At 44.2% G+C, this 57,671-nt stretch carries 47 protein-coding genes and 2 CRISPR repeat arrays (1 of these 49 running past the window's edge); of the genes, 31 read left to right on the forward strand and 16 right to left on the reverse strand.

Going from position 1 to position 57,671, the window contains the following annotated elements:
* Positions 1 to 1,226 precede the first annotated feature (1,226 nt).
* Positions 1,227 to 2,195 carry a hypothetical protein gene (locus ABMY45_RS03525; protein WP_349288401.1) on the reverse strand — a complete coding sequence of 323 codons (969 nt, stop codon included), beginning with the start codon at positions 2,193 to 2,195 and terminating at the stop codon, positions 1,227 to 1,229.
* 232 nt (positions 2,196 to 2,427) lie between these two features.
* Here ABMY45_RS03525 and ABMY45_RS03530 point away from each other — a divergent pair, with 232 nt between their 5' ends.
* Complete coding sequence (locus ABMY45_RS03530) at positions 2,428 to 3,201, forward strand: MBL fold metallo-hydrolase (protein WP_349288402.1); 774 nt, start codon at positions 2,428 to 2,430, stop codon at positions 3,199 to 3,201.
* On the opposite strand, the gene ABMY45_RS03535 is transcribed toward ABMY45_RS03530, so the two are convergent.
* Positions 3,198 to 3,554: an Hpt domain-containing protein gene (locus ABMY45_RS03535; protein WP_010603970.1), complete on the reverse strand. Its 357-nt coding sequence runs from the start codon at positions 3,552 to 3,554 to the stop codon at positions 3,198 to 3,200. The genes ABMY45_RS03530 and ABMY45_RS03535 overlap by 4 nt on opposite strands.
* Positions 3,551 to 6,289 carry an ATP-binding protein gene (locus ABMY45_RS03540; RefSeq protein WP_349288403.1) on the reverse strand — a complete coding sequence of 913 codons (2,739 nt, stop codon included), beginning with the start codon at positions 6,287 to 6,289 and terminating at the stop codon, positions 3,551 to 3,553. Before ABMY45_RS03540 ends, ABMY45_RS03535 begins: the two co-directional genes overlap by 4 nt.
* Positions 6,290 to 6,618: 329 nt before the next feature.
* Between ABMY45_RS03540 and ABMY45_RS03545 the strand changes: the two genes are divergently transcribed.
* Entirely contained in the window at positions 6,619 to 7,068 is a 450-nt protein-coding gene (locus tag ABMY45_RS03545; protein WP_206471703.1) for a nuclear transport factor 2 family protein, read from the forward strand.
* Between the two features lie 63 nt (positions 7,069 to 7,131).
* Here the strand turns inward: ABMY45_RS03545 and ABMY45_RS03550 are convergent, their stop codons facing one another.
* Entirely contained in the window at positions 7,132 to 8,022 is an 891-nt protein-coding gene (locus ABMY45_RS03550) for a TetR/AcrR family transcriptional regulator (protein WP_349288404.1), read from the reverse strand.
* A 125-nt stretch (positions 8,023 to 8,147) separates the two neighbouring features.
* Here ABMY45_RS03550 and ABMY45_RS03555 point away from each other — a divergent pair, with 125 nt between their 5' ends.
* Entirely contained in the window at positions 8,148 to 9,878 is a 1,731-nt protein-coding gene (locus ABMY45_RS03555) for an ABC transporter ATP-binding protein (RefSeq protein ID WP_206471705.1), read from the forward strand.
* A gap of 686 nt (positions 9,879 to 10,564) precedes the next feature.
* Positions 10,565 to 11,026, forward strand: coding sequence for a GNAT family N-acetyltransferase (locus tag ABMY45_RS03560; RefSeq protein WP_010603965.1), 462 nt, complete (start codon positions 10,565 to 10,567; stop codon positions 11,024 to 11,026).
* Here ABMY45_RS03560 and ABMY45_RS03565 read toward each other — a convergent pair.
* From ABMY45_RS03565 to ABMY45_RS03580, 4 genes are all read right to left on the reverse strand, one after another.
* A complete protein-coding gene (locus ABMY45_RS03565) occupies positions 11,015 to 11,254 on the reverse strand; it encodes a Rho-binding antiterminator (RefSeq protein ID WP_174169687.1) in 240 nt (79 codons plus the stop codon). The two genes, ABMY45_RS03560 and ABMY45_RS03565, sit on opposite strands and share 12 nt — an antisense overlap.
* A 65-nt stretch (positions 11,255 to 11,319) precedes the next feature.
* Positions 11,320 to 13,461, reverse strand: a complete 2,142-nt coding sequence (locus ABMY45_RS03570) for a prolyl oligopeptidase family serine peptidase (RefSeq protein ID WP_349288405.1) — start codon at positions 13,459 to 13,461, stop codon at positions 11,320 to 11,322.
* A 231-nt stretch (positions 13,462 to 13,692) separates the two neighbouring features.
* Entirely contained in the window at positions 13,693 to 14,223 is a 531-nt protein-coding gene (locus tag ABMY45_RS03575) for a DUF3833 domain-containing protein (RefSeq protein ID WP_010603962.1), read from the reverse strand.
* Positions 14,224 to 14,330: 107 nt separating this feature from the next.
* The gene (locus ABMY45_RS03580) at positions 14,331 to 14,852 is read right to left on the reverse strand and encodes a chalcone isomerase family protein (RefSeq protein WP_206471708.1); all 522 of its coding nucleotides are present in this window, start codon (positions 14,850 to 14,852) and stop codon (positions 14,331 to 14,333) included.
* A gap of 144 nt (positions 14,853 to 14,996) precedes the next feature.
* On the opposite strand from ABMY45_RS03580, the gene ABMY45_RS03585 reads away from it, so the two are divergent.
* The 10 genes from ABMY45_RS03585 to cas2e all read left to right on the forward strand — a co-directional run bounded on the left by ABMY45_RS03585 (position 14,997) and on the right by cas2e (position 27,813).
* Complete coding sequence (locus ABMY45_RS03585) at positions 14,997 to 15,479, forward strand: GNAT family N-acetyltransferase (RefSeq protein WP_010603960.1); 483 nt, start codon at positions 14,997 to 14,999, stop codon at positions 15,477 to 15,479.
* Between the two features lie 157 nt (positions 15,480 to 15,636).
* Positions 15,637 to 17,495: a CRISPR direct-repeat array (repeat unit 29 nt; unit sequence GTGTTCCCCGTATGCACGGGGCTAAACCG).
* A 384-nt stretch (positions 17,496 to 17,879) separates the two neighbouring features.
* Complete coding sequence (locus ABMY45_RS03590) at positions 17,880 to 18,713, forward strand: WYL domain-containing protein (protein WP_206471713.1); 834 nt, start codon at positions 17,880 to 17,882, stop codon at positions 18,711 to 18,713.
* A 107-nt stretch (positions 18,714 to 18,820) separates the two neighbouring features.
* Positions 18,821 to 21,673: a CRISPR-associated helicase Cas3' gene (gene cas3, locus ABMY45_RS03595; RefSeq protein WP_206471714.1), complete on the forward strand. Its 2,853-nt coding sequence runs from the start codon at positions 18,821 to 18,823 to the stop codon at positions 21,671 to 21,673.
* A 43-nt stretch (positions 21,674 to 21,716) separates the two neighbouring features.
* Complete coding sequence (gene casA / locus ABMY45_RS03600; RefSeq protein ID WP_349288406.1) at positions 21,717 to 23,300, forward strand: type I-E CRISPR-associated protein Cse1/CasA; 1,584 nt, start codon at positions 21,717 to 21,719, stop codon at positions 23,298 to 23,300.
* A complete protein-coding gene (gene casB, locus ABMY45_RS03605; RefSeq protein ID WP_211865358.1) occupies positions 23,290 to 23,898 on the forward strand; it encodes a type I-E CRISPR-associated protein Cse2/CasB in 609 nt (202 codons plus the stop codon). Before casA ends, casB begins: the two co-directional genes overlap by 11 nt.
* A 14-nt stretch (positions 23,899 to 23,912) precedes the next feature.
* Entirely contained in the window at positions 23,913 to 24,959 is a 1,047-nt protein-coding gene (gene cas7e / locus ABMY45_RS03610; RefSeq protein ID WP_206471717.1) for a type I-E CRISPR-associated protein Cas7/Cse4/CasC, read from the forward strand.
* Positions 24,960 to 24,969: 10 nt separating this feature from the next.
* On the forward strand, positions 24,970 to 25,719 hold the full coding sequence (gene cas5e, locus ABMY45_RS03615; protein WP_206471718.1) for a type I-E CRISPR-associated protein Cas5/CasD: 750 nt from the start codon (positions 24,970 to 24,972) through the stop codon (positions 25,717 to 25,719).
* A gap of 10 nt (positions 25,720 to 25,729) precedes the next feature.
* Positions 25,730 to 26,512 carry a type I-E CRISPR-associated protein Cas6/Cse3/CasE gene (gene cas6e / locus ABMY45_RS03620; protein ID WP_206471719.1) on the forward strand — a complete coding sequence of 261 codons (783 nt, stop codon included), beginning with the start codon at positions 25,730 to 25,732 and terminating at the stop codon, positions 26,510 to 26,512.
* 66 nt (positions 26,513 to 26,578) lie between these two features.
* Positions 26,579 to 27,508, forward strand: a complete 930-nt coding sequence (cas1e, locus tag ABMY45_RS03625) for a type I-E CRISPR-associated endonuclease Cas1e (protein WP_102058229.1) — start codon at positions 26,579 to 26,581, stop codon at positions 27,506 to 27,508.
* Entirely contained in the window at positions 27,505 to 27,813 is a 309-nt protein-coding gene (gene cas2e / locus ABMY45_RS03630; RefSeq protein WP_010603952.1) for a type I-E CRISPR-associated endoribonuclease Cas2e, read from the forward strand. Before cas1e ends, cas2e begins: the two co-directional genes overlap by 4 nt.
* Positions 27,814 to 27,969: 156 nt before the next feature.
* A CRISPR array of direct repeats spans positions 27,970 to 29,525; the repeat unit is 29 nt; unit sequence GTGTTCCCCGTACGCACGGGGCTAAACCG.
* A 141-nt stretch (positions 29,526 to 29,666) separates the two neighbouring features.
* On the opposite strand, the gene ABMY45_RS03635 is transcribed toward cas2e, so the two are convergent.
* The 4 genes from ABMY45_RS03635 to ABMY45_RS03650 all read right to left on the reverse strand — a co-directional run bounded on the left by ABMY45_RS03635 (position 29,667) and on the right by ABMY45_RS03650 (position 36,190).
* Entirely contained in the window at positions 29,667 to 29,942 is a 276-nt protein-coding gene (locus ABMY45_RS03635; protein WP_349288407.1) for a SelT/SelW/SelH family protein, read from the reverse strand.
* 203 nt (positions 29,943 to 30,145) lie between these two features.
* Positions 30,146 to 31,306: an aspartyl/asparaginyl beta-hydroxylase domain-containing protein gene (locus tag ABMY45_RS03640; RefSeq protein WP_010603950.1), complete on the reverse strand. Its 1,161-nt coding sequence runs from the start codon at positions 31,304 to 31,306 to the stop codon at positions 30,146 to 30,148.
* A 17-nt stretch (positions 31,307 to 31,323) separates the two neighbouring features.
* Complete coding sequence (locus tag ABMY45_RS03645) at positions 31,324 to 33,123, reverse strand: tetratricopeptide repeat protein (protein ID WP_349288408.1); 1,800 nt, start codon at positions 33,121 to 33,123, stop codon at positions 31,324 to 31,326.
* A 223-nt stretch (positions 33,124 to 33,346) separates the two neighbouring features.
* Positions 33,347 to 36,190 carry a TonB-dependent receptor gene (locus ABMY45_RS03650; RefSeq protein ID WP_227388009.1) on the reverse strand — a complete coding sequence of 948 codons (2,844 nt, stop codon included), beginning with the start codon at positions 36,188 to 36,190 and terminating at the stop codon, positions 33,347 to 33,349.
* Positions 36,191 to 36,470: 280 nt separating this feature from the next.
* On the opposite strand from ABMY45_RS03650, the gene ABMY45_RS03655 reads away from it, so the two are divergent.
* Complete coding sequence (locus ABMY45_RS03655; RefSeq protein WP_010603947.1) at positions 36,471 to 37,187, forward strand: LytTR family DNA-binding domain-containing protein; 717 nt, start codon at positions 36,471 to 36,473, stop codon at positions 37,185 to 37,187.
* A gap of 9 nt (positions 37,188 to 37,196) precedes the next feature.
* On the opposite strand, the gene nhaR is transcribed toward ABMY45_RS03655, so the two are convergent.
* Positions 37,197 to 38,087: a transcriptional activator NhaR gene (nhaR, locus tag ABMY45_RS03660; protein WP_010603946.1), complete on the reverse strand. Its 891-nt coding sequence runs from the start codon at positions 38,085 to 38,087 to the stop codon at positions 37,197 to 37,199.
* A 178-nt stretch (positions 38,088 to 38,265) separates the two neighbouring features.
* On the opposite strand from nhaR, the gene ABMY45_RS03665 reads away from it, so the two are divergent.
* Entirely contained in the window at positions 38,266 to 38,571 is a 306-nt protein-coding gene (locus ABMY45_RS03665; RefSeq protein WP_227388010.1) for a hypothetical protein, read from the forward strand.
* A 273-nt stretch (positions 38,572 to 38,844) separates the two neighbouring features.
* Here ABMY45_RS03665 and ABMY45_RS03670 read toward each other — a convergent pair whose 3' ends face one another.
* Positions 38,845 to 38,994, reverse strand: a complete 150-nt coding sequence (locus ABMY45_RS03670) for a hypothetical protein (protein WP_172439912.1) — start codon at positions 38,992 to 38,994, stop codon at positions 38,845 to 38,847.
* A gap of 187 nt (positions 38,995 to 39,181) precedes the next feature.
* Here ABMY45_RS03670 and ABMY45_RS03675 point away from each other — a divergent pair, with 187 nt between their 5' ends.
* Entirely contained in the window at positions 39,182 to 39,607 is a 426-nt protein-coding gene (locus tag ABMY45_RS03675) for a hypothetical protein (RefSeq protein WP_349288409.1), read from the forward strand.
* Here the strand turns inward: ABMY45_RS03675 and ABMY45_RS03680 are convergent.
* Positions 39,599 to 40,498 (reverse strand): response regulator, encoded by a 900-nt coding sequence (locus ABMY45_RS03680; RefSeq protein ID WP_010603943.1) that lies wholly within the window; start codon positions 40,496 to 40,498, stop codon positions 39,599 to 39,601. The genes ABMY45_RS03675 and ABMY45_RS03680 overlap by 9 nt on opposite strands.
* Positions 40,499 to 40,590: 92 nt before the next feature.
* On the opposite strand from ABMY45_RS03680, the gene ABMY45_RS03685 reads away from it, so the two are divergent.
* From ABMY45_RS03685 to arfB, 6 genes are all read left to right on the forward strand, one after another.
* Positions 40,591 to 41,394 (forward strand): chromosome partitioning protein ParA, encoded by an 804-nt coding sequence (locus ABMY45_RS03685; RefSeq protein ID WP_174169679.1) that lies wholly within the window; start codon positions 40,591 to 40,593, stop codon positions 41,392 to 41,394.
* A gap of 242 nt (positions 41,395 to 41,636) precedes the next feature.
* Positions 41,637 to 42,908, forward strand: coding sequence for an efflux RND transporter periplasmic adaptor subunit (locus tag ABMY45_RS03690; protein ID WP_010603941.1), 1,272 nt, complete (start codon positions 41,637 to 41,639; stop codon positions 42,906 to 42,908).
* An 11-nt stretch (positions 42,909 to 42,919) separates the two neighbouring features.
* Positions 42,920 to 43,609, forward strand: coding sequence for an ABC transporter ATP-binding protein (locus ABMY45_RS03695; RefSeq protein WP_010603940.1), 690 nt, complete (start codon positions 42,920 to 42,922; stop codon positions 43,607 to 43,609).
* 9 nt (positions 43,610 to 43,618) lie between these two features.
* Complete coding sequence (locus ABMY45_RS03700; protein ID WP_010603939.1) at positions 43,619 to 44,950, forward strand: ABC transporter permease; 1,332 nt, start codon at positions 43,619 to 43,621, stop codon at positions 44,948 to 44,950.
* Positions 44,951 to 44,960: 10 nt separating this feature from the next.
* Positions 44,961 to 46,169, forward strand: coding sequence for an FtsX-like permease family protein (locus ABMY45_RS03705; protein WP_349288410.1), 1,209 nt, complete (start codon positions 44,961 to 44,963; stop codon positions 46,167 to 46,169).
* Positions 46,170 to 46,247: 78 nt separating this feature from the next.
* Positions 46,248 to 46,661, forward strand: a complete 414-nt coding sequence (arfB, locus tag ABMY45_RS03710) for an alternative ribosome rescue aminoacyl-tRNA hydrolase ArfB (RefSeq protein WP_102058239.1) — start codon at positions 46,248 to 46,250, stop codon at positions 46,659 to 46,661.
* Between the two features lie 19 nt (positions 46,662 to 46,680).
* Here the strand turns inward: arfB and ABMY45_RS03715 are convergent, their stop codons facing one another.
* A complete protein-coding gene (locus tag ABMY45_RS03715; RefSeq protein WP_010603927.1) occupies positions 46,681 to 47,040 on the reverse strand; it encodes a hypothetical protein in 360 nt (119 codons plus the stop codon).
* A gap of 711 nt (positions 47,041 to 47,751) precedes the next feature.
* Here ABMY45_RS03715 and ABMY45_RS03720 point away from each other — a divergent pair.
* The 8 genes from ABMY45_RS03720 to ABMY45_RS03755 all read left to right on the forward strand — a co-directional run.
* Entirely contained in the window at positions 47,752 to 50,970 is a 3,219-nt protein-coding gene (locus ABMY45_RS03720) for a TonB-dependent receptor (protein WP_349288411.1), read from the forward strand.
* A gap of 106 nt (positions 50,971 to 51,076) precedes the next feature.
* Complete coding sequence (locus ABMY45_RS03725) at positions 51,077 to 52,303, forward strand: amino acid deaminase (protein ID WP_349288412.1); 1,227 nt, start codon at positions 51,077 to 51,079, stop codon at positions 52,301 to 52,303.
* 13 nt (positions 52,304 to 52,316) lie between these two features.
* Complete coding sequence (locus tag ABMY45_RS03730) at positions 52,317 to 53,189, forward strand: MurR/RpiR family transcriptional regulator (RefSeq protein WP_211865336.1); 873 nt, start codon at positions 52,317 to 52,319, stop codon at positions 53,187 to 53,189.
* Entirely contained in the window at positions 53,189 to 54,655 is a 1,467-nt protein-coding gene (locus ABMY45_RS03735; RefSeq protein WP_349288413.1) for a D-aminoacylase, read from the forward strand. Before ABMY45_RS03730 ends, ABMY45_RS03735 begins: the two co-directional genes overlap by 1 nt.
* A gap of 29 nt (positions 54,656 to 54,684) precedes the next feature.
* Entirely contained in the window at positions 54,685 to 55,071 is a 387-nt protein-coding gene (locus ABMY45_RS03740; RefSeq protein WP_010603922.1) for a RidA family protein, read from the forward strand.
* 37 nt (positions 55,072 to 55,108) lie between these two features.
* Complete coding sequence (locus tag ABMY45_RS03745) at positions 55,109 to 56,539, forward strand: sodium:solute symporter family protein (RefSeq protein WP_349288414.1); 1,431 nt, start codon at positions 55,109 to 55,111, stop codon at positions 56,537 to 56,539.
* Positions 56,536 to 57,489, forward strand: a complete 954-nt coding sequence (locus ABMY45_RS03750) for a sugar kinase (RefSeq protein ID WP_349288415.1) — start codon at positions 56,536 to 56,538, stop codon at positions 57,487 to 57,489. The genes ABMY45_RS03745 and ABMY45_RS03750 overlap by 4 nt, the downstream gene beginning before the upstream one ends.
* Before the next feature lie 7 nt (positions 57,490 to 57,496).
* Positions 57,497 to 57,671, forward strand: partial view of a family 20 glycosylhydrolase gene (locus ABMY45_RS03755; protein ID WP_349288416.1) — the start only. 2,192 nt of this gene lie beyond the right edge of the window; the window shows 175 of its 2,367 coding nt (coding positions 1–175); its start codon is at positions 57,497 to 57,499; its stop codon lies off the right edge, out of view.

The following is a 57,671-nucleotide window of genomic DNA, read 5'->3' on the forward strand; positions in this document are numbered from 1 at the left end:
ATGCGCTCCTCGTTCATTCTTTTTAAACGACGAAAAAGAACGAACCAAGAAAACGTCGCCCCAGCATCACACTCAATCCTCAAACCCTAAGCCGATATAGTGCAACCGTCTTGTAAGGCACGTCCCTATGCCAGACAAGGCTTGGCCGACACCCTGTCGGCACATTGCATATCGACTTATGCTTTTCGGGTGTGATGGAGGGGGGAATCGCGCTGTCTGTTAGTTCTGGTTTTATCCAGTAAAGTAGCTAATTAGCTTACAAGCACCACAAAAACGATCGGTGTGAACTCCTAATTAACAGTCTAAATAGTTTTGTGGGAGGTGATTCACTCGCCGAACAGTTATATTTTCTGGTGTGGTATTGGCCGTGTGCACTAGTTTTTCTCTCAAAAGCAGCTAATTTTCCTGCAAGCACCAAACAAAACTATCAGCGCCTTGTATCTCCCTCATCACACCTGAAAGTAAATTGCCAATGAGTCATTTCAACGCATGGATGCGTGAAAAGCGGTGACAGGGCCAAGGATGGCCCTTACACCGCGGTGACGTTCATATTGGCAATTTACTTGAGGAGTCAGTGTGATGTTGGGAGTGCCTTTTCTTTTGCTACCTTTTCTTTGGGCAAGCAAAGAAAAGATAGTCGTAGCCCATGGATGGGCGTCGAAATCCGTCAGGAGGACATATTAGCCTTACCCTCCATGGCTCGTATCAAAGCGCATCCATGCGCTCCTCGTTCATTCTTTTTAAACGACGAAAAAGAACGAACCAAGAAAACGTCGCCCCAGCATCACACTCAATCCTCAAACCCTAAGCCGATATAGTGCAACCGTCTTGTAAGGTACGTCCTTGTGCCAGACAAGGCTTGGCCGACATCCTGTCGGCACATTGCATATCGACTTATGCTTTTCGGGTGTGATGGAGGGAGAATACGTTGCTTGTGAGATCGTCTACGATTTTAGCGATTAAGCTGCTTTAAAGCATTGCAAAAGCTATCATCGCAGAATGCTTCCTAATTCACAGTGCAAATAGTGTTGTAGGAGACGGTTCACCCGCCGAGAAGTTAAGTTTGTTGGGGGATGAGAGAGTGCCTTGTCATTAGGCATCAAAGAAGCCCATGGATGGGCGTAGAAACCTGTCAAGAGGACGATCTGACTTTACACATAGTCTCGAGTTAATGTTGAACTTTAGTGTGGAACAATCGTATATTGCTCCACACTAAAGTGATTCAGCTAGTCATCTAGCTTTACGGCTCCAACTATCCTATCTATTTTCACCGAGCCTGAACCTGATTCGGTAATGGTCAAGGAACCGGCATTTACCACACGAATATTTCCAGCGCCGTCTTCTATTTGAACGTGGCCCTTCACTGCTTCGATATCCGCATTGCCCGAACCATCAACGATAGTGACATCGCCTTGGGCGTGACGAACTCGAATATTACCGGATTCATCATCGATTTTAATATTGCGTCCGCCTTCAACAACCAGTGCGCCAGAGCCATCGATGATATCTGCGTTACCGCTAAAACCGCGAAGGGTTAGATCGCCAGACTCATCTTCTATTTTGATATCTGTGCCGCCAGTCACATCAATATTACCCGAGCCATCCTCCAACTCTAGTGTATCGACTAATCCCTTTATAGTTATGTCGCCAGAACCATCGTCGATAACAAGTTGCTGGACGTTAGTGATATGGATATTGCCACTGCCGTCATCAATTTCAGCACCTTGAATACCTTCCAACGTGATATTGCCAGAGCCATCATCTAGTTTGATAAAACTTTTGATATTTTTGATGGCTATATCCCCCGAACTGTCATCAAGTGTTAGCGCAAGTTGGCTTGGCATGGTGATGGTTAAGTCAATTCTAGGGCTATTATTGCGATACCATTGTACACCAGAACTTGTATCTGAGTCGGCCACCAATATGGCGGTATCACCTGATTTTTCCAATGTAAGTTGGTAGTTCTCTGCTTCTGTGGTTAACACGGAGGCTTCCACTTGGATCTCTTGTTGATTGTCGTATCCAATGATCTGGATATTACCCGAGGTGGTATTTGCATCAAGTTTGCTGATGTCTGCAGCGTTGAGTTGCAAAGATTTATGGAGTGTTTTGGTTGCTGCTGCGCTTGGAGAGATATGCACAACACAGCCAGATAAAAGGCTAAGTGCAGCTAAACTGGTGAAGAGCTTTTTCATTGTTGTTATTTTCCATAGTGGTGATGACATGATGTTATCATCCAGCAATAGTTATACCAGAATGAAGTTATAAAAAAATCAATAGATTAAGAAGGTAGCGAACTTTTGAGTGGTCAAAATAGCGAAATCAAATAGTGAGCTGAACCAAAAGTTTGCAGATATGACTGTCATGTGGTTGTAAATTCGACAATGTAGTCTGGCACTATTGTTTGTTTATTTTCCTAACAGTGCAATGAAAGACACAACCGAACTACACGCTGTCAATCCGAAATCATTCGTTGATAGTCACTGTAAACCAGACGCAGCAGTCTTTTTAGGAGTTGGAAGTGCCGCCAGCGCTACAACTCTCGGGTGCTCTGCCTGTGTATTGACCCACAGAGGCCTACCTTGGTTATTGATAGATTGTGGCTTTGATACGGTGTCGCGTTATAAAAAGCATTTTTCGTCATTACCCGATGCTGTGTTTATCACCCACCTTCATTATGACCATGTTAGTGGATTGGAGCAGCTTTACTTTCAGGCAGCATTGAGTCAGCACCAAATCACGTTATATGCCCCAGCAGAGTTAATCGTTGGGTTGTGTAATATGCTCGCCTACACTGGGCTAAGCGAAGGTAACTGTGGTGTTTGGCAGGTCTTTCGTTTATTTCCAATTTCAGAAAGCTTTCTTCATCGTGGGCAACGTATACATAGTTATGCCGTTCGTCATCATGAGCCCAATAGCGCTTTTTCGTTACATCTCCCTGGTAGCTTGTTTTACAGTGGTGATACTAAGGCGATTCCTGAGCTGCTCCATCATCACGTCAGTAACGGCGAAGTTATTTTTCATGACTGTGGTCTTGCAACTAATCCCAGCCATTGCTCCCTTGATGAGTTGTTGATGAGCTATCGTGAAGACATCATTAAAAATATTTGGGTCTATCACTACCAGCATCAAGAAGATGTTGTGAAGTTCGAGCGCGCAGGGCTCAAAGCGGCTATCGCTGAGCAGCCGATTGCGCTTTAATTTTGCGACTGAGAGGTTAAATAGGCTTTTAATTCTCGAACAAACTCGCTGCCGATCTCATGGTGTATCGCTTTTATTTTTTCGGCGCACTCAGTGGTGTTGTTATCAAGTGCCGAATACTCTAACGCCTGTAGATGTTCAGCTAGTACCTCTGCACCTACTGCTTTGGCGGAGGTTTTGAGGTAATGGGCTTCGTCTTTTAAAGCTTGAAAAGCACGGGTTTGGTATGCAGTTTTAATTTTTGCGCAACTAGATTTCGATTGTACTAGAAAGTCGGTGTAAAACTTTTTTGCCGTAGCAAAATCATCACCGATTAAATCGATAAGCACCTGAGGGTTGAGGGTTTTGCTCATTGTGTAAAGTCCATATCTAACCATTTACCTAAGGTGTTTTTAAGCTCTTGTAATCGCACCGGTTTGCTAACATAGTCATTCATGCCACTATCTAAACAAAGCTCTTTATCCCCTTTCATAGCAGCGCCTGTGACGGCAACAATAGGAATGGCGCTGCGCTCTTCTTTGGACTCAAATGCGCGAATTAACTTAGTTAATTCATAGCCATCTATCTCCGGCATATGGCAATCCGTCAACAAAAGCTGATATTGCTGGCTTTTATACATCGCCAAGGCCTCTTTGCCGTTATTGGCGATATCACAGGAAACTCCAAGTCTAGAAAGCTGTTTGACGATGAGTTTTTGGTTAAAGGGGTTGTCCTCGGCAAGGAGTATATGCTGCTTACCACTAGTATCCGATTCATCATCGGTAGGGCTAGATACTTTATCGTCTAGTGAAAGGAGCGCATCTAGTTCACTGAGATCGTTTAATTCACCTAAATCAGTCTCGTCACTTTGCTGACTTACTTTCAGCTTGCTCAATAATTGGCCGATAGCGTATTGAGTCTGCGGTGCAATTGGTTTTGGTGTGGTTAACGCTGTACTGTTCAAGTTAGCAAACGCCTTTTCATCAACAAATACTAACTCTGGAATAGGTGAGCGTATTTGCTCTGCAGAGGGGGCGGCTTGCGTTGTGACAGCACGAACAAGTGCAGTATCGTCAGTCTCTTTGATTTCACTGGGTGACTCGATGACTTTGATCTCATCGCAAAAATGCGTGCAGGCATTGTACAACTGAGTCAGCGCCAACGAACTCTGCCAAGGCGCATCACTTAACCAATAAAGCGTATTAAATATAATATTGGGTTGCTGCTGTGTTCTTGGACGCCAAATAGGAATGGTAATGGTGAAAGTTGAGCCTTCAGCGGATTTGCTTTTTAAGGCGACCTTGCCGCCCATTAAGTCAATAAGCTTGCCACATATTGCAAGCCCTAATCCGGTGCCGCCGTACTTTCTCGTGATAGAGCGTTCGGCTTGTGTAAAGGGGGTAAACAGTTTCTTTTGGACTTCCGGTGCAATGCCAATACCATTGTCTTCTATCTTAAATATCAAGTGAGATAAGGCTACGCCCTCGCACGCCCAGTGCACATTGATGGTGACTTTCGCGCCGCCTTCTCTATCTGCAACGCTAAATTTGATGGCATTGCTGACAACGTTAAAGATAATTTGCCGCACTCTATTTTCATCGCCAATCACTTCTAGCGGTAGCTTTATGTCCTCATGCACCGTTAATTTTACTGATTTGTCGCGCGCGTGGGCTTCGAAGGTTTTGATAATGTTATTGAGCATTTTGGAAGGGGAGAATGGGTAGCTTTCAAGCTCCATTTTCCCTTGTTCAACTTTGGCTAAGTCTAAAATGTCGTTCAATATTGAGACTAAATTATTGGCTGAAATAGACGCAGTTTCTAAGAGTTCTTGGTTATCTTCATCTAGATCTGAGAGCGCCATGAGATCTAAGGAGCCAATAATACCATTCATTGGGGTTCTGAGTTCATGGCTCATCATGGACAAAAAGTCTGATTTAGTGCGATTGGCCTGCTCGGCTTTAATAATCGCGGCTTCAAGATCGGCGGTGCGCTCTGCGACGCGTTGTTCTAACTCTTGATTAATGTGTTGGAGCTTTTTCTGGGCAATATATACATCGGTTTGATCGATAACAACACCATCAATACGTGCTGGCTGACCCTGTTCATCAAGTCCTACAACACCTTTGGCATACACTACAACAATGTCCTGGTCGTTAAGCAGGCCGCGATAGCGCTGTTCAAAGATTTTGCCTGAATTCAATGAGGCTTCTAGCGCTTGCGTAACACGTATTTTATCGTCGGGGTGAAGGCTTGCTTCCCAAAGATGTAAATTGCCAATATCGTCTTCCGAAAGTTTAAAAATATCATTGGCCTGATGATCCCAATTCCAGATCCATTGATTCGCTACTCGTATTGCTCGCCAAGTACCTATTTTCCCCGCTTGCATCGCAAGTTCTTTACTTTCTTCTGCATCATGTAATGCGACTAACATATCTTTTTCGTGAGTACAGTCAGCTAAAATCCCATAAACACTGTGTGTGCGAATACAATACTTAACTTGCTCTCCCTTAAATTCAAACCAATGAATTGTTCCTCTAACCTCAAGTCGGAACTCAAAATGCAGCATAAGTCCTTGCTCAATATGGTGAGCGAGTAGCTCGGCAAATAGCGGCTGATCTTCTTGGTAAATCATGCTTTTTAAGGTGTCCCAGTCAAGCTCTGCTGAGGCCGGGAGACCTATCAGCGATTTGAACTTAGGAGAAAAATACGCAGTCTTGTTTAGGAGGTCGTAGCACCAAACACCTAGGTTTGCGCTGTTAACGGCGTGGCGCAAAATTCGAGTTTGTTCGTCTTCTAATGGATTTTGACAATAATAAGTAGAGAGCTCGGCAATATGTACAAATATTTCGTTACTGCGAACATCATAAAACGACAGCAAAAATTGTACGTTTGGTGATGTGCGCAACGACACTTGTATCAAAGAACCATCAGCAATCGTCTTTTGCTGTTCTTCTACGCATAAAGGAAAGATGAATAAGTCTTCAAGGTGTTTATTGATGACGTGATCGACGGGAGCGAACAGTTTTTCCGCAACGGCGGTTGTGTGACTGACATACCACTCAGATGTAACAATCAAAATTGGCATACTGTCTTTTAGTGCTGTTAGCATCGTATCCCCCCATAATATCCTCATAAAACAATATAGCAGTTCATGATTAACTTGCTGGATTTGTGGTCAATCTAGAGAGGTTTAGGAGAATGTGTAAAGCTTGTAGATCGTAGAAGTTTGAGTCTAAGTACCGTATTCATGAGACCCACAGGCATACCGATGCGCACGGTAATACTGAACTGAGCGAATGGCTTAGAAAGAATCGGCTATAAACGATGACGGATTTCACGTTGAGACTAAGCGATTTGCTATATCAAGTCTATAAACTGTAATATGTCTTTGTACCCCAAAAAGGGTGATATGGTTAAAAATAATAAAAGGATTCCAAGTTGAAACGTTATTTATCAGTGGTCATCGCAGGCTCACTCAACGCACTTACGTATAGTGGCCAAGCTTATGCACAGCAAGACCTGACTAATGAGGAGAATATCACCGCGATTGTTGAGCAACAGGTAGCGGCCTATAACAAGCGAGATATAGATGCATTCGTCGCAACGTATCACGATGATGTAGAAATTCACTACTTTCCTGGTGGAATAGCGTATTCCGGGAAAGAAAAACTGAAGAAAACCTATACACAGCTTTTTAATAGGGTCACTTGCCTGAGCGCCAAAATAAGTAACAGAGAGATCCAAGGGCGCTTTGTTGTAGATACTGAGGTTATAGAGTTTTGTCTAATGCGTGATGGTGAGGAATATAAATCAAATTATAAAGCCATCGCGACCTATGAAGTCGTCGATGGATTGATTAAGAGAGTCTTATTCTTAAAAGAAAAATAGTCAGCAGTGTAAAGCAAGATTTTGCTTTCCTCTAACCGTATGAGTACCACATTACTCAGTGGTTTACACCGCCTCTACATTGAGTCTTTCTGCGAGCAGCTGGCGCTGAGTATTTAACCCTCTGTAGTCTCTAAGTCCTGCGATAAGTGCCCTGATTAATACGGTATCGGGGTTTTTACTTTGTAGTTGAGCTTCCAATAGAGCGATTGTGTGGTCTACGATCTCACGCTTTTGTGGTGTGAGTTTTAGCTTCTGAGACTTTTCTTGGAGCTGTATAAAAGCTTGTTGGATTTTTTGTTCGTGGAGTTGTCGTTTTTTGGCTTCGATCTCTTTTTGGGACGGGAAGTCCTGCTCGGTTAATACCGGCAACAGTGCTTGATTTGGTAGCGCTGTACAAATTGAGTCCATACATGAGACTACCCAATTAACCAGCTTTTCAGTGTCGAAATTAATACCTTCAATCACGGGAAGCGAAAGATAATTAGCAATAATGCCATCAAGGGTCATCGCAAGATCGGTTTTCCATGGACGAACTTGCTCGCCATAGTTTTCAAGTAAAAAACCTTCCTGTAGCGTAAGCCACGTTAAGCGAAACTCTTGATAGAACATGATCAAGTTATTTGAAAAGCTCAGTGACTCCTCCTGCAATAAGAGCTGAAACATCGCTTGGTACTGCTGTAAATCTTCGTGCTGGAAGCGGATTTGTTGTTTTAACTTGGCAATTGGAGTCAATTTATCACTTTCTAATATCGCTCTTATTTTATCCAGCAGATCCGCTGTTTGACTCTCAAAAACGGCTAATAGTAGTTCGTCTTTTGACTTAAAGTGTAAGTAGATAGCACCTTTCGAAATGCCCACCTTATTGGCGATGGTTTGCATGCTAAAGGCACTATCGCCCTCAGCTAAAAGTAACTGCTCCGCGCATGCTAGTATTAATTTCCGCTTATCAGACATAGCTCCTCCTGTTCACATTGCAGTATACAGTCAATTTAAAAATGACCAATAGGTCAATTTTAAATTGACTAAATTTAAAGTTTGGTCAATTATTATGTTGTCTATTCAACGGGGACATAATAATTATGAACAATACATCATCTCTAATTCAACTAGTCAGGCGTACGCGGCCAAGTCGCCTATTACTATCAACTCTGGTTTTGTTTACACTGATCTCTAGTATTTTAGGTTTATTGGTGCCTTTGCAAACGAAAAATCTGCTGGAAGAACTTGGAGAAAATGGTCATTTTTCAAATGAACAGGTAGTCATATTAATTATGGTATTAGTATTTTCCGCTGTGCTAACAGGGTTGATGACTTATATCATGGGTAAAATTGGCAATGAGCAAAAGCTTAAATTACGCGGAGACCTTTTTCAGCACCTCATTCGTTTGCCTGTTTCTTTCTTTGATAACACAAGGGCTGGGGAGCCGGCGAATCGCATCGTAAAAGACACTGAAATTATTGAAAACCTAGTGAGTGAGCAGTCTGTATCTTTTATATCTGGTGTAGTTTCATTATTTGGTTCTTTTATTATTCTATGGTTTTTAGACTGGCAAATGACACTCGTGATGCTCAGTGCTGTTACGGTTAGTTTTCTGATTATCTTACCGTTTTCCGTAAGACTGACGGATCTGTCTAAGTCATTACAAGATACTGAAGCCTCTATGCTAGGAAGGTTAACCGAGCTGTTTGCTAATATCCGCTTAATAAGAGCACAAGGTGCAGAGAAAACAGAAGCTAAAAATAATAACAATGAATTGAAGTCACTCTATAAAACCGCAATGTCAGAACATACGCTCTTAGCTACCATGGGCGCATTGGTGAATTTAGTGATCATGGCTTCGATAGTGTTAGTACTAGGGTTTGGCGCATCAAGGGTTGCCAACGGTGCGATGACCCTAGGCGCTTTTGTTGCGTTTATTATGTTTTTACTGAACATTGTGTTGCCGATGGGGCAGTTAAGCATGGTGGTAGCCGCTTTTAATAAAGCAAAAGGAGCGGCCGTTCGTATTAATGAGATCTTAGCAACGACACCACCAAATGAAAGTGGTCATACGATTAGCCTGACTGATAAGTCAATTTATTTTCGCAATTTATCTTTTAGTTATGCTAATGATAAACCGGTATTTAAAAGCTTGAGCTGTGAATTCTTAAGTGGAAAGACGACCGCTATAGTTGGGCCATCAGGAGTTGGTAAGTCTACACTCTTTGCTTTGTTGCAGGGCTTTTATCAGGCGCAACGTGGTTACATTGAAATTGCTGGGCTTAATGTTGAAGAGTTAGACCGAGCCAATTTAAGAGCGCAAATTGGCTACGTTGCGCAAGAGAGCCCGCTGTTGTGCGGCACCTTATATGAAAACTTGGTCTACGGTGCTTTTGAGGCAATAGATGATGAACAATTACAGCATGCCATTACCACGGCCGATTTAGCAGAGTTTATAGCGACACTACCTGATGGGTTGAATACTCAAATTGGTGAGCGTGGCATTACTTTGTCTGGCGGACAAAGGCAACGAGTTGCATTAGCGCGAGCACTATTAAAAGACCCTGCATTGCTGCTGTTGGATGAAGCAACGGCAAGCCTTGATTCACAAAGTGAAGCAGCTATTCAAATTGCCCTGAAAAATGCAAAAAAAGGTCGTACTACAATTATCGCCGCGCATCGACTCAGTACGGTTATGGATGCTGATAATATTATCGTCATTAACAAAGGTGAGATTGAGTCACAGGGAGATCATCAGTATTTGATGCAACACTCTTCGCTTTACCAAAGCTTAGTGAATAAACAGTTCAACCTTCAAGCTGCAAGCTAATAACTTTGGTTGAGGCCCGTTAGTTGGATAGGTGGAAAGTGAATGAACAGCAACGTCATTAGTAAACGATTAAATTAATACTTTTTGATGTTTTTTTGAAGTGATATAGCACTAAAAGTTTAGGTGTGATAAAAAGTAATCATATTTAACTAAGTGCTATTTTTGTTTTTGGTTAAAAGGGATTGGTTTTTAGGGAAGACAAATTAATTTTTGTAGGTTTGTTTATGCCCCATAGAGCATCACACACAAGTTCGCATACCTCTATTCCGCTGATTGTAGCGCTAACAAGCGTGTTGTTATTACTGACTTTACTGAGCTTTCCAAGCAAGAGCAAACAGTCTGTAGAAACCAAAGTAACAATGCTTAAGAGCGGCGCGATAAAGCATGATGCTCGCCAGACAGAATAAGAATGAAAAATTCTTATTTACCTAAAAGTATCTAATTCATACCATCACCTTACACTTTGTAACAGTTCAGAGTTCTTATATTTTATTTATTTAAAACAGATTGTTACTTTATTTTTATAGCGATATTATCAAATTTCCGCAGGCATTCAGCTTATCATCTCACCTCGATAATTTGCTTATTATTTCTAACTCGGTATAGTTTGACGTCGGTCAGAATAGTAATAATATTGCTCAGTTTATGGGCGCAGGACAAATTGGCCTTACTTCTCAGAGGCAGGTATGCAATTAATTCAGTTAAAGTCAGATGACCCACAAGTAGTCGCGGTGTTTTCTGAAATCGATAAGCTTATGAACAGCTTATATCCAATCGCAAGTGCACAGTCTTTATCAATAGAAGAAATTAACCAACCTAACGTGTATGCCGTTGGCTTACAAAATGAAGAGGGCATTGTAGCGTGCGGTGCGATTGTAAAGCAGTTTGATAAAACCTTATACGGTGAAATTAAACGCTTATACGTAAAACCTAGCTATCGAGGTAAAGGGCTTTCTAAACGTATTATGCAAATTTTGCTTCACTATGCAGGTGAAGCGCAGATCCCACTTATTCGGCTGGAAACCGGCTCTAAGCAAGCCAGTGCGATAAGTCTTTATGAGAGCTTGGGATTTGAGCGATGTGAACGCTTTGGTATGTACCGCGACAACCCGTTAAGTGTTTTTATGGCGTTATCACTAAAATCTTAATGTAGTAAAATAGGGGTTGTCAGTATCGGCCGAGATACTGGCAATTTCTGTCAGCACCACGGTGACTGGTTGGCTTTCTTGTTCTAAAACTAAACACTCCTGAGCCTCGACTATAGTCGTGTTTTTGCAGCTGCCACGCACAACTTCACCACCTTTCATCTCAATAGTAACCACTAGGCGTTTTAGGCACGCCAGCTCGATATAATCATACTGTTGGCAACTGATCATAGATAAGTTCTTATTTGAATAAAGCCACCTGTTTTTACAGATGGCTTTTCAAGCTTGGCTTATGCTTAAAGAGACTTAATTCCCATATTGTAAAGCGTAAAGCCATAAATATCGGCATACTGTTCAATCGTCTTGCTTATTGGTGTGCCTGCGCCGTGTCCGGCATTGGTTTCTATACGAATAAGCGTTGGATTCGGACCTGTGTGTTTGCTTTGTAGCTCAGCTGCAAACTTGTAAGAGTGTGCAGGTACTACGCGGTCGTCATGGTCACCTGTTGTGATCATGGTTGCTGGATAATCTACGCCAGCCTTTACGTTATGTACAGGTGAATAACCTTTCAGGTATTCAAACATCTCTTTGTTGTCTTCCGCTGTACCATAATCGTAAGCCCAGCCAGCTCCAGCTGTAAACGTGTGGTAACGCAGCATATCAAGTACCCCAACCGCAGGTACAGCCACTTTGAATAAATCTGGACGTTGCAACATCGTTGCACCTACTAACAAACCACCGTTCGAACCACCGTTAATTGCAAGCTTTTCACTTGAAGTATAATTTTCAGATACTAAGTATTCGCCTGCAGCAATAAAGTCATCAAAGACGTTTTGTTTCTGCATTTGAGTACCTGCTTTGTGCCATTTTTTGCCATATTCGCCACCGCCACGTAAGTTTGCTACAGCATAAACACCACCTAGCTCCAACCAAGCTGCACGTGTAGGGCTAAAGTAAGGCTTAAGACTGACATTAAACCCACCATAACCGTACAACAGAGTTGGGTTGTTACCATCCAGTTTCAGCCCTTTTTTATGGGTGATGATCATCGGTACGCGGGTGCCATCTTTCGAGGTGTAAAAAACCTGTTTAGACACGTAAGCATCTGAATCAAAATCTACTTTATCTGAGCTATATAATTCGCTGACGCCAGATTTTGCATTAAAAGTAAAGATAGATCTCGGTGTTTTGTAATTAGTAAATGAGTAATAGAGCACTTTATCGTCTTCTTCGCCACTAAATCCACTCGCCGTGCCTACACCTGGAAGCGCAATATCGCGGATCAGCTTACCTGTGAAGTCATATTGTTTTACCAATGAAATTGCATCTTTGATGTAAGTCGCAAATAGGTAACCTGAACCTGTTGAAACCGATAGTACATTGTTGGTTTCTGGGACCACATCTTGCCAGTTTTTTGGTTGTGGCTGTTTCGCATTAACTTTAACGATACGACGGTTCGGCGCATCTAAGTTCGTGCTTAGGAACAATGTGTCGCCTTCACTGTGGATCACACTGGTATCAGAGTTGGTATGATCTAAAATTGTTACCCAGTCACTATCTGGTTTGCTTAAGTCACGAATAAATAGCTTGTTACCTGAGGTAGATACCGCAGCAGAGATCACCAAATATTTTTTATCGTCTGTTACACCACCATAAACATAGCGGTGTTTTTGCGCATCAGTGGCACCAAAAATGACCTTGTCTTGAACTTGAGGTGTTCCAATCTTGTGGTAATACACCTTATGTTGGTCAGTTTTTGCAGAAAGTTCACTGCCTTTAGGTTTGTCATAGCTTGAGTAGTAAAAGCCTTCATTACCAAACCACGAAATACCACTAAACTTAACGTCTACCAGCGTTTCACCAACCTGCTCTTTTGTTTCGGCGTTAAGCACAATCACTTTACGCCAGTCACTTCCACCTTCGGAAATTTGATAAGCCACCAATGAAGCGTCTTTACTAAAACTTAATCCTGCAAGCGATGTTGTGCCATCTTCACTCATGGTATTTGGGTCTAAAAATACCTCAGCCTCTCCACCTTCTTTTTGGCGGTACAAAACACTTTGGTTTTGCAATCCATCATTTTTGTAGAAATAGGTATAGTTGCCGTGTTTAAAAGGTTGAGAAACACGCTCGTAATCAAGTAGTTCGGTGAGGCGCTTTTCGATGTCTTTACGATATGGAATTTGCGATAAATATGCCTGTGTTGCCTCGTTTTGTGCTTTTACCCACGCTGCGGTTTCTGCACTTTTATCGTCTTCTAACCAGCGATATGGATCCGCTACTTGCGTGCCAAAGTAGTTGTCTACAACGGTGCCTGTTTTAGTGATTGGATATTTCACAGATTGTGTCAATGCCGCATTATTGGATTGTTCATTTTCGGTATTAACACATCCGACAAGCGCAAGCGCTACGGCTCCAGCTAGTATCTTCTTTATCATGGTGGGGGTTCCTATTGGTTCTTATTAGCTACGATCTTGCCGCAGTTTCTTGCGCTTTACTCAGCAATAAAACTTTTTGGTGCGGCATTTTTTATTGAGCACTTCTCAGTGTTGGGCACTAGTCGTGCTACGAGAATAGTGTGGATTTTAGTGGAGTCGGTGTATTTGTCTACAAATTGTAGACAAATACACGAGTAAGAAGGTTAAATTGAAGTTGATTTGGCGTAATTATTATTGCCTTTGCATAAATATTGTTACTTCGGCCATCACAATACCAAACTTTTCGATATAAGAGCGGTTCATAAGGGTGGTTTGGTCAAAAGACCACATCCAATCATCAAAGTGTACTTCATAACTGGTATCATCAACGGGTAGGTCCATTCTATACTGCCAATTCATTGCATTGCCGAAGGTTTCGCCTGATGCTGAGTTGAGGATATCGTCGGCGCGGCCGGTATATTTATTGCCTGCAGCTTTTGTAATAGTCCAAACTCGCGTTTGAACCCCGTCGCCGAGCAAATAGTTGAAGGACTCATCTAAAATAAGTTCAGACTTGGTGTTAATAGAGCCCTTGATATCGACAGTAAACTGTTGAACTAAGTTGCCATCTCTGTCTTGGACTATTCCCCACGCTTTTACATCACCAACAAAAAACTCGTAGGGGTCAAATTGCGGTTTAAGTGTAGCGTACTTTTTACCGTCAATCCCGGAGCTGCAAGCCGACAATAAAAGTAAGGTGAGTACTGCAAGAGTGATGCGCATTGTTTTCTCCTTAGGCTTGAGGCCTCTTTGAGTGCTATTGCTTCTATTATGTCCTGTTGAACAAAGTATTGATGTTGAAATTGAGGGAAAAGGAGCATTAATTATTCTCATTTCAGGCCCAAAAGTTCAGTTCGCATGGCAGGTTCGGAGGTTTTTTCACCGAGCCAAATATTGAAAAAGCGGGTCGTAAATTCCGAATCTTTCACTTCGCCAATAAGCTTTTTATCTTGGTAAAACTGCGTAGTTCCCCCGGGTGTTCTTACGCCAAATAGCATTGTGCCTTTAGAGACATTGGGAAAAATTTTTTCCATTTCTGCCAGCCATTGCTCACCTTGACTTGAGTTAGTAAACCCTTGTTTCTCTATCTCTTTCAGTGATCGTTTTGCTATTTCTTTGCCGTCTAGCTCGCGTAAATATCTTAATGCCAACACAAAAGGCTGATCTTGAGAGTAGACTCCTTGGGGGGCATAAAGGCTGGCATCATAAACATCCCAAAACAAATAGGTCATTCGACTTGTTTTGCCGACTTGTTGAGGGTTTTCTATAAATTGATTGACAAGAGTACTGGTGCTTGCGAAACCCAGAGTGCTGAATAGCAACATCAAAAAGGCAAAGATGACCCTTTGCATACTAACCTCGTCCTATAATAAAAATCAGTTGGCTTGTTATACGAACGAGCTGGAGAATTTGTTCACTTTGCTGCTGCCTGAAAGGTGCTGTCATCCCCCTTTACAATTTGTTAAGCTGACTAAAACCTACATACAGGAGCCATTATGAGCCTTTCAATTCGCCCAGCAGAAGTAGCTGATGCCGCGACGATACTGCACTTTATCAACGAACTTGCAATTTATGAGAAAGAGCCAGATGCCGTGCTCAATACCGTGGAAGAAATAGAACAGAAACTGTTTGGTAAAGAAGCCAGAGCACACAGCGTTATTTGTGAACTAGATGGCGAAGCAATCGGGTTTGCAGTGTATTTCTTTAATTATTCTACTTGGCTTGGCAAGCACGGTCTTTATCTTGAAGACTTATATGTATCACAAGATAAGCGCGGTGTTGGTGCAGGTAAAGGGATCATGAAATATCTCGCAAGACTTGCACTACAAAAGGATTGCGGTCGCTTTGAGTGGGTGGTACTTGACTGGAACAAACCATCAATCGACTTTTATGAAAGCATCGGTGCTAAAGCACAAAACGAGTGGATTATTTATCGCCTAACAGGACAGGAACTCATCGATTTTGCTGAGCAAGTATAGTGAAGTTTATTAGTCTGTTGGCTATACATTATTTCAAGAGAAACCCCCGATCTTTAACAATTGAGCCGAGTAAACATACGTAGAATTTGTACCCAATATTTTTGGTGAAAATTGCAATGGTGATTTTTGTTAATAGAAACAGTGATATATCTTTAGAGTGTTCCCCGTATGCACGGGGCTAAACCGCTGGGCAACTTTGTCAATCAGCCCACCCATTAGTGTTCCCCGTATGCACGGGGCTAAACCGGCCGTGTGCATACTGATCTGATGCACAACAATGTGTTCCCCGTATGCACGGGGCTAAACCGATGTAAACTACACAATGATTACTGATATTCAAGTGTTCCCCGTATGCACGGGGCTAAACCGCGAAACTGATTTCATTGATATCAGAAACAGATGTGTTCCCCGTATGCACGGGGCTAAACCGTCGATTTTGGCAGCCAACGGCTATGAAAGCGTGTGTTCCCCGTATGCACGGGGCTAAACCGTTATCCTCACTACGTTAAGCGTGGTCGTGAAGGTGTTCCCCGTATGCACGGGGCTAAACCGCCATACATGGTTTGTTCTAGCTGAGTATTAGAGTGTTCCCCGTATGCACGGGGCTAAACCGCTGGCAAGGTTACGCAGTTCTTGTTGTTGCTGGTGTTCCCCGTATGCACGGGGCTAAACCGGAATTAAAGAACCAGCGCTTTAGTCGCACCACGTGTTCCCCGTATGCACGGGGCTAAACCGAAATCATTTGCTAGCAAGGATGATGTGACGGCGTGTTCCCCGTATGCACGGGGCTAAACCGCCCGCAGACCTAACCAGTGGTGATGTGGATGAGTGTTCCCCGTATGCACGGGGCTAAACCGCGAAGTAAGGAATTAACATGCAATGCGTCACTGTGTTCCCCGTATGCACGGGGCTAAACCGCGCTTGTCATCGAGCAATTAGCCCGTGATATGGTGTTCCCCGTATGCACGGGGCTAAACCGCAACGAAGCGCTTGCAACGGCTGTGTCAGCGTGTGTTCCCCGTATGCACGGGGCTAAACCGCGTTAACAACGACCCGACATCGAAACTCGAAGGTGTTCCCCGTATGCACGGGGCTAAACCGCCTAACGCGGGTGTTAATAACCAAGCGCCATAGTGTTCCCCGTATGCACGGGGCTAAACCGGATTATAATGCTAATTATGGAAAGTGCAAAAAGTGTTCCCCGTATGCACGGGGCTAAACCGTGTGATTGTCACTAGCGAGCCCCCAGCTACGCGTGTTCCCCGTATGCACGGGGCTAAACCGCTCACCGTAGCTATTTATCTCAATATCCCGCCGTGTTCCCCGTATGCACGGGGCTAAACCGATGTGTAGTGATAAATAATTGCAGGTTTTGTAGTGTTCCCCGTATGCACGGGGCTAAACCGCTCTATATGTAACGGTATGTTTTTACATTTATGTGTTCCCCGTATGCACGGGGCTAAACCGTTTACGCTTATTGGCCGTTACCAACTCCCTACGTGTTCCCCGTATGCACGGGGCTAAACCGTAATGAATTGATTAGCGCTAAATGTGCCTAGTGTGTTCCCCGTATGCACGGGGCTAAACCGAACCATGTGAGGGTGACGACTGCCCGAAAGAAGTGTTCCCCGTATGCACGGGGCTAAACCGTACATCACGCCAAACCACCAATAACACCAGTAGTGTTCCCCGTATGCACGGGGCTAAACCGTTCATTGGCACGCGATGCAATCGCTGAAAATGGTGTTCCCCGTATGCACGGGGCTAAACCGTTTCAATTTGAACTCAACGGCTCGCACGACATGTGTTCCCCGTATGCACGGGGCTAAACCGAAGTTGTAGAGTTCATCATTGATTGGCTTTATGTGTTCCCCGTACGCACGGGGCTAAACCGGCCGATGGCGCAGAAGGTAAAGACAAGCAAATGTGTTCCCCGTACGCACGGGGCTAAACCGCGGGTTTCCGTAGAATTGGATGCTGACCTGCAGTGTTCCCCGTACACTCGGGGCTAAACCTGAGTTATTCAGGTCTGAATCATGTGCTGTATTCGTCCGTGAAGCAGCATCCCTCACGCATCCATGCGCTCACCTTAGCAGGCTGTGAAACGGTGTTTCGGTCCTACTTCGCCCCTGTACGCACGGGGCTAACCAGTAGAACATTTTAGTAGGAAAGAGGCGGTGGACAGCTTGGCTGGAAGTGGTGACAGGGTGAGACTCGAACTCACATCATATATAAACTGCATATAACCGTTACCCATTGGAAACACTGCCGCCATAGTTGATTATTAATCTACCATCAAAAAAATGCTAGCGTGATTTCACTGTCAGTTTGTCTCAGGTCAAAGACTTACTTTGTTTGTTCTGATACATTTATTTTACGAAAATTTTACCAGAGTGTTTTATGCAGGCTAAGGAAGAGCTGTATTTTAGATATATTGAAGCGGTATTGTTTTGGCAGGGAGAAATCCAGACCGGTACTTTCCAGAGCAAATTTAAGCTTTCAAGGCCCAGCGCACGGCGTTATGTCACCGACTTTATTGAGCGTTATCAGATTGCCGCAAGCTATAATGAGTCTGAAAAAGCTTATGTGCTGGCAAGCCCCTTTACACCTAATTATATCTCTCAGGATTTTACTGAGTATACTAGTCTCACTGGGGAACAGTACATACACAATCTGAGTTCCTCAACGATTACTTCGCTGGCATTACCACACAGAAAGCTTAATCCCACCATTTTGCGGCCCATATTGAATGCCTGTCGGCGACAAAGCGTGCTGGATATTCGCTATCAGTCTATAAAAGAAGGCGGTGAAACCGAGCGCGTGATCCGCCCTCACACGCTGATTAACTCTGGACTGCGCTATCATCTGAGAGCCTACTGTGAAAAAGCCAAAGGCTTTAGAGACTTTTCATTATCGCGTATCGTCTCTGCCTCCCCAGAATTTATCAGCAAAGCACAAAAGTACAAAAAAGACGACGAAGCTTGGCAGCAGGAAGTCACCTTAACCATAATCCCCGACCCAAGACTCAGCGAGTACGCCCAGCAAGTTATCGCTCACGACTTTGATATGCACAACCACCAAAAGCAAATTAAAACCAACGCTGCATTGATCAACTACCTGATCAGCATTTTGAGGTTAGATGTTCAGCACCCACACCCGGAAGCACAGCAAATTGTGATGGAACCAGCCTGCTATAGAGAGCTGAGGGCCAGAAGGTTGTTATGGAACAGCTAAACAAGCGCACCAGACCGGGTAATTTTTTTACTGGTTGCAATCGCAGGATTGTCGGTATTTTATTCGCGTCGTAAGCTGAGTGTATTGAAAGCAAGGACCAGAGCAATATGACAGATCTAAACAGTTTAATGTTCAAATATTGGGGCAAAGCTAAAAAGCCACTCGAGGTAGATTACTGCATGAGTGAGATTAATGGCGAGTCATTACAAGATATTGTTGAGCGCCATCCAGGCGTTAATTCTGTCGATCACCTCAAAGCACTTGCGAGCAAAAAAGGGTGGCAAATCGCCAGACAGGGCGAAACTTTTCACCGTTATCACCTACTTGTATTTCATAGCCTAGATGTGGCGGCGGTTGCACTGACTTATCTGGATTTGAATAAGCAATTTACACAAGATTCGGCCGAGTTTCTGGGGTTAACTATTCCACAGTTTAAGTCTTTGGTCGGATTCTTTGTTGCCATTCACGACTTGGGTAAATTTTCTTCAGCATTTCAAAACCTAGCAGAATTTAGTGACAGTAATTTAAGCCAGAAAAAGTCGAGAGAACCTTATTCTGCAACAGATGCCCGACATGATGGGTTAGGCCATCATTTTTGGAAAAGCTGCGCCAAGCAAATTGAAGGTGCACCGGACGAAGTAACGCAGGCATTTAAAAAGATAGATTCGGTGCGAGTCATGCTGAATTGTGTTTTTGGTCATCACGGTGAGCCAGTTGTAGCGCACAAATTTGGTAGCAGAATAGAAGACTATTGTGTCGATGAAAATTACCAGGCTTGTAGAGAGTTCATAGCGTATTGCCTTGAGTTATTTGCTGATGATCTGCCAACGGAAAAGTTTTCGGATAGAGTGTGGCGCGAGCACCTAAGGTATGCTAGTTGGCACCTTGCTGGTTTGTGCACTCTTGCTGACTGGTTGGGCTCAGATACTCAGTATTTCACATATCACTCCGAGCCGATGGATATACAAGCTTACTGGCTCGAAGCTGTAAAACAGGCACATAAAGCGCTTACAAATAGGCAGTTGACCAGTCAGGTAGAGGTCTTCCCTTATGAGTCAACCGCTAAGCATTTTGGCTTTAGTACACCTACGCCATTGCAGTCGTTTGCTGAGCAAGTGCCTGTCGGCCCTTCACCACAATTGTTTATTCTGGAAGATGTAACGGGTGCAGGCAAAACCGAGGCGGCGCTAATCTTATTGCATCGTTTAATGCAGGCGAAGGCTGCGGATGGCTTTTACTTTGGTTTACCGACTATGGCTACCTCCAGTGCCATGTACCATCGTATCGCACAGCATTACGGACAAATGATGTCCGTTGATGGAAAAAAAGCCAGTCTGGTATTAGCACACGGCGCGAGTATGATGGAGGACGCTTATCAGGAGTCACTAGTTACAGAGCAACTCCCCGATCTTGAATATGGTAAAGCTGATGAAACAGCAAGTCAGGCATGCCATATCTGGTACGCAGACTCTAAAAAGAAGGCGCTGCTTGCTCATGCTGGCGTTGGCACGGTTGACCAGCCTTTGCTATCGGTTTTAGCCTCCAAACACAGCACGCTACGTTTTCATGGTTTGTTTCGTAAAATTCTAGTGCTTGATGAGGTACATGCCGCAGATCAATATATGTTCACTTTGCTAGAAGATCTTTTACGTATTCATTTACGGTTTGGCGGCAGTGTGATCCTGCTTACTGCGACCTTGCCGCTAGAAAGACGCAACAGGCTTTGCCAGATCTGGCAAGAAGAGCTGGGTCTTGAATCTCCCGAGTGCACTCAAAAAACAAGCTTTCCGCTCGCAACCTGGGTAAATGAACAAGGGAAATTAAATGAGCAACCAGTGGAAAGCTTACCCAGAAATCACAAATCCGTGCAGGTTGAGTTTTTCCACTGTGAGCAGGCCTGTATTGAAGAGATAGTGGCAAGAGCATCACGCGGCGAGGCTGTGGTTTGGGTGCGTAATACGGTCGCGGATGCGCAGCAAGCATATACTTTACTCTCAGAGCGTTACCCGCAAACACATATCACTTTGTTCCATAGTCGCTTTACCTTATACGACAGAAAACAAAAGGAAAAAGAGGTGCTTGGTAGACTGGGTAAGCAAAGCACAACACAGCAAAGACTGGGACAAATATTGATTTCAACTCAGGTGTTTCAAGAATCAATTGATGCGGACTGTGATTTTATGCTCAGTGATATTTGCCCCATTGACGATTTAATACAGCGTGCTGGGCGACTTAAACGCCATATCCGAGATGAACACGGCAATTACCAACCCGCACTGTCAGAAGATAAACGTCCGCCAGCTGTATTGAAAGTATTTTGCCCTGAGTGGCAAGGCGAGCCAGAAAAAGACTGGTTACACAAAAGCCACCCTGGTACGGCCGCCGTTTACCGGAGCCCAGCCATTATATGGCTTACGCAAAAAGTGCTAAGAGAGAAAGGCGGGTTGTATTTACCGGAGGATGCACGCCATTTGATCGAAAGCGTTTACAGCCAGGCTGCGCTAAACACCAGACCAGTAGATCTGGATTGTTATCACAGCGAGTATCAGGCGCAAACTCAAGCGATGGAAAATCAGGCAACGCTTCAGAAACTGGATTGGAAAGAAGGCTACTGCCGACAGGCGGGTAACGTGTGGATGGGGGAAGAGCTAGAGATAAGCACCCGATACAGTGACAGAGTCAGTATTCAGGTTGTGGTGCTAAAGCTTGATCAATCTGGGAATATGGCCTTCTATGCTGAAGGCTGCACCGAAAAACACCTGCTACAGCATAGTGAAATACGCGTCGATCAAAAGCGCATAGCCGAAAAGCTGAGCCCAATTCCGAATGAATACAGTGAGCAACTGGAGAGGTTGCTGGAGCGTTATCCTTCACTCAAATATAAGCAATGCTGGTTGCAAGGAAGTGATGAACGATTTTTATATGATGCATTTAAAGGGCTAACAGAGGTTGGTGAATAGCCTATTTAAGGGGCTTGACCCCATTTCAATTAGGGAAAATGGTATGAATAATTTAGTACAGGACCCTTGGCTATATTATCGGCTAAGAGATAACTCTATCACGCAGTTGCCTTTATCGGCGATAGCAAACCCCGATGTGGTTGACTTTGCTTTGCCACGCGCCGATTTTTACGGAGCAGCGTATCAGTTTACCATTAGCTTATTGCAAACCTGTTGTTCTCCCGAGGAAGGAGAAGACTGGTACAACTGGTATGAATCACCTCCTTCAGAGCAGGCGCTGTCAGAGACGTTCAGTAAAGCGGCACATGCATTTAATTTGTTTGGTGATGGCCCGCTGTTTATGCAGGATTTAGATCCGTTACAAAGTGCGGGCACGCAGAACGTCAACACCTTGTTGATTGAAACGCCGGGTGACAACACGCTTAAAAATAATGTAGATCATTTTATAAAACGTGGTCAGGTTGAAGCGATGAGCCCAGAAATGGCGGCGCTTGCATTATTCACCTTGCAGATTAATGCGCCAGCGGGGGGCGTTGGCTACAGAACGGGTTTACGCGGTGGTGGACCATTGACGACCTTGATACTACCCAATGAAGAGTCGACGAGCTTGTGGCATAAACTGTGGTTGAATGTTTGTATTGCGCCAAAGGCAAATGATGCGCAACTGCACAGTGGGAAAATCTTCCCTTGGCTTACAGATACCAAAGTCAGTAAAGAGAAAGGCACAGAAGTGCTTTTTAAAGATGCACACTTTCTTACACATTTTTGGGCAATGCCGAGACGCATACGGTTACAGCCAGAGGAATCACTAGGCACTTGTTCACTGACAGGCCATGAATGTGATGTACTGGTGAAGTCTTTTGCCACCACGAATTATGGCAACAACTATGCAGGGAGTTGGTGGCATCCGCTCACGCATTATCGCAGTAATCCTAAAAAGCCACATGAAGATAACCTATCCAGTAAAGGGCAGCCCGGTGGCATTCAGTATAAGCAATGGCACGCCTTGTGTTTCGCCAATGAGAGAGAAGGCAACCATCCAGCCAAAGTGATAGACGAGTTTTACGATATCAAAATGGACTATGTTGACCAGCAACCCAGACTCTGGGCATTTGGCTTTGATATGGACAATATGAAAGCCAGAGGTTGGTATGACAGCCAGTTTCCGGTGTTTTTTCTAGACGAGGCTAAGCGTGCAAGCGTGATCCACGACCTCAATCAGACAATTCAGATTGCCATGGAATTTAGCAGCATGATGCGTACCTTAATTAAAGAAGCGCTGTTCGATAGGCCAAAAGATGTAAAGGCAGATCTGGCCCAGCATACGCTGAGTTACTGGCAGCGCAGCGAGCGCGACTTTTTTATTGCAGCTCAGGCTATTTGTGTTGAGGGAGAGCTACGAAGTGAAGACGCAAAGCGCTGGTTCTATCGTGCCCTCAATACAGCGTTAGATATTTTTGACGAGGTGGTATTGAGCACTTCCATGGATAACAAAGCCATTGCCAGAAAAGTGGCAGCAAGACAGAAGCTGACCGCCTGGTTACATGGGAAGAAAATAAGTAAAGACTTTAAACGGCGTTACAACCTAAAGACACAAGACAAGGAGGCACAAGCCAATGACGCTTAATTACAAACCAAAAAGTCAGCTGTTCAATACAATTAGCTGGGATGCATTTCATACCGTGTTTCGCTGGTGGGTTTCTATGTCGGATGATGAGGCAACTCAGGCTGAGTTAAGTATCAGGCCAGCGCCAACAGTATTTCGTGCCCAGCTTAAGCGTGCTTCCAGGTTGGACGACGTTTATCTCACTCAGGGCTTTTCGGCACTATGGCAGGCGCTACCCGTCGAGATACACAATCATAAAAAGGGCTGGGTGATGCCCTGCTTTGCCGTGATAGCCAAAAGCCTCAGTATGGTGCGGAGCCATCATGAGCGTGGCACCTTTGCCAGAGACTTAGGGCATGTGGAAGAGGGCGCAGATAAGCCTGTAGTCAGTGAGTTGCGATTTCAGAACCTTCAGGCTGCAAAAAACGAGCAGGAATTTGTTACACAATTGAGCCGTCTTCTGGCCCAGTTGAACAATAAAACAAACATTTTAAGCCTAGCAGACGACATCGCCTGCTGGTTTGAAGAACACAATTATCAGGCGCCCAGACGGGCTGACAAGCGGATCGCCGTACGCTGGGCGATGGACTATTACAAAGATGTAGCGAACAAGGCATAAATAAGGAAAATACGATGAGCAAATTTATTCAGATCCACACTCTTACATCATACGCACCTGCAAATCTGAACAGGGAAGAAACCGGTAGACCGAAAACAGCCAAGTTTGGTGGCTTTGAAAGGCTGAGAGTCAGTTCGCAAAGTTCAAAGCGCAATTGGCGGGTGAGTGACGTATTTCAAACGAGCTTAGCTGATCACATTGGTACTAGAACCAAAAAACTTGGCGTTGAAGTATTCAACTACTTGATAGAAAAAGAAGTAAAAGAGAAAGACGCCAAAGCTTGGGCAATTGAGATCGCGGGAGTTTTTGGCAAAGGTAAAAAAGATTCGCTGGAGATTGAGCAGCTGGCACACATTAGCCCCAGCGAAAAAACAGCGGTATTTGCATTAGCAGATCAACTAGCAACAGAAAATCGCGGACCGCAAAAAGACGAGTTGCAACTACTTAAAGCAGAAAACCAAGCCGCAGATATTGCTTTGTTTGGACGCATGCTGGCGTCGAGTCCGGAGTTTAACGTTGAAGCTGCGTGTCAGGTTGCACATGCAATCAGTGTTGAAAATGTCACGGTAGAAAGTGACTACTTTACCGCGGTAGACGATCTCAATGCAGGAAAGGGAGATCAAGGTGCTGCGCATATTGGTGACAGCGGTTTTGCTTCTGCGGTGCTGTACAACTATATCTGTATTGATAAAGAGCAGTTGGTAGATAACCTTTCTGGTGATTTAGTGCTTGCCAACAAAACCATTGCTTCTTTGCTTGAATGCATCGCGAAAATCTCACCAAAAGGCAAACAAAATAGTTTTGCATCTCATGCTTATGCCTCTTACATTCTGGTAGAAAAAGGGGAACAGCAGCCTCGTTCACTTGCAAGTGCTTTTGTAAGCCCTGTAAAGGCCCTTGACGAGAGTGAGAACGTGACGCAAATCGCTGTTCAGCGTTTAGAAAGCCAAATCGAGAACTTTGATTCTGTTTATGAGCCTTGTGCAGATAGTCGTCAATCTATCAATGTATTAACAGGTGAAGGCAACTTTAAGTCTTTGCAGGCTTTTGCTGCTGATTAATGGGGTCTCTATGAAAACCAGTAATTATTTGGTGATCAGACTATACGGGCCTTTAGCCAGTTGGGGAGACGCGGCTGTGGGCGGCGACCGACCCACCAATATTCGCCCGACACGAGGCGCATTGCTTGGTTTGGTTGCTGCTGCGCTTGGCATTAAGCGTGAAGATAAAGCCGACTTAAATACGTTAAACGAAGCGTTAAGCTGCCATGTTAAACAGTACAATGCGGGTAGCTTGCTCAGAGACTTTCATACAGCGCAAGTACCGAGTGAAGATAAAAAAGTGCGGCTATACACTCGGCGTGACGAACTGGTTAAGTCGAAAAAGGTAAACACCGTACTGTCAAACCGTGATTACCGGGAAAGCGGGCTGTGGGTTGTTGCGCTAGAATCGAGCTCTTCAACGTACTCGTTAGAGGTGATCCGCGCTGCATTGTTACGGCCTAAATATATGTTGTACTTGGGACGTAAATCTTGCCCATTAGCAGCACCGCTGTGCCCGACCTTAGTTGAAAACGTATCGCTAAAAGCGGCATTAGATCATGAGTTCCCGACGATACTAGGTACTGAGCAGGCCGATTCAATTTGGCTTAAACCGGATAAAACCGTGAGTTACTACTGGCAGGGTGACAGGGCAGATCTCATCGCTGAGCAGACAGAGCGAGTTCATACTCAGAGTGTACGGGATAATCCGATAGACAGGAAAGAATGGCTGTTTGACTTGCGCACCGAGCATCAGCTGGTGGTTGAATATCAAAGGTAAGGAGGAGCTAGTGTTTTTAAGTCAGATAAAGTTGTTGGGTAATGCCATGGCCAGAGAGGAGCGTCAAAAACTCGCTGTGAATGGTTGCTACGCCAGCCACCAGTTACTCTGGAAGCTGTTTGCCGGTGAGCAAAAACGCGGTTTTTTATATTGTACCGTCAATGACGCGCTCGATCAGTTTATGGTGCTCTCGGCACAGGAGCCGAAAAACTATAATGAGATATTTGCTATCCAAACCAAGCGATTCAACCCTGTATTATATCAGGGACAAAAGCTCAGCTATCAAATTACACTTAATCCGACGGTGTGTAAAAACAACCGTCGCCACGATGTGGTGATGAACACACAGCAAAGTTTATTGCTAAGCGAGCTTACAAAGTTGGGGGTAGATCCTCAAGTGAGCAAAAAATCTCGGCTTAAAAGCCAATTGTTGGATTTTGCTGATGATGGTGTTGTCGCTAATTGGAAAGCGGAATTGCAACTTTCTGAGCAAATAGCACGCAGCGATCTACTTGAAATGTGGTTAAGGTTTAAAACTGATTTAGTGTTGCGCCAGTGGTGGAGTGAGCGGTTGTTGAGCCTGAGTGCCAGAGCTGAGTTAGCTGATTGCGATATTTTTGCTTATCAGCAACACCAGGTTGCAAAAGGGAAAAACCAGATCCGCTTTTCTACTGTCGATATAGTCGGTCAGCTTGAGGTGACAGACCCCGAAAAGTTTACTGAGGCATTATTCAACGGCATTGGCCGCTCCAAAGCTTTTGGCTGCGGGCTGATGTTGATTAAACCTTTGTAATCTAATCAGTAAGGCGGGGTGACTCGCCTTTTTCCTAATTTTTTACTTAATTTAGGAGTGCAGGGAATGGCATTTCTTCCTTTAAAACCTATTCCAATTAAAGATCGTAACTCAATGATTTTTATTGGTATGGGGCGTATTGATGTGCGCGACGGCGCATTTGTTGTGATTGATGAAGTAAACGGCGAGCGGATGCTTATTCCGGTGGGCTCTGTGGTGTGTATTATGCTGGAACCGGGCACTCGGGTGAGCCATGCTGCGGTGAAGTTGGCAGCGACCACGGGCACGTTGCTTATTTGGGTGGGAGAAGCGGGAGTCAGGCTTTACTCCGCTGGGCAGCCCGGTGGTGCACGCTCCGATAAGTTGCTCTATCAGGCCAAGCTGGCGTTGGATGAAAACCTGCGACTTAAAGTCGTGCGCAAAATGTTTGAGCTACGCTTTGGCGAACCGGCACCGGAGCGACGCTCGGTTGACCAGCTTCGGGGCATTGAAGGCACGCGCGTGCGCAAAACCTATGAGCTGCTTGCCAAACAGTATCAGGTGAGCTGGCAGGGACGACGCTACGACCCTAAGGATTGGGCAAAGGGCGATGTGATCAATCAATGTATCAGCGCCGCTACGTCTTGCTTGTATGGCGTCACCGAAGCAGCAGTGCTGGCCGCTGGCTATGCGCCTGCCATTGGCTTTTTGCATACAGGCAAGCCATTGTCGTTTGTGTATGATATTGCTGACATTATAAAATTCGATACCGTGGTGCCTGTGGCGTTTAAAATTGCCAAACGGCGGCCACAATCCCCCGATCGTGAAGTACGCATCGCCTGTCGCGAAGCGTTCCGTAAAGACAAGGTATTACCACGCCTTATCCCGCTGATTGAAGAAGTATTAGCCGCCGGAGAGGTAACACCGCCCGAGCCCTATGCTGACGCACAACCGCCTGCTATTCCTGAGCCTGAATCCATAGGCGACGAGGGCCATCGCAGCGGAGGGTCACTATGAGTATGTGCATGGTTGTTACTGAGGCGGTGCCACCGAGGTTAAGAGGTCGTCTGGCGGTGTGGCTGCTGGAGATCCGCGCCGGTGTGTATGTAGGTGATGTGAGCAAGCGCATTCGTGAAATGATCTGGTTTCAGGTCAGTGAGCTGGCGGAAGACGGCAATGCGGTTATGGCTTGGGCAACTAATACCGAGTCGGGTTTTGATTTTATCACTTACGGCGAAAACGCCAGAATGCCTGTCGATTTTCAGGGCCTGAGATTGGTGAAGTATACGCCCAGAGCAAATGATAATCCGGGAGCTGGTTAGCGAACTCCCCTCGTTTTTTTAATTCGATTTAATGCTCTTTAACAAGTTGGTGATTAAGATTTATACCTCATAGTGAGAGGTGCTTTTGTACCTAAAATTTTCGGTAACTTTTACTAGGTGATTTTTCTTTATTAAAAACAAGTATATAATTTTAGAGTGTTCCCCGTACGCACGGGGCTAAACCGCTTTGGTCTTTCAGAAATATCCACAATCTTGAGTGTTCCCCGTACGCACGGGGCTAAACCGCCTGTTTTAACCGCGTCCGCGCCGCCTTGACCGTGTTCCCCGTACGCACGGGGCTAAACCGCGCTCAGTCTCATTTCAGAAGTTGCCCACCGCGTGTTCCCCGTACGCACGGGGCTAAACCGTTGAAAAAATTAAATAAAATTAATTTACAATTGTGTTCCCCGTACGCACGGGGCTAAACCGCGTATTCTCGTTTGATAGCTTATCGTTACCATGTGTTCCCCGTACGCACGGGGCTAAACCGTTGATCTAATGAAGGAACACCGTCCCCCTCTACGTGTTCCCCGTACGCACGGGGCTAAACCGACACGGTTCGCGGGCTACGTAACAACAACCCGGTGTTCCCCGTACGCACGGGGCTAAACCGTTTGTCTAGTAGGGGCTGAACATACTCTTCACGTGTTCCCCGTACGCACGGGGCTAAACCGTGGTTATCGATCGTGATTTAGATTTTGAGCCGGTGTTCCCCGTACGCACGGGGCTAAACCGGATTCAATGCTAGCGAAACCGCTCTCGATATCGTGTTCCCCGTACGCACGGGGCTAAACCGAGTGTTAGCCCAATCATTACTAATCTGGTCATGTGTTCCCCGTACGCACGGGGCTAAACCGTGAGAATTTTTAGATAGCACTCGATACGCTTGGTGTTCCCCGTACGCACGGGGCTAAACCGCTCTATATCGTCCTCACCATCAAAATGAAAATGTGTTCCCCGTACGCACGGGGCTAAACCGTCAGCAATTAGATCTTTAATCGCTTCTTTATCGTGTTCCCCGTACGCACGGGGCTAAACCGGATTCTAAAAACAGTAGAAAACTTGAGGGGGCGTGTTCCCCGTACGCACGGGGCTAAACCGCACGGTTAACTGCTGCAACGATTGCACATACAGTGTTCCCCGTACGCACGGGGCTAAACCGCGTTGGGCTATATGTCTTCAGATAGCAAAGGTGTGTTCCCCGTACGCACGGGGCTAAACCGAAAACCAAGCTGGCAGAGAGCGCTCTAGATGACGTGTTCCCCGTACGCACGGGGCTAAACCGTAATTTAATATTCCTTTGATTTTGCCTGTCACGTGTTCCCCGTACGCACGGGGCTAAACCGCCATGAATGCCGCCGCTCAAATTGGTGAGCAGGTGTTCCCCGTACGCACGGGGCTAAACCGCGCCTGAAATCAACAATTGGCTTTGCTGAAAAGTGTTCCCCGTACGCACGGGGCTAAACCGGCGAGGAAAACAGCGAAACAACGAGCAGCCAAGTGTTCCCCGTACGCACGGGGCTAAACCGTCACAGTTTACGTGTAAATATTAGGTATAAACGTGTTCCCCGTACGCACGGGGCTAAACCGCCATGAATGCCGCCGCTCAAATTGGTGAGCAGGTGTTCCCCGTATGCACGGGGCTAAACCGGGTTGCCACCATCGAGGATTTCTACCAATCCCGTGTTCCCCGTACGCACGGGGCTAAATCTGAGCGACTCAGGTCTGGACCATGTGCTGGAATTCGTCCGTGAAGCAGCACCAGATGCTCACCTCATTGAGCGGTGAAACAGCGGCGATTCTAGGCCCGACTGTAATCCCGGGATTAAGTTATAGCCATCATTGTTAGCTAGTTATTTATCCATATGACCTAAATCACGCTCAGGATCTAACAAATCTCTCACCCTTCTTTTGAGCACTTTGGCTTCAGGAAAACCTTCATCCGCCTTTCGGCACCAAATTAGCGTATTGTTATAGTAAATTTTGAATACGCCTTTACTTGCTGGCACTAACGCGACTTGTTGTAAATCGTCAGAGAAAGTTGAAAGTAACTCTTGTGCAAGCCAAGTTGCTCGCAACATCCATTGGCAAAGTACGCAGTAATGGATAGTGATGGTCGGTTTTTGCATGAATTTACGTTTTTTTGAAGGCTGTGATGGGATTCTAGCACTGTGATTTATCATATGGCTAGCTTGAAAAAACGGGGGTCGCCCCCCGAAATTATCCAGGGAGACCTTAAATTATAAGGTCAGTCTTAACGTTACGGACTATTTGCATAGTAACAACCCCTTTTGTGGCAAGTTGAAGGGTTGCCGTGACGAAAATTGGGATACTAGTGATCGCTTCTGTATTCACTCAGAGTTGCATTTAAATTGTCAATGAGGTTTTGCCTATTTAAAAACTCTAACTGGATTGCTCGGCGCTGAGTTAATGATAGATCAGGGTGCCAAATGGAGAAAATAAGTACAATCCGATCTCGGTCACTACCGTTGTGCGCTAAATGCAAATAAGAGTCGTCGAATATGGTGAGTTGATGTTCTTGCCATAAAATGCGGTTACCATCGACCTCTAAGTAACAGTCGTGGGGAATATCTATAGCCAAATGTACTGTTAGACTGTGATTGGAAAGGCCATAATGTGGAGTAATAGTTTGGCCTTTTGCTAGCTTAGAGTAAAACACTTCGTATGGGGATGCCGTCAAGCCGTAGTAAGGCACTTTCTCTAAAGCCTTTTTTAGAATAGGAAAGTGCTTTGACACCGAAACGTCTTCGATCCCCTCTTTAAAAATGGATAGTGCTTGCCAGTTGTTGCTGTTTGCAAGCTTTGGGAATACGCTTTCATACTCTTTACCCGATAAATAGGGGGTAAGGTGCGAAGATGCGGTATTAAAAGTAGCGTGAAACTCTTTAATGATGTCGGGGATCATGGTGCTAAAGCTTTCATACCATGAAAATTGCTGTGCCAGCCAGATTGGTTTTGCAGTTAGATTAGGTACGTAAAAAAGATGTGGTGCTTGAGGTGTTTCAAAGGGCTTACTACTGTATTGAACCCAGCGTCCAGACTCAATGCTTGATGCAGTACCAAGGTTTCTTTCCATACATTGCCAAGCTTTTTGAAAACGTTTAAGCGTTTGAGGAGCTGTGCTATTGGCAAGCTGAAGCCGTTTAAAGCTGCCTGTCAGTGTTTCACACAGGGCATAACATGCTAGTGCCGTATTCTCCTCGCTCTTAGTCTCTAGTAAATATCCAAGGTACAAGTAAACTAGATAATTTTTGGGCGCAAGATCAATGCAGTGAAAGTAGGCTTTTTCACTTTCGGCTAACGCCCCAATTTGTTCTAAAATGACAGCTACACGATAGCTTAGCTCTGCACTCTGTGGGTAGGCATCGAGTAACTTTGGTAGTAATAATGGCCAACTATTTTGCGATTCGCATTCTAGGATTGGCTGTAAAAGTGTGTCAATGTTGAGAGGTTGTATCTCTTCGTTTGCCATCAAAATAATATCTCTTGTTAATTATTGATTACGCCAATATCGAGTGGCAACGTCATTCGATAGCTATTGTCTGATGCGTTAAATGGCTGTGTTCCATGCCAAAAATAAGAGGGGAAGATCACGATTTGTCCTCGTTTAGGTTTTACAGTTTTAAATGGTGGAAAATCGTAAGGAGGTGCTAGGGGAGGTCTACCAAATTCAATTACCCCATTGTTGCTATCGTCGTTTGGCGTGTTGATATATAAAACCACACTTATCCAGCCAGCGGGGTGGATATGACTCACGTGGAAGCCTTGCTCTGTTAATTTGACAGACCACGAACCAGTAATTAATTTATCCTTATTTAAATGAGCCAAAAATGGGTGCTCAGGCACTAACTCTAGGTTATTGAGACATTTTTCAATATCTTGCAGTAATTGAGCTCGAGCTTTGGTGATGACTTCGATATCTCTATTAAGCAAGCCACCAGAAATTTGTGAGCCATTTACTACAGTTTGCTCACTTGGTGCTTGCTTACCTTGATGAAGCGTTAGTAAACAAGACTCTAATTCTTTAAGAAAGTCTTCACTATTTCGATAGCCGTTCGGAGTGTCTAAGGTTGTAGTAAGGACAAAGTTTGGGTTGCATAAAGCACGATGCTTTTCTTTGTCCGTGGCTTGATACACTACGCTTAGCCAAGCTAATGCAAGTTGTGAGTTAGGCTGTGCTTGCAACACGTACTCGAGTAGGGATTGTGCGGTACTAAACTCCCCAAGTTGGATTGCAAATTTTGCTTGCTCACAGATCCTGTCATAATTAACGGTTAGCTTATTGGCATCATCTAAATGTTTATAGGCAGTGTTTAGCTCATTGTTCGTGGCTGCCAAACGCCCTCTTAATGCTAGAAGCGTGGCTGATTTGTCTGCATAACCCGACTTCTGTATGCATTGCTCGCATAATGTGTACTGACTGGTGTTCCAGTAAAGTTCGGCTAGACACTCTGTAAGTTGCTGTTGATTATTGGCTGACTCTAGTGCTGTTATTAAACTGCTAGCAAAAAGCTGATGTTGCCCGCTCTGCCAATAAAGTTCGTTCAGTGCTTTATGGACGGTTGGGTTGTGTGGCGCTCGCTTCAGTGCCTGAGTGTAGGCTTGTTGTGCTGGTTCAAACTGACCATTTGCAAAAAAGCAGTCCCCAAGATTATAAAGCGGCTCGAAGTGTTCAGGTGCGCTTTGGTGAACAAACCTAAAGCATTGAATTGCTTGTTCAAATTTAGCTTGTAACTTATAGCAAAGGCCTAAATTGTGTATTGCTCGAAAAGCAACCTGAGAGTGTTGCGGTACTGATTGATAATAGCTGATCGCTTGTTTGAGGTTTCCCTTTGTTTTTTCAATGTCTCCGAGAATTTTGGTGAGTTGCCCAGAAGTATCGAGTGATTGTCCTTTCAAAGCCCACTGATAGGCCATGTCGAGGCGGTTTTGTTCGAGATAAAGAAGCGACAAGTTTTTAAGTAAATCTAGATTCTTTGGCTCAGTATTATACAGCGTAAGGTAATGAGACTCTGCTTGGTGCAAATCACCCGATAGCCAATAACATTTGGCTAAATGAGTTAAGATCTCGGTTTTAAGTGGCGCGAGCTTAGCGGCATCACTTAATGAGGTTATTGCACTCTGCCATTCGGCTAGTGACTTATAGCAAATTCCCAAAAGATAATGTAGGTCGGGGTGAGGCGAATCAGTAAACGGCTGAAGCTTCGTTAACGCTTGCTGATACTGTTTTTGTTGGAGCAATTTGAAAGCATCTTGAACTGCGATATTGATTTCGGATGTTTGCTTCATGTTATTTTTTCTTAAACGGTCAATTAGGCTGAGCTGCATACTCTTTATCTTAGTCAAACTTTATCTAGTTGCGAGCAAAGTGACGCTGCTTGAAGTTTTGTTAGGATTAATCAATCTTTCAGCGAGCTTGATTTAAAACTTAGTAACCTGCTGTGAATAAAAAAACTATTACACAAATAACTGAAAAGGGAGCCGAAGCTCCCTTGTTTTCTGTATTAGTGGATTAGAACGTGTACACAGCGCTTAAGAAGTAGCGAGGACCTATTACGTCATACAACTCTGGGAATGTATTTGCTTGCTGTTGAGCGTCACCTAGTGGTGTTGGCTCTGTGTCTAACACATTCTTGATACCAAATGTTGCTTGTAGGTGATCTGTGAAGTGGTAGCTCGCACTAAGGTCAAGGTACCATTCTGCTTTAGATATAGGCACAATTTCGTTTTCGCCAGTATCTTCATCAACTTCGCTCATATATCGAACTAGCGCCGCTATGCTCAAATCACCTGAAGTCCATGTAAAGCGGTTATTACTTTGGAACTCAGGACGTGGTATACCACAAGTATTACCAAATTTACCAGCACAGTAATTAGTTTCTGTGAAGCCAACGCTTGGCGTTCTGAAGAACTCATCCAAGATTGTGTTCTTAGAGTTAATGTTCAGTGTTGAACCATTTTCACCGATACCAAAGCCAAGCTCTGTGGTCCAGTTGAAGTTAACGTCATAGCCTTTGGTTCCTAGCGACGCGATGTTCGCGTTTAGCGCTGTAACAAGGTCTACGTTACCGTCAGGACGACGAGTAATTGCTTGACAGTATTCAGAGTTAGGATCTTTAAGTTGATTGTAACAAACATCCAGAATATTGTTTACGCCACCACCTAGTACATCGATTGCATCATCAATCGTGATATCGAAGTAATCGATTGTAATGTCAAAGTTTTCGGTTGGTGTAATAACAAGACCGAGAGTAACGGTTTCTGATGTTTCTTCTTTCAGGTCAGGATTACCACCGAAGCTACCTTCGATTTGCGCGTTTGCTTGCTCAAATACGCCAACTTGAGAAGCTGAAACGCCGTGAGCCTCACAAAGAGCTCTATCTGTTTTTCCTTCTACAAAACCGTCTACGCTACATGGATCGGTTGCGCTAGGGAAACCATTTGCTGCGCCTTGGAATAGTTCTGAGATATTAGGCGCACGTACAGATTCTTGGTAACCAGCTCGGAAAGATACGTATTCATTCACTTTCCAGTTTATAGTTGTTGCAAATGAAGATGCATTACCAATGTTTGAATAGTCAGAAAGACGTCCCGCAAACCAAAGTGTAATGTCTTCAGCAAATGCTGCATCAGTTACTAGCGGGATATCAATCTCTGTGAATATTTCATCAACGCTATAACTACCAACTGTTGGCTCGCCAGCGTTAAAGCCCAAAACATCACCGGATGCTAAGAACTCATCAGGGCGGAAGCGTGAATCATCAAAACGGCTTTCGTAGCCAATTACAAAACCAATTGGCATATCAGCAGATGGTACAGTAAATGGTAGCTCACCAGCAAAATCGATGTGGATAATTTCTTGCTTAATGTTTGTTACGTTAGATGCCCCGACGTTGATAAAATCAATCGCTGCTTGTGAAATATTGCCTTCACCGAAGATGTTCAATGGTGCACAGCCACCTGACGTGTCTTGACATGCACTACCATCGTCAGTTACTAAAATAGCTTGTCTGAAGCGCGTTTCAGAAACGTCGTTATTAAGTAGGTTAGAGCGGTCCAGCTCAGAGCGGCTGTAGTAAGCGTTGTATGCCCAGTCACCAATAAAGCCATCAACACCTATCAACACTCGCATCGCATTACGTGTATCAATCGATTGACGTGGACCGTTTTCAACCATACGACGACCGATTGTAGCGAATGTAAAGTTACCATCGGCGTCAAGCTGACTAACCATATTGCCAGTTGGTTCACCGTCATCATCGAGTTCTGGCACCAATGCTTTCATTGCGGCTTGAACGTCTGCACCGAAGTATGGGCTGTCAGGGTTAACCACCAAGCCATTTACGAACGCTGGAGTCGGAGCTAGTTGTGATGGCACTTCGTTGCGAATGAAAGATAGTTCACTATATAAGCGTGTGTCATCATTGATGTAATAGTGTGCAAAAGAGTTAAGTGTTAAACGCTCTTGTGGTAGTTGTAGGTAGTTATCAGGGGCATAGTTAAATGCATCGGCTGATGTATATGGTAGGCCTTCACCATTTGGACCAAAACGACCTAGAGTTGTACCATTAGGAAGTGTAGGGCCTGCAAATATTCTTGTCCCAGGAATACCAGATGACCCACCAGGCACTAAACCCGTATCGCCTTCAGTGAGCGTTACGTTAGTAAAGTCTCTGTCGCCTTGGAAGATTGATTCACGTTTAGCGTAACCAAAATAAATAGTGGCGTTGCCTTTACCATCGGCAAAGTTTCCACCCAGGGTGAGGTCTGTGTTGAACTTTTCCCCGTCGCCTTCTTCAGTGATGTCGTATAACGCAGAGATTTCAGCGCCTTCGAAGTCGTCTTTCAATCGAAAGTTTACAACACCTGCTAGTGCATCAGAGCCATATACCGCACCTGCACCACCGGTAATGATGTCTACACCTTCGATAAGAGAAGCAGGAATAGTGTTTAAGTCGACAACACCTGTTTGTGTTGCTGGTACCCAGCGGCGACCATTAACAAGAACAAGGGTACGCTCATCACCTAGACCACGTAAATTTACTCGCGCGGTACCATCACCAGGGTTATTTGAGCTTGGTCCGAAAGAAGGAACTGTTAGTGGTAACTCGGCAAGTTTCTGCTCGACGTTTAAGTTACCAGATATTGCAAACTCAGTTCCGTCTAGTTCGATAACAGGTGTTTTTGCCGTTAACGCGACACGCTGAATACGAGAGCCCGTAATAGAAATTCTTTCGACTTCGTCATTAGCACCATCTGCAGCTTCTTCAGCTGACGCTTGAATGCTCAAACTTCCACCGATTAGGCACGCAGAAGTTATAAGCATACTTAACTTAGAACGCTTGAATTGTTTCATGATATCCCCTGATAGGTTTGTTTTGGATACCTTTGGCGAGCTTGCTAACTCATCACAAAGGCTTATTAGTATCACGAGGAGGCTATGTCGGAAGTCGGGAATATGCCAGTTGAGATACGTAAGGTGACGGAAAGTAGTGACGACAGGAGTTAAAAAAAAGATCAAATTTAATTTGCGAATTACACTGTGACAATCTATAACAATTATTTGTTAACTATTGTGAAATGAGATACAAAGTATTAGTATCTTTGTTAACCTGTTGATGTCTTTAAGGTGATGAATGAAAAAAGTGACAATCTTGATTCCCTGCTATTTGTCTGCGCTTGGCGTTGAAATGAGTACAAAGTTAAAGGAAGTCGCTGTTTGTTCCCAGTTTGTTTACTATCAAACTTTTGTTGATATTTTGGAAACTATTGAGTCGGGTGAAATAGACTGTTTGTTAATAGATTCTTCGTTTGAAAGTGATCCCAAAAAGCAAGAATTGATCGCGAAAAAGTTCTCATCTGTTTCGACTATAAAGATCACTACAGATACCAAACTCAGTTCTTGTACAGTGATGTCTCTTGAAGGGCGAGATAAGACAGATACGCTTATTGAGAACATACTTCATACAGTATTCTCAAGTCCTCAGGAGCTAACCTCTGAGTACATGCCAAATCAACGACTAATAGTGAAAGACTCCGGGCATATTCATGTTATTAAAGTTGAAGAACTGGCTTGGGTTGGAGGTGCCGGTAATTATGTTGAGCTCCATTTGATAAATAGGCAGCGCTCAATACTTCATCGGGATACCATGTCTGCGATGGAAAAAAATTTAAAGATGTTTGGCTTCTCTAGGATCCACAAGTCTTCACTCGTTAATTTGAATGCAATTAGTGAACTTAAAACAAGAGATAATGGTGATTACGATGTTATTTTGGAAAATGGCGACTCACTTCATCTATCAAGGCGATATAAGCAGAATTTATCTTCTCTTTTACAGTCCAACATAAGCTGACACTTTAAGTCAGCTGATGCCCTTCGCAAAGTTTACAAATTCGTTAAAAATGGAGTCCTTAATCAATCTGTCTGGTGTGAAGGCGTAGTAATTTTGGTATGCACTTTCAATTGTGCCTATAAGGTTTACATCATAATGGCGCTTCAATTCTGATTGTATTGACAGCGGAGCTGGGAAGATACCGAATCCTTGTTGGCCTAATGCTTTCATTAAAGCACTATCATCTACATGACCAGCCACTTTAATTTCTATATTTTGCTCTTGGAGCCAAAATTGAATCGAGTTAGTTACAGGGCTGTGCTTTGCTGGAAGAATGAGCGACTGATCTTGTAACGATTTTGGATAATTTGCACTGAGTTGCTCACTGTTTGAAGCTGAACCATATAAGCCAATTTGACTTTTTCCAATCTCGTGGCAAAAAACATTAAAAGGAAGGTGACTATCAAGTGGCTTATCTGCAAGCACGATATCGAGCTTATGCATGGCCATCTGAGCTAGCAATTCTGATTGTTGACCGTCAATACAATGTAAATTGGCAACTTGCTCATTTTCTATCAGTGGAGCAAGCCACTTTGAAACCAATGATTTTGGAATCGCATCAGAAATACCAACTTTTAATGTACGATGTATAGCTGTTGCGCCATCTTGTGTTGTCTCCAACCACTCTTTTGCAATCGAAAACATATCATCCGCATACTGTTTGGTTAAAATGCCGAAGTCAGTCAATCTGAGACCTCTTCCTTCTCTTATGAATAGAGGTTTCCCAAGGCGTGCTTCCAAACTAGATAGTTGCGCACTAATTGTTTGAGGTGTCAAATGAAGGACTTTGCTTGCACCAGCAATACTGCCTTCATTGCTTACTTGCCAAAAATAGTAAAGGTGATTGAAGTTTATATTCATATTGTTCGTAAAAATCTTACTTTAGGTTAGATATAATCAGCTTTTCTCTTTTGGTGAACATTAGTAGATTTGATCTCACGGCGCAAGTATAAGTTGAGAGAATGTAGCGAAAACGCTTTGATATTCGAGTCATTCTAAGTTTTCAATACAGTAATATTTGATGCGATTGTCTGAGGTAATGATGAAACTGAATCTTGTTGGTGTAAATGAACCTATAGCGGTGTCAAGTAAAGTGGTTTTCACTAAAGCGATAAATGCAGCGTTAAGTGGTTATACAAACAATATTCGAAAGATAAATGTACGAATTGAAAAACAGGTGGATAAGCAGGTTGGCAGGCTTACCTTATGCCAAGTTGAGCTTTTGTTACCTGGATTACCGACGTTAAAGGTTAAGACCAAAGGTAAAACCCTGCTGCAGGCGTTAAACCGTGCATTAAGCAATTGTAAGCAAATCTTAAAACAGAATTATTTTAAGCTCAGTTAGTTTTTGAGGCTGAGTGATTCCATTCCCAAGCACTTGCAGCGGCAAGGATGCCGCGCAATTTTTATTAATGTATCATTTTATATAGCTGTAACAGCCAAGCTAATTTTCACGGCGGGATCGTTCCTTGATGAAATAGCATACAGGCCAAAAAGATTCCATACTCTGGAAGCATGTTCGCGCTTATTTTGAAGTGAATTCAGGGCTGAGCATATCTTTGTAATGGTATTAACGAAATACGTCTCACCCTGAGCTGGTGCCGTAGTAAACTTCAGATTAGTGAACCCGACAACTTTGAGGATATCTGGATGGATCGCTACAAGCATCTGTTGCTGTTCCACCAGCTATATCTTTGGTTCTTTCCAGAGGAAGGTTGTTGCTGCGATTTAATTGCTTCATTTTTTTAGTTGTTAATTTCAATTTCATAGTATTTTCTCCTTGTTTAACCGTACGTCAATCTACTGTGTTTTTTTGTTCGATCAATGTTTTTTATGTCTTGTTCGTTGACGTTACCCTTATTAAGCAGCGGCAAGGATGCCGCGCAATTTTTTACTAAAGATATTCGATAAATTACCGATATGTAGGTCAAAGGAATCATGTTGGCCAAACAACAATGAACGTTAACTTTTTAATTCACTCCCCAATTCAATCAGCTACGAGTCAGAATGAGCAGGAAGCCAAAGTTGAAGAGGCGAACTCGCCCAGGCCTCTTAGGTTATCTGAAGAAGATATGTCTAAATTGTCTGGAGAAGAGGTAAAGGAAGAGCAAGAAGAAGCCGCACTGCCTCCGCATATCCAAAAAATGGTTGAAAAGCTCGAAGAGTTAAGAGAAAAAATTAAAGAGGAACAAAAATTACTTGATGAATTAAAGGCAAGTGACTCTTATTCTGATGAAATGAAAGCTGAGTTGGTGACACAAAAACTTGAATTTATACTGCGCATGCAGAGCCAAGTTGTTGAGTTGACGAAAAATATTCAAGAAGCGCTAAAAGAAGCCGGGATCAGCGATCCGGGGGTCTTGTTAAAAGCACTAGCTTAAAAGTCCGACCAATAGGATTTTCCCTTGCGCCATGTTTGGGCGTTGGCAGCATATATCTATCCTCATATTTGAAGCAGTTTTATACAGACGCTTCAATTTAGGAAAAGGTTTAGTGACTAGCTGTAGGGCTTTTACTCTTAGACTTCTTCTTGTTATTCCATCCAAAAACGCATAAGAAGTTGAGTTTAATGCTGAGTGGCAAGCGGTTAACATGTGCTCTGTGATCTGGTGTTGATGAATGGCTTCAAATCCTGCCTGATCTGTTAAATTTCCAGTGGAAGCGGCGAGCACACAAACTGAATACACATCAAATATCCCTATTGCGCGTACCTTCTGACTACTAGGATCCTCGTATGCAACCATGACGCAAGGCAGGTTATCAGGATCATACTCCATTTGATTAATCTGATAGAGCCTCAGTTCAGTGTCGATATGTTTATTCATAAGTTTTTCAAGTTGTCCAACTTGAGGCAAAGGAACGCCTTTGTGCAGAGTATGAATTTCCCTTGTTTTTGAGCTTTCCTCTGCGGCTTTGACCAAGGGCATGATTTTATTGTGGAGGTCATCATCTGCAAATGGTTTAGACAGCACAAATGCCGCTCCGTAATCAAGGGCTAGCTTTATTTGCTCGCGGTCGTCGACAGTGGTTACCATTGCCATGGTCACACCCAGTTGTTTCTGTTTGATAGCTTTAACTAATGCGAGTCCCGAAATATCAGGCATATGCCAGTCAGTTAATACAATATCAGGATGCCAAGAGCCGATGATTTTCAGGGCTTCTTTTGCACTTTGTGCTTTCTTTATCAACAACTTGCGATATCTAAAACGTACTAAACCGCGACGAATAATCTCAAGTGTTGCCGCACTGTCATCCACGAGCAATATCTTCACAAATTACCACTTTATTGAAAAATATAGATTTATTATAGGCACGATTTTTAACCAATACTAAAATGAAAGTAAGAAAATAATGAGTGTGCAATATGTTTCTAGGTAAACTACCAATTGATGTATTTATCTATATGACGGTAAATATCGGGCTGCTGATATTGGCTTTTTGGTTCTATATTTTGCTGTTAATCCTCCGAGAGTTTAGGCTCTTTGCAAAGGCTGCTGGTGGAGCTGGGACATCCAACCCAGAGCAACAGTATCTACTCCAACATTGTCGCGAAGCGATAAATAAGTCGATGAAGTTTGTTGAAGATAATCAACATACCATTCAAGAGTTGGCTAATTTACAAGTCCATTTAGAGCAGCAATTAGCAGAGGTTAAACGCTCTACACAGGATCATATCTCGACCGAAGAACAAACTCGCATGGACGATTTAAACAGTAAGCTACTTAAGTCGCATCGATTAATAAAGAAACTTAGGGGGGATCTGTCGAAGAGTTTAGAGCGACTGAAGCAAACAAGAAGAAAACTTTATGACCAATATGAATCTACAGAGGAATTACAAAAAGAAAATGACACATTAAAGCAGCAGTTGGAAGCTTCTAAAGCGATGGGAGGTACGTCCGAGCAAGAATTGGAGCAATTGGTCGCTACCTTTGAGAAGGAGCGTCAAGATATGTCTCTAACGATTAATGAATACAAACGACAAATAGCCGAACAAAATCAGGCTTTGCAACAGCTAATGGTGCAAGAGCAAGAAGTAGAAGATGGGCCAAAGCTTCAGGCTATCCAAAAAGAGTTGGAACAAACGCGAGAAGCATTAGAGCACTTGTCTAAAGAAAAAAAGTTTATCGAGAGTCGGTACTTAGAGGTTGTCAAAAATCAAACCAAATAGTTAACAAAATGTTTTATTTCTCGTGACATTAGTCTTGGCTTTGTGTAAGGTTTAGGCACTCAGGTTACCAGATTTGTTTTAAGCTTTTGAGGTCTACTTCGCTAGATAATTCATGCTTTGGTATTAAATTGTTGGCTTCTAATAATTAAACGAAGAGATGTGATTGTGGTGGAATAGTTAGTAATAATGCTCCAAAAATACATAGTACTCAATAGCTAAGGCAGTGGTAAAAGGATTATTTCATGGCCTATATTCCAGATACGAGCGCTCAAGACTCGGTGGTTGAAAGACCAAAGAAAAATAGATTATTCATAATAGTAATTGGTATTTTTATATTAATTGCTGTTTTTTTTATGACCCCCATTTTTACACAGTGGGCAAGCGGTCAAACAGCTGTTTCTAGCGATAAAGTTCACATAGCATCAGTGAAGCGAGGTGACTTCATCCGCGATATTTCTGTTCAAGGTAAAGTCGTGGCAGCGCGGCGCCCCACTATATATAGCCCTGCTCAGGGAACGGTTACCTACTTGGTAGAGTCTGGTGACAGTGTGGTGGAAGGACAAGTCCTCGCCGTTCTAGATAGTCCTGAGTTGAAAAGCGAATTTGCACAACATCAAGCACAGTTAAACAAGTTAGAAACGGAACTTCAAAGGCAAATTATTCAAGCCAAAAAGCAAGACTTAGCACAAGAGAATTATTTAGGTAAAGCGACTGTTGTGTTAAATGCAGCAAAGCGGGAGATGCGCCGTTCTGAGAACGGTTTGAAAACGCAAGTTGTAAGTGACATTGACTATCAAAAAGCCAAAGATGATCTCGAAAACGCAGAGCGTGAATATCGCCTAGCAATTAAAGAAGTGGAGCTACAAAAAGAAAGCCAAAAATTTGAGATCCGTACCAAAGAGTTAGAGTTTGAGGCGCAAAAAGTAAAAGTGGTGGAGCTTCAGAGGCAAGTTGCTGCTTTAAAAGTACTTTCGCCGGTAGGTGGATTAGTTGGTAACTTGACGGTAGAGCAAAAAAATACAGTCGCCAAAAATCAGCCATTACTTAGTGTGGTGGATCTCTCAAAGTATGAGATAGAGGTGCAAATCCCAGAAAGCTATTCAGACGACCTTGCGCTGGGAATGTTGGCTGAGATAAGTCTTAATGGAGAAGTGTATAGCGGAGAAATAGTTGCTATCTCTCCAGAAATTGAAAATGGTCGAGTTGAAGGGAAAATTCGATTTAAAGACGACACCATTCAGGGGTTAAGGCAGAACCAAAGGTTAACGAGTCGAATTGTGATTGAACAAAAGCAAAATATTGCCTATCTACCACACGGGCAATACATAGAAGCCTATAACGGACAGTTTGCTTACGTAGTAAAAGAGGGTTCTGCAATAAAAACACCAATACAAATCGGATTAAGAAGTATTGGGCAAGTAGAAGTACTTTCGGGGCTTAATGTTGGCGATCAGGTGATTACCTCTGACGCGCGAATCTTTAAAGACGCTCCCAGTGTGAAAATAATTCAATAAGGAGCTGTAATATGCTATCCATGCGTCACTTATCCAAAGCTTACTATACCGATACAATAAAAACTCAAGCCTTGCAGCCATTTGACTTACGTATAGAGCAGGGGGAGTTTGTTTCAGTAGTCGGCCCATCGGGTTCAGGAAAAACGACTTTTTTAAACATTACAGGTCTGTTAGAGGATTTTTGTGACGGGAGTTATGAGCTAGATGGCATCAATGTTGAAAAGTTAAGTGACAAAGCTAAATCTAAACTACGTAATGAAAAGATCGGTTTTATTTTCCAGAGCTTTAACTTACTTCCAGACCTCAATCTTTACGACAATGTTGATATGCCTCTTCGCTATCGTAAATTATCTTCAAAAGAACGTCATGAAAGGATCATGGATGCGTTGAATAAGGTGGGCCTTGCCTCACGTAAGGAGCATTACCCATCGCAACTATCAGGAGGTCAACAGCAAAGGGTCGCGATTGCTCGTGCAATAGCTGGTAAACCTTCATTTTTACTTGCTGACGAACCAACGGGTAATTTAGATAGCAAAATGGCAGATAGTATTATGGAATTGCTCATGGATATTAATACACAAGGAACGAGTGTAGTGATGGTAACGCACGATACGCATCAAGCAGCCAAAGCACAGCGCATTATTGAGATCCGTGATGGCGTGATAATTGAGCGTAAACACTGTAACAAAGCGATTGCTTAGGGATAAGTTATGTTTGGCTACTATCTTAAATTGGCACTTATTTCATTGCGAAAAACGCCGTTTTTATCATTTTTAATGGTGGTCACAATTGCCGTTGGAATAGGTGCTGCAATGACGACTTATACGGTTAGTTATTTATTGGCAAAAGACCCTATTCCTTCTAAAAGCGACAAACTGTTTAATGTTCGCCTAAATAGTTATGGACCTGATAAACCTTTCAATATTTCTCAAGGAAAGGAAGTCCCACCTTTTATTCTTAGCTACCAAGATGCGATAAATTTGCAAAATGCTAAACGTGGTGTGAGGCAAACACCTCTTGCTAGTTTCAAGATGATGTCTCGAGCGACCGAGCAGCCTATTACTGATGCAAAGATGACGTTAATAAGAAGTGCTTATCGTGACATGTTCGGTATGTTTGAGGTGCCATTTAAATTTGGAGGTGCATGGGATGAGACTGCTGACAAAGACGGTCTGCAAGTTGCTGTAATAAGCAATGAATTAAATAACAAGTTATTTAATGGAGAAAACTCAATAGGTAAGTCGTTGCTGATAGGTGATTTGCAATACCGCGTCGTTGGAGTGACTGACGATTGGTATCCAGTTCCCAAATTTTTTGACAACAGGACCCGTGCCTTTAATAAACCAAGGGACATTATTATTCCATTTCAGGCACAGATAAATAATCAACATTGGACTAGCTCTGATGTTTCTTACCAGTGTTGGAAAGAACCCGCTGATGACTCTTTTTCGGCTATTTTGGCATCTGAATGTGTTTGGGTCTCATATTGGGTAGAGTTAAGCTCAGCCGCAGCGAGAAATCAATATATGGACTTTTTGGTTAACTATTCGATGGAACAAAGAGAATATGGCCGGTTTTTACGAGAACCTCTACATCAACTATTCAATGTTAAAGAGCAGCTTATTGAAAGAAAAATCATTAAGGATGATGGCAATGTGGCGGTTTGGTTGGCATTTGCATTTCTGATTGTTTGTTTACTGAACTGTATGGCTATGATGGTTGCCAAGTTCCATGCTAGGTCTGGCGAGGTTGGGCTTCGCAGGGCTGTTGGTGCTTCAAAGCAACATATTATCGCTCAATTTACTGTTGAAACCTTCATTATTGGCTTAGTGGGAGGGGTGTTAGGCTTGATATTGGCTCAGATTGGGTTGAGTATAACTGCGCAGTTGTATAGTCACTTATATGCTGAAATGTTGGAAATGACACTAAGTATTGTTGTTATGACGATTGTACTTGCGGTAATAAGTGCGGTTACTTTTGGCTTGCTACCGACGCTACGTGCGGCAAAAGTTCAGCCATCAAGTCAGCTGAAATGCCTGTAGGAGTCTTCCAATGAGAGATTTATTGCCAATTTTAAAAACTTTAAGCAAAAATAAAGCATCGCCATTGTTGCTCGTCCTGCAGATTGCGCTGACATTTACCATTCTAGTAAACACCATATATATGATGGTAATTAAAGAGCAAGAACTGACAAAGCCTACTGGGCTTACGGAGCAGCAGTTGTTTAGTTTTAGCACTAATCTTGAAGGTACTGATGAAGAAAAAAATGCGGCGCTTGATACTGATCTTGCAGACATTCGTGCGTTAGCCAGTGTTGAGAGTGCAAGTACGATTACTAGTATGCCGCTTACTAATTGGGGTCGCTCACTAGATGTTGGTTTCACCCCTGAGGAAGATGAAAGGATAACTCACGCAGGCTACTATGGTTCGGATGACACCATCGTTGATACACTCGGATTGCGTGTCGTAGCAGGAAGAAATTTTAAATATAATGACGTGATACACAAATACTTTGATGGTCACTCTGAGTCCGCAAGTGTTTTAGTCTCGCAAGCTTTAGCGCATAAAATTCGCCCGAACGATTGGCGTAGCGTGGTTGGAGAAACTATTTATGTTGAATCGGTACCGCAAAAGGTTGTGGGTATCGTTGAAACTATGAAGTCTCCTTGGCGGTTCTGGTATGCGTACGATATGACTGTGATTGGATCTATTAGAGAGCATTATGAAGAAACAATTATTGTTGTTAGAGCGAAACCAAACCAGCGAGAAACAGCAATGGCTGAAGTTCAAGCATTATTACTTAAAAAGCCTGGTCGCCAGGTTGATGCGTTTAAGTCCTTTGAACAAATAAAGACAGAGAACTTGCAGGCCGATTATGCAGTGAGCCAAACATTAAAGGCGGTAATTGCTGCGTTGGCATGCGTTACTATGTTAGGAATATTTGGTCAGGCAAGATACACCGTTCATAAACGTCGCAAGCAAATCGGTACTCGACGCGCGCTCGGGGCGACTCAGGCCGATATTCTACGCTACTTTATGATTGAAAATGCGGTGGTGTCTTTATTTGGTATTACTCTGGGTATAATCATCGCAATCACTGCGAATATTTACTTGGTTAATTACTTTGGGCTCACCAGTGTACCCGGTGATTATTTGATTGTTGGTGCGATTATTATGCTCGTTGCTGGTCAGTTAGCTGTTACTTACCCCGCAATGGTTGCTGCAAAAGTACCACCTGCTATTGCAACTCGTACAGCATAATCAGTTTCAGTGCTCGTTGCTGCTATTTCAAGCCTTCAGTTACTTTGCTAAAATGGTAAACGGAGGCTTGAAAAGACTATGCTTAAAATCTCAAATAACGTCACGCTTGCAGAGTGGGAAATCGATATTTCCGCTATTCGCGCACAAGGTGCGGGTGGACAAAACGTCAATAAAGTCTCCAGTGCCATTCATCTTAGGTTTGACATCAACCGCTCAACATTGCCTGATTTTTACAAATCGCGGCTACTTGCACTTAAAGACTCAAGAATTACCAAAGAAGGTGTCATTGTGCTTAAAGCACAGAGCTTTCGCACCCAAGAGCAAAACAAAGAAGATGCCTTGGAGCGGCTAAAAACACTGATCCTCGCGGCCACCAAAGTTGAAAAAACACGCAGAGCCACCAAGCCAACAAAAAGCTCGCAAAAGAAACGCCTGAATCAAAAGACCAAACGGGGCCAAACCAAATCATTGAGGGGGTCAGTCAATTGGTAAGGGTTTAATTGAACTTAGCCTAGTTGTTGAGGATGGTTTTGTTTTTCTTGTATCTAATAAAAGCAAGGTTTGCCATCAAAATTAAAAACCCAATACTTAAATAACCCAAAAACAATATGAAAGTAAATGAGGTGATTTTTAAATCAACACTGGATGCTATTAGTAGAAGTATATTGGAAAGAATACTCGACACAAAGATGGTTACAGCTACTGTATTAGCATGTTTTAATCGCTCAGAAGAGGCTGACAGTGATATTAGCGCTACTATAAACCAATGATAATTTGAAAAGGCTTCCTCTTTCACAACAATGGTGTAAATCATTGTTACGATGAAACCAAGCATCGGTAACAAAGCTACAGAATTTAAAAATTTACTCATAATGTCCTCTTGAGTGTATATCGCTAAGCAGATTGCTCTTCCCCAAAAGTAACACCGTTTGGCGTTTTTACTGGGATCCTAAATCTAAGAATAATACTACAATTATTGGTGCTAATTTGGCAAAACATGTTTTGCCGACAGATCATCTCAATAAATAACCTGAGCTTCGGATAATTAATGCCTTCCTAGTAGCCAGTTTTAGCGCTAACTGCGTAAATTCGCCTTGCCTACAGGAAGTAGGTACCTTAGTGAGAGCAGGACGCAGAAGCGGTGTTATCTCTAAAACTCTCTGGCTAGACAAAGAGGTAAATTAAGTTGTGCGTTGACAGCAATGAGTTAACTCATTCCTTTTCCAAACCTCAGGTGAAATAGATTCATAGTTATTTGTCTCGAAGGGGGTGCTGATTTACTTTGAAGTCGCTCTGAGTGGTCCCCAAGCTCGTTACTTTCCTCCGAAGAAAAATCTATTTTATTGCTTTTTATTTCAATGCAATAGCATATTTCGTCAATGTTTTCATAAAAAGTGTTTGCTTTTTAGTCTGTAATGTTAAAAAGTAACAGTGTAATCTTTAGTTTTTGTTAGTAAGTAACATGTGATGTGTTAGGGGCGTTTAGAGCACGTCACTGTGTGGTAGGTTTTTGGGCTGTGGTGCTAGAGATGGCATTGCTGGCTTTTTCACTGGTTTTTAAAAAGAAGAAAGGAACAAAAAAATGTCAAAACTAGTCACCGGTATTGGTAAACATAACCCTAAACGAAGCAAACTGAGCCTTGTGGTTTCATCTGTACTTCTTGGGTTTTCTCCACTTTGGGTTGCCGCCGAAACTGTGGGTCAAAATGACAGCGATGTCAAATCTGCGACTGAGAACGAAGCAGTTGAAGTCATTGAAGTTCGTGGGATCCGAGGCAGTATCAATAGTGCCCAAAACATCAAGCGCTTCGCTGATACGGTCAAAGACGTGATCACGGCGTCGGATATCGGGGCATTACCAGACAAATCGGTGACTGAAGCGCTGCAGCGTGTGCCGGGTGTTACGATTGAGCGATTTGCATCGTCCGATGACCCTAAACATTATGCTGATGAAGGTACAGGCGTGTTGGTTCGTGGCCTAGACAGGGTTCGCTCTGAGGTGAATGGCAGAGACGCTTTTAGTGCAAATCCGTCAGGCGGTCTGAGCTATGAAGACTTTCCTGCTGAATTGCTAGGTGCGGTAGAAGTGGTTAAAAACCAAACTGCGGATCTTATTTCAGGCGGTATATCTGGCACGGTGAACCTTATCACCCGCAAACCATTCGACTCTGATGAGCGGCTTATCTCGTTCAATGCAAAGGCCAACTATGGCGACTTTAGAGAAGAAGTGACGCCTTCGTTTTCAGCGTTGTTTTCCGACAGTTGGGAAACCAGTGCAGGTAAGTTCGGATTCTTAATTGCGGCTTCCTCATCAGAATATCAGACTCGAGGAGATGGTGTTGGCCTTGGCAATTTCCACTCTCGAGGCGATTCCTTTATTCCTACCTTGGATCAATGGGGTGGCATAACCGGTGTTGATCCATCATCGCCTGTGGATGGCCCCGCTTTACCAGGGCAACCAGCTGGCAGTGTATGGCATGTGCCTGTCGCTATCCATATGAGCACGGCAACTAATGACCGTGAACGTACCGGCTTAACCTCTTCACTGCAGTGGGCAAATGCTGATGAGACCATAGTTGCGACATTAGAGCACATTCGATCAGAAGCGTCTCTTGAGTGGAACGAGCGCCAAATAGGACAAGCAGCTCAAGGCTTTAAAGGTTTTATGGGGTCTTCACAAAATTGGAGTGAAAGTACGGAAAGTGGCCATCCTCTCACTACAGATGATGGTTTTGTGACTTCCGGTATTGCACTTGGCGTGAGCCCCGAAACGCCATTCTTTTATCGTAGCCGCTGGAATTACAACGAAAATACCGTGAAGGACACTTCATTTAAGCTAACGTTAAAACCAATAGATAGGTTGACTGTCGATTTTGATTACCAGCGGATCGACTCCGACAAAGAGGTGCAAAACTACAGTATGTCGGGTCAAACACGGGGAAACCATGTCCACGTTGTCTCGCCTTATTTCCTAGATATGCGTGGCTCAAGGCCGACAGTAGAGTTTCTCAGTGACAATATTCTTACGGCAGGTTGGTCACCCAATGAAGATTGGAATGGACCTGTGCCTAACCTATTTTTGGGCAGTGGTATGGAGCAGGTTGAGCGCAATACGGCAGAGTCAGACAGCGTTAAACTGGATTTTAAGTATGAGCTTGACGGTCATTTCACGAGTGTCAGTTCCGGTTTTTATATGTCAGATAAAGACTTAACGGTACGAGATACCGCTTACGAGGGCTGGTCTGCAATTGGCACCCCTTGGATCCAAGATGACCGAAATGCCGCGGCGGCGGTAAATCGTCCAGAATTATTTGAGCGCGTTGATTTTTCAGATTATTACAATGGTCAGGTGTTACAGGGGCCGGTCAATAACTTCTTGTTCCCAAGTATGGATCTGGTGAAAAACTACGCCGACTCTTTGCGTCAAGGTTGTCGTGATGGTTGGCACAATGCCACCAACAGTGCGGCAAACAACGGCACATGTTCTGGCACTTATGTACCTTATGCAGACAAACCCAATCGCGTTGAAGGCCCATTCGCCGCACATAATATAAGTTCGACTAACGAGAAGCGTACTGAATTTTACATTCGCGGTGATTTTGATTTCGAGTTTCAAGACATTCCTGTGGTGGGTAACGTTGGCCTGCGCTATGTAAACTATCAACTAGAGTCTACGGGCGCTTTGGTGCAACCCGCCCTCATCAAACGTGGTGAAGAGGGGACATCACTTAATAATGTGATGCAGCAGGCAGAATATAAGCGATATTACGACATTGCAGGGGGAGAGTCCGAACTCAGTACCGTTGATGGCACAGATTATAGCACTTTGCTTCCGAGCTTAAATTTGAGTTTTGGTGTATCAGAAGACGTAGTGGTGCGATTTGGTGCATCAAAAGCGTTGTATTACCCAAGTTTAGTTGATGCCAGAAATATCAGTATTCTTAACTTGGATTACACTCGCGTGCTACAAACTCCCGGCGCTGATTACGACGAGGCAACTAACCCCGTTGTTGGGCTAGACGATATCAGTCTAACGGCGCTTTCTGGGAATCCATATTTAGAGCCTGAAGAAGCAATTAATACTGATTTAACTACCGAATGGTATTTCGCGTCCGCAGGTTATGTGACGGTAGGACTATTTCACAAAAAGCTAGATAATATAATCCGTAGCCGCGCCTTTGATCTTGATGTTTCTTATGGCGGCGAAGATTATGATGTCTCTGCTTATGGCCCTGCTAACACTGGCTCTGGCACCATTCGTGGGATGGAGTTTTCCTACTCACAATTCTACGACATGTTACCGGGTGCATGGAGCGGTTTAGGTTTGCAACTTAACTTTACCTATATCGATCAAGATGGACTTGAAGATCCAAATGAAGTCTCTAAAGGCACGCTTGGTTTCGATGAAAATGGAAACCCGCTAACCGATAATCGGAATACCTTCCGAGTGTTTGGAGGTTTGCCGCTACAAGGTTACTCTGACCAAAACTTTAATATCATTGGTATGTATGAGTACGAGGATATTTCTTTTCGCCTTGCATACACTTGGCGCTCTGAGTATTTGCTCACACTTAGGGAATCTGAAGAGTACGTCCCTGCCTATGCAGAGGCGTCAGGTATGATGGATGCAAGCTTGTATTACACCATCAACGACCATTGGAAAGTGGGTTTTGAAGCCAGCAATTTATTGGATACGGAAACCAAAACCAAGTATCAGATGGACCAAGCTGGGACAAAAACGCAGGCACTTAACTTTACCACGGATAGACGTTTTGCATTGAGCGTCCGTGCGACTTTCTAACGTCAGCAAAGGCCAAGTGCAGCTTGGCCTGATACCAATCGCAGTAAGTCAATGCGCTATTTTGACGTGGAGAATTAATGTTTAAACTCAAGGATTTGAATAAACGATGACAATATTAGCGAAAGGCACTGGCGACCCACTGCAACTAGAAGAGAGCGGCTGGGATATTCTCGCAGAGCAGGTCAGTTTGCCAGTTGCAGTGATAAAGCAAGACGCCATCAACCACAACGCGAATTGGATGGCGAATTTTGCAAAGGAAAGCCAAGTATTATTGGCACCCCACGGCAAGACGACGATGTCTCCAGCGCTATTTACACTACAGCTTGAACATGGCGCATGGGCCATCACGGTAGCGACCGTACCACAAGTTTCCGTAGCCATAGTTGCGGGCGCAAAACGAGTGATCTTAGCGAATCAACTTGTTGGCGAATATCATATGAAGCAAGTTGCTAGCATGCTTACTGATACTGACGTTGAGCTCTATTGTTTTGTTGACTCTATTGCAAATGCCCATGCCTTAGGCACATTTTTTACTCAGCATTCGCTGTGTATTTCCATTTTACTCGAGGTGGGAGTTGAAGGTGGTCGCGCTGGTTGGCGCAATCTTGCAACGTTAGTGCAGCTAGTCAATGTATGCCAGCAGTATGCTAGCTTAGAGGTAGCTGGCATTGGATTTTATGAAGGCGTGATCCACGGCCATAACGCCGAGCAAAGGATCGCCACATTCGTTGACTCAGTAATAAAAACGGCGGCAGATTTACGACAAAAAAACGTGTTTTCAAAGACGTTACCTATTATCACGGGGGCGGGGTCTGCTTGGTACGATGTTGTGACAAAGACTCTAAACAAAAGTGAACAGGCTCAGCAATTTCGTTTTGTGATCCGTCCCGGCTGCTACCTTATTCACGATACCGGGATCTATCAGGATGCGCAGCAAGCGGTGTTATCACGGAGCAGCCTCGCTTGCGATTTGGGGGAAAGTTTGGTGTCGAGCTTAAGTATATGGGCTTACGTGCTTTCGACTCCAGAGCCGGGCGTCGCGATAGTTGGTATGGGTAAAAGGGATGTCGCATTTGATGCTGGCATGCCCACACCAGAGCTGATTTACTCTCCGCCGTCAAAGCAGCTGTGCTCATTAGGCGGCGCGGTAAAGGTCGAAACAATCATGGATCAACATGCTATGGTAAGTATTGCATCTGGGTGCGAGGTACAGATTGGCGATATGATCTGCTTTTCGACTTCTCATCCTTGTTTGACCTTTGATAAGTGGCGACAAATTGGTGTTGTCGAGCGAGATTGGGTGATCACCCAAACCATTTCTACCTATTTTTAATTGAGGCGAAGCTGTGGACATTATTAGCAAAATTAAGGAAGGTTTGGGGCACTTTAGCCCTGCGGAAGAAAAAGTCGCTCGGCTTATTTTGGCTGAGCTTAACTTTGCCGCAAGCGCATCCATTAGTGAGTTAGCTGAAAAAGCACAGGTCAGTCATGCCAGCATCACACGGTTAGCGCGTAGCTTAGGCTGTACCAATGTACGTGACCTTAAGTTTCAGCTGACACAATCAGCCGCAATTGGTGAGCGTTTTACAAATCCTGAGCCAATTGAAAAAGAAAAGATTTCTCATGTTTATACCTCTATTCAGGAGATCCTTACGCTCAATGCGGGACTCATCGATGAAGCGGTTGTGGAGCAGGCGAGTGAAGTGATTTGCGCCACACGTCATTGCTTAATTTTTGGGGTTGGTGGTGGTAGCAGCCTGATGGCACAAGAATGTCAAAATCGCTTATTTCGCTTGGACGTACTTAGTAATGCTCACTCCGATCCTATGATGATGCGCATGGTTGCCGCAACGGTGAACAAAGGGGATGTGGTGATTTGCCTCTCGCTTAGTGGTGTTTCTCCTGATGTGAAAGCGGCGGCGCTTATCGCCAAAGAGTATGGTGCTGAGGTTATTGCTATTTGCCCAGTGAGCGACTTGGCGGACATTGCCGATCACCACTTAGCCATCAAAACTCAAGAAAGTGATTACATCTTTAAGCCCAGCGCTGCACGCTATGCCATGATGGCAGCGGTGGATATCTTGTCGAGCGAAGTTGCCATGCGTAATCAAAAGCGCTCAAGAGAAAAGCTCCGACGGCTTAAAACCCAGTTAGATCAGCATCGCGATAAAAACAGCAATATGCCACCTGCCGATAAACGCTTTCCTTTGGGGGATTAATGCTGAGCTCATCTCTTTATGTTGATACCCTCATTCAAGGCGCGACGGTGTATTTTGAACCAGGCTCTGAAGCACAAGTGGTGGATGTCGCGATTAGCAAAGACAAAATTGTTGCGCTTGGCAACTGTAGCCATTTGCAAGCACAGCAATGCATTGATGCCACGGGCTTAGTGCTCGCGCCGGGTTTTATTGACGTACATACCCATGATGACCTTGAAGTGCTGCGAGGCCCACATATGCTGAGCAAAGTGAGCCAAGGTGTCACCACCGTCATTGCCGGTAATTGTGGCATTAGCGCAGTGCCTTATTGTGCAGATCAAGCGCCGCTTGACCCCATTAACTTACTCGGGGAGCAGCCAGAATTCGCCTATCGTGAACTACAGGATTATCAACACGCCTTTAATAAGGCTGCACCGAGTGTCAATTTAGCCATGTTAGTTGGTCATACAACGCTCAGAGCGCAGGTCATGACAGATTTATCTCAAGCCGCCAATGCGCAAGAACTTGAACAGATGAAGACCTTGCTGCATCAAGCGATGGCGCAGGGGGCGATAGGATTTAGTACAGGCCTTGCTTATTACAATGCTAAGGGGGCAAGTCAAGCCGAAGTGAATGCGTTGGCCGAGGTTGTTACACCATTTGATGGTATCTATACCACGCATTTACGCACGGAATTTCAAGGAGTCATCCGAGCCATGGACGAAGCCTTTGCAACGGCAGAGCATGCCAAACTGCCGCTGGTTATCTCACATATAAAATGCGCAGGTAGAGAGAATTGGGGCAGGGCACCAGAGGTATTAGCGCATTTTGAACAGCATAGGCAAACACACCTAGTGAGCTGCGATTGCTATCCTTACGCCGCGAGTTCAAGCACCTTAGATCTTAATCAAGTGACGGAGGAGACGGACATTTTTATTACTTGGTCGGAGTCTCATCCAGAACTTGCACAGCAAAGCTTGGCAAACATTGCCACGCAATGGCAAGTGTCTCAGCGTGATGCTGCAAAGCGCTTGCAGCCAGCGGGCGCTGTGTATCACTGCATGCTGGAAGATGATGTGCAGCGGTTTGTAAGTTATGAACACAGCATGGTGGGGTCTGATGGTTTGCCGTGCGATCCGCATCCGCATCCGAGACTGTGGGGGACATTTCCGCGGGTGCTTGGACATTACTGTAGAGAACAACAATCGCTGCCGTTGGCATTGGCTATCCACAAAATGACAGCGCTGCCAGCGGCGCGCTTTAAGCTGCGGCAACGTGGCAATATTCAAATTGGTTATTTCGCCGATCTGGTGTTATTCGACCCCAACCGGGTGTTAGACCAAGCAAGTTACAGTAATCCAAAACAACTTGCCTCAGGCATTGTGAAGGTTTGGGTGAATGGCAAGCTCAGCTATGTTGAGGGCGCGAATGCAGACACCATTGTCGATTTCGGCCGAGCAGGACGATTTTTAACGCGTCAAAACTAATAAAAATCAAAAATCATCAAGAGGTTAACATGACAATAAGAAGAATAGGTGCTGAGGGCGGCACGGGCACTGGTGGACAACACTTACCCTTTGCGCGAGCAGTTGAAGCTGGCGGTTGGTTAAAGGTCTCTGGGCAAACGCCAATGCGAGATGGTGAAGTGGTTGAGGGTGGCATTGTTGAGCAGTCGCGTCTGGCCATAGAAAACTGCATCGCGATTATGACCGAAGCAGGTTATGGCCTTGAGCATGTTACGCATGTCTCTGTGGTATTAACTGACGCAAGATATTTTCAGTCCTTTAATAAGGTTTTTGCAGAGTATTTTTCAGCGCATCCTCCTGCGCGAATTTGCATGGTGGCCGACTTAGTCGTGGATTGTAAAGTTGAGGTTGATGTCACCTGTTACAAAGGCGAATAGACGTTATACGAACAACAATGTTCACAGGAGGAGAAGCATGACGGATAGTCAGCAAGTGTATTTGCTTATTTTTCTGTTGTATTTGTCTGCCATGATAATGGTGAGTTGGCTAGCATCTCGGTGGCAACGGTCAAATTGCGACTATTTATTAGCTGGGCGAAAAGTACCGCTGATGCTGACGCTAGGCACCACCGTTGCCACTATGGTCGGCACCGGCTCGTCGATGGGAGCGGTCGGCTTTGCCTATCAACACGGTTGGGCGGGCACGCTTTATGGCATTGGTGGCGCGCTAGGTATTTTATTGCTAGCTTGGTTGTTTGCGCCGGTTAGGGCTGAGCGCTTCGCGACAATGAGTGAAGAGTTAGCAAGCTATGTAGGTAATCACCAAGTCGTTAAAAAGCTCTTAGCAATATTGATTTACGCGTCAAGTGTTGGCTGGCTGGGTGCACATTTGATTGGCGGGGGCATGTATTTAGCTTGGCTCACAGGGCTAGATGAGCCCAGTGCAAAGCTGATTATTGGATTGGGACTTGCGGTATATGTGACCTTAGGCGGATATTCGGTGGTAGTCTGGACGGATGCTATTCAGGCCGTTATTTTGTTTTCGGGCTTTTTGTTGATGACCTACTTTGTAGTCGAGGTGGTCGGTGGTTGGCAAACGCTAACCAGTGCTTCGGTTGCAGCGGGAGCTGGGCTCTTTTCATATCAAAATATTGGTTTGTTGCCTGCTATTTCAATGGCGCTGGCGGTGCTGGTGGGCGTATTGGCAACCCCATCGTTTAGGCAGCGGATCTATTCCGCCAAAAGCATAAGCAGTATTCGTATGTCGTTTATTATCTCGGGATTACTTTATTTAGGGTTTTCATGTATTCCTGCGGTGATTGGTATTGGTGCTTATGCAGTTAACTCGAGTTTAGACAACCCTTCATTTGCTTTTCCCTATTTGGCGCTAACGGCGATGCCGGTGTTGATTGGCGGCTTTATTTTATTGGCGGGTATTTCCGCAACGCTTTCTAGTGCCAGCTCCGACGCCATTGCTGGAGTCAGTGTGTTGGTTGCTGATATTTATCTGACTTGGTGTAAGGGAAATATTGCGCCACACAATCCGCTTTTGGTCTCTCGTATAGCCATGTTGACTACCGTATCGCTGGCATTATTTATGGCGGTGTTGTCGAGCGACATAATTAGCTATATCACCAAAATGATTTCCGTTGTATTAGCGGGGCTTTGTGTGATGGGGTTATTGGGGCGCTTTTGGCAAGGTTATACTTGGCAAGGCAGTTTAGTCACCTTGATGGCCGGTTCAGTGGCTGCTCTGATCGTTGGTATGAACGACGATTGGCTGGCTTATTTTGGTAACCCGATTATTCCTGCGCTGATCAGTGCTTTGGTGTTTGGTGTATTGACGAGTGTGGTGACAAAACCCAGTGTTACCGCATCGTCCGAAAAAACGGAAGTGACATCATGAAAGGCGCAATAAAACAGTTGCTGTGCTTTGGTGAATGCATGGTGGAGCATAGAGCTGACGGTACTAGCTCGTTTGGCGGTGATACCTTTAACACGGCTTGGTACATGGCTCAGTTACTCAAACAAAGCAACGATAACCACATCGCAGTCAGTTTTGCCAGCGCCATTGGTACGGATAAGGCCAGTACAAACTTGCTTGATATGTTGTCAAACACCAACATCAGACAAGACTATATTGTGCTTGAACCACATAGCGCGCTTGGCGAGTACTGGATTACGCTCGATGAGAAAGGAGAGCGACGCTTTACCTTTGCCCGTGAACACAGCCCCGTAAGGCAGTATTTTAAGCGTGATGAGACGTTAACTCAGGCACTTCACAACAAGCTTGTTGATGTAATTTACCTCTCTGGAATAAGCCTTGCCATCCTAGATGAGTCGCAGAGAAAGCACTTATTTGAGGCGTTAGCCGCGTTTAAAAACCGAGGTGGGCTCATCTTTTTTGATAACAACTATCGCCAAACCCTTTGGCGTAGTGATAACCCAAAATTGAGTTATCAGGCTGTAATGGCGCTAGCGGACATCGCATTTTTAACCGACGAGGACGAATATGCAGTGTATGGCTCCGCAAATGTGGACGAAATAATCGCAGAGCATAAAAAGCAAAGCTCACAACTCTTAGTTATTCGCCAAGGCGCTCAGCCATGCGTGCTCGCGCCATCTAATAATTCTTCACCTATTTATATCGCGGCGCAAAACATAGCGCCGCAGCTTATCTTAGATACCTGTGGTGCGGGCGATGCGTTTGTGGCGGGGTTTTTAGCGCATTGGCTGAAAGGTAGCGATTTGCAAACGGCTGCTTGCTTTGCACACCAAGTTGCCGCCGAGGTTATTCAGCATCACGGTGCGCTGATATCCGCCGACTTTCTGCCAAAGCTTGTTACTCAGGAATAGTGTCATTATGAGAATGTACTTTAGTGTTTTTTTATTCACCGTGTTGTTGCCGATTTTAACTGCAAAAGCAACGCCTCTGTCGCTTATGCCCATGCCGCAACAAGTGAGTATGACCGAAGGCTCGCTGGTATTTGAAAACGAAATCAAGGTTGCGATACACGGCTTTAGTGCGCAGAGGCAGG

Origin of the sequence: Pseudoalteromonas sp. XMcav11-Q (assembly GCF_040104525.1) — a bacterium.
Taxonomy (GTDB): Bacteria; Pseudomonadota; Gammaproteobacteria; order Enterobacterales; family Alteromonadaceae; genus Pseudoalteromonas.

What these genes read in the sequence shown, in the direction of transcription:
- ABMY45_RS03525 (WP_349288401.1), bottom strand. Translation starts at nt 2,195, where the DNA reads ATGAAAAAGCTCTTCACCAGTTTAGCTGCACTTAGCCTTTTATCTGGC.
- ABMY45_RS03530 (WP_349288402.1), top strand. Translation starts at nt 2,428, where the DNA reads ATGAAAGACACAACCGAACTACACGCTGTCAATCCGAAATCATTCGTT.
- ABMY45_RS03535 (WP_010603970.1), bottom strand. Translation starts at nt 3,554, where the DNA reads ATGAGCAAAACCCTCAACCCTCAGGTGCTTATCGATTTAATCGGTGAT.
- ABMY45_RS03540 (WP_349288403.1), bottom strand. Translation starts at nt 6,289, where the DNA reads ATGCTAACAGCACTAAAAGACAGTATGCCAATTTTGATTGTTACATCT.
- ABMY45_RS03550 (WP_349288404.1), bottom strand. Translation starts at nt 8,022, where the DNA reads ATGTCTGATAAGCGGAAATTAATACTAGCATGCGCGGAGCAGTTACTT.
- ABMY45_RS03555 (WP_206471705.1), top strand. Translation starts at nt 8,148, where the DNA reads ATGAACAATACATCATCTCTAATTCAACTAGTCAGGCGTACGCGGCCA.
- ABMY45_RS03560 (WP_010603965.1), top strand. Translation starts at nt 10,565, where the DNA reads ATGCAATTAATTCAGTTAAAGTCAGATGACCCACAAGTAGTCGCGGTG.
- ABMY45_RS03565 (WP_174169687.1), bottom strand. Translation starts at nt 11,254, where the DNA reads ATGATCAGTTGCCAACAGTATGATTATATCGAGCTGGCGTGCCTAAAA.
- ABMY45_RS03570 (WP_349288405.1), bottom strand. Translation starts at nt 13,461, where the DNA reads ATGATAAAGAAGATACTAGCTGGAGCCGTAGCGCTTGCGCTTGTCGGA.
- ABMY45_RS03575 (WP_010603962.1), bottom strand. Translation starts at nt 14,223, where the DNA reads ATGCGCATCACTCTTGCAGTACTCACCTTACTTTTATTGTCGGCTTGC.
- ABMY45_RS03580 (WP_206471708.1), bottom strand. Translation starts at nt 14,852, where the DNA reads ATGCAAAGGGTCATCTTTGCCTTTTTGATGTTGCTATTCAGCACTCTG.
- ABMY45_RS03585 (WP_010603960.1), top strand. Translation starts at nt 14,997, where the DNA reads ATGAGCCTTTCAATTCGCCCAGCAGAAGTAGCTGATGCCGCGACGATA.
- ABMY45_RS03590 (WP_206471713.1), top strand. Translation starts at nt 17,880, where the DNA reads ATGCAGGCTAAGGAAGAGCTGTATTTTAGATATATTGAAGCGGTATTG.
- cas3 (WP_206471714.1), top strand. Translation starts at nt 18,821, where the DNA reads ATGACAGATCTAAACAGTTTAATGTTCAAATATTGGGGCAAAGCTAAA.
- casA (WP_349288406.1), top strand. Translation starts at nt 21,717, where the DNA reads ATGAATAATTTAGTACAGGACCCTTGGCTATATTATCGGCTAAGAGAT.
- casB (WP_211865358.1), top strand. Translation starts at nt 23,290, where the DNA reads ATGACGCTTAATTACAAACCAAAAAGTCAGCTGTTCAATACAATTAGC.
- cas7e (WP_206471717.1), top strand. Translation starts at nt 23,913, where the DNA reads ATGAGCAAATTTATTCAGATCCACACTCTTACATCATACGCACCTGCA.
- cas5e (WP_206471718.1), top strand. Translation starts at nt 24,970, where the DNA reads ATGAAAACCAGTAATTATTTGGTGATCAGACTATACGGGCCTTTAGCC.
- cas1e (WP_102058229.1), top strand. Translation starts at nt 26,579, where the DNA reads ATGGCATTTCTTCCTTTAAAACCTATTCCAATTAAAGATCGTAACTCA.
- cas2e (WP_010603952.1), top strand. Translation starts at nt 27,505, where the DNA reads ATGAGTATGTGCATGGTTGTTACTGAGGCGGTGCCACCGAGGTTAAGA.
- ABMY45_RS03635 (WP_349288407.1), bottom strand. Translation starts at nt 29,942, where the DNA reads ATGCAAAAACCGACCATCACTATCCATTACTGCGTACTTTGCCAATGG.
- ABMY45_RS03640 (WP_010603950.1), bottom strand. Translation starts at nt 31,306, where the DNA reads ATGGCAAACGAAGAGATACAACCTCTCAACATTGACACACTTTTACAG.
- ABMY45_RS03645 (WP_349288408.1), bottom strand. Translation starts at nt 33,123, where the DNA reads ATGAAGCAAACATCCGAAATCAATATCGCAGTTCAAGATGCTTTCAAA.
- ABMY45_RS03650 (WP_227388009.1), bottom strand. Translation starts at nt 36,190, where the DNA reads ATGAAACAATTCAAGCGTTCTAAGTTAAGTATGCTTATAACTTCTGCG.
- ABMY45_RS03655 (WP_010603947.1), top strand. Translation starts at nt 36,471, where the DNA reads ATGAAAAAAGTGACAATCTTGATTCCCTGCTATTTGTCTGCGCTTGGC.
- nhaR (WP_010603946.1), bottom strand. Translation starts at nt 38,087, where the DNA reads ATGAATATAAACTTCAATCACCTTTACTATTTTTGGCAAGTAAGCAAT.
- ABMY45_RS03665 (WP_227388010.1), top strand. Translation starts at nt 38,266, where the DNA reads ATGATGAAACTGAATCTTGTTGGTGTAAATGAACCTATAGCGGTGTCA.
- ABMY45_RS03670 (WP_172439912.1), bottom strand. Translation starts at nt 38,994, where the DNA reads ATGAAATTGAAATTAACAACTAAAAAAATGAAGCAATTAAATCGCAGC.
- ABMY45_RS03675 (WP_349288409.1), top strand. Translation starts at nt 39,182, where the DNA reads ATGAACGTTAACTTTTTAATTCACTCCCCAATTCAATCAGCTACGAGT.
- ABMY45_RS03685 (WP_174169679.1), top strand. Translation starts at nt 40,591, where the DNA reads ATGTTTCTAGGTAAACTACCAATTGATGTATTTATCTATATGACGGTA.
- ABMY45_RS03690 (WP_010603941.1), top strand. Translation starts at nt 41,637, where the DNA reads ATGGCCTATATTCCAGATACGAGCGCTCAAGACTCGGTGGTTGAAAGA.
- ABMY45_RS03695 (WP_010603940.1), top strand. Translation starts at nt 42,920, where the DNA reads ATGCTATCCATGCGTCACTTATCCAAAGCTTACTATACCGATACAATA.
- ABMY45_RS03700 (WP_010603939.1), top strand. Translation starts at nt 43,619, where the DNA reads ATGTTTGGCTACTATCTTAAATTGGCACTTATTTCATTGCGAAAAACG.
- ABMY45_RS03705 (WP_349288410.1), top strand. Translation starts at nt 44,961, where the DNA reads ATGAGAGATTTATTGCCAATTTTAAAAACTTTAAGCAAAAATAAAGCA.
- arfB (WP_102058239.1), top strand. Translation starts at nt 46,248, where the DNA reads ATGCTTAAAATCTCAAATAACGTCACGCTTGCAGAGTGGGAAATCGAT.
- ABMY45_RS03715 (WP_010603927.1), bottom strand. Translation starts at nt 47,040, where the DNA reads ATGAGTAAATTTTTAAATTCTGTAGCTTTGTTACCGATGCTTGGTTTC.
- ABMY45_RS03720 (WP_349288411.1), top strand. Translation starts at nt 47,752, where the DNA reads ATGTCAAAACTAGTCACCGGTATTGGTAAACATAACCCTAAACGAAGC.
- ABMY45_RS03725 (WP_349288412.1), top strand. Translation starts at nt 51,077, where the DNA reads ATGACAATATTAGCGAAAGGCACTGGCGACCCACTGCAACTAGAAGAG.
- ABMY45_RS03735 (WP_349288413.1), top strand. Translation starts at nt 53,189, where the DNA reads ATGCTGAGCTCATCTCTTTATGTTGATACCCTCATTCAAGGCGCGACG.
- ABMY45_RS03740 (WP_010603922.1), top strand. Translation starts at nt 54,685, where the DNA reads ATGACAATAAGAAGAATAGGTGCTGAGGGCGGCACGGGCACTGGTGGA.
- ABMY45_RS03745 (WP_349288414.1), top strand. Translation starts at nt 55,109, where the DNA reads ATGACGGATAGTCAGCAAGTGTATTTGCTTATTTTTCTGTTGTATTTG.
- ABMY45_RS03750 (WP_349288415.1), top strand. Translation starts at nt 56,536, where the DNA reads ATGAAAGGCGCAATAAAACAGTTGCTGTGCTTTGGTGAATGCATGGTG.